We start from the raw sequence: 54,834 nt of genomic DNA, 5'->3' as shown, positions 1-54,834 counted from the left end.
GGGGCCGGCAGGGGGCCGGGCCGCTCCGAAGAGGTCGAGGGCGAGCTGCCCGGTGGTGGGCGGCGACCAGCCCGTGACGTCGTCGGCGTACGGCGGGTCGAGCGGCGGCGCGGGCCGGAGGCGGATCGGGGGCCGGGACGGCCCGGGACGGCGGTTCATCGGCTGCTCCCAACCCATGCGTTTGCTTCTGTTTGCCTTCGACTGCCTCCTATTGTCGGCAACGCAGAGCCAGCGGTCAATGGCGTGGAGCTGCGGGCCGGTTACTCGGCGTCGCGCTCGGTCAGGGGATTGCTGCGTACCCAGTCGGCTGTCTCCTCGTACTTCTGCTGGATGTACTCCTCCAGCCGAGTGCGCTCCACCCGCCACTGGCCACGGCCACCGATCTTGATCGCGGGCAGTTCGCCGCTGCGCACCATGTGGTAGACCTGCGAATCCGACACGTTCAGCTCGGCGGCCACGTCGGAGAGGAGCAGGAACCTCGGCTCCACGGAAACTCCCTCGGTTGGGTTCGGTTGCCTCAGTTTGCCATCGTTCGCTCTCGGGCCCCAGCATCACCGCGGCGCGGGGCGCACCGGACACACCGGTGGCGAAACTTCCACCGGCCGGGCGCGGGGTGTATGACGGTCACGGCGTACGGCATGATCTGCGCCCGGGCCGGCCGACGCCGGTGGAGGACCTGAGCGGGGAGACGACCGGTGACCGACCAGCTTGTCCGGGTGTACGTCCCGGCGACCGTACCGATGCTGACCCGCCTGCGCGAACACGGACTGGCCGCCGCCGAGGCGCACGCGGTCACCCCCGCCCTGCGGGAGTGGTACGCCGAGGGCGACGAGGAGGAGCTGGAGTACGTCGCCTTCACCCGGGCCGCCCAGGACGCCCTGCAACTGCTCCGCGCCGACTCCGCGGCCCCCCGCCGCCGGGTCGTGGTCTCCGCCGACCTGCCGGCCGCCGCGCTCGGGCGAGCCGACGGCGAACTCGGCTCCAGCACGATCGCACTGACCGGCCCGGTGCCGGTGAGCGCCGTCGCGGCCATCCACGTGGACGGCGCGGAGGCGGTGCCCGACGTAGCCGCCGCGGCCGAAGTGGTGGCCGAGGCGCTCGCCGGGGACCCTGACGCCCAGTTCACCGTCGACGGCGCCGAGGACCACGAGTTGGAGTGGTACGACGTCACCGAGCTCGAACTGCTCCTGCGTACCGCCTCCTGACCGCCAGGCGAACGCCGTACCGCCCGACCGCCCAGGCGGGTCCGTAGCGCCCCGACGGCAACGATGGTGCCGACCGTGCGCTGCCGGTCGGTCAGCGGGTGGTGCCGACCGCCACGGCGTCGTCGGCCGGCTCATCCTCGGCCTCGTTCGAGCCGAGCGTGCGGCCGAAGGCGATGAGCGACACCAGCGCCCCCACGAAGAGCACCCAGATGCCGTTGTCCACCCGCGAGCTGCCGAGCATGGTCTGGGCGACCGAGTCCGCCTCGCTGAGCGCGCTCGCCAGGTCGAGGAGCGAGCGCCCTCCGACCCGGATGATCACCTCGGCCAGCAGCAGGAACAGCCCGGGACCGGCGCCGGCCAGCAGGTACCCCGGCCAGCGGGGCAACGTGGCGGCGGGGTCCTGCCGAATCGTCCGGCGCTTCGACCAGCTCAGGTATGCGAAGGCCAGCAGCCCGGCCACCACTCCGGCGAGCAGCGACTCGGTGCGTGACACCCACTTGGCGGCGTTCACCAGCGACTCCTGGGTGTCGCCGGCGCCGAAGAGGTTGAAGAGCGGGTCCCGGACCCGGCTGAACGCCACCACGAAGATGAGCGCGCCGAGCGCCGACGCGGAGATCGCCCCGACCACCGGGGCGCTACGGGCGCCGGCCACCGCACCGCCGATGATCGCCGCGGCGGCGGTCGTACCGGCGATCACATTGGTGGTGGCGTTGTCGGCGTAGGTCAGGTTGATCGCCACCGCGGCGAGGAGCCCGACCAGCATGCCGGCGCCGATCGCGCCCACGAAGCGCAGCGTGATGCCGTCGCCGTACCGGCGGGCCAGGAGGTTGCCGCCGGTGAGGGCGACGGCGGCACCGGCGACCAGCGCCGCCGAGATCACCCCGGGCAGCGCGAAGGCCGAGAGGCTGATCACGGTGACGCCCGCCTCCGCCGAGTGGATCGCCTCCCGGGTCGACCAGAGCATCGCGGCGAGCCAGCCGAGGGAGAGCAGCGCGATCACCGCCGCGGCGGGCGCGAGCACGGGACCGGTGCTCGGCCCGGACTCCTCCGTGCCGTCAGCCGGGTCGTCCACTGCCGCCTCGACCCTCTCCGTAGCCTGCCCGTCGTCGGTCGCCGACGCGATGACCGGCGCGGATGGGGCCTCACCGGCCGTGGTCTCCGTCGAGTCGACGACCACGGGCTGGTCCGGCTCCGCGGCGTTGGGGTCGCCGGGCTGCTTGGTCATCGTCTTCCCTTCGCGGGTCGGCAGGTCACCGGCCATCCAGGGTAGCCGCCTCCGCTGCCGGTACCGCGCACCCGGCACCCCCGCGGGAGCCCGGTCGGCGCGGACGTCGCGCCGGCTCCGGTGACCGGGACGCATGGGAAACCTGTCCGCGCCGGTGACCCGGGCGCACGGACGTCCTGCCCGCGCCGGTGACCCTGCGCGTGGGCGTCCCGCCCGTGGGGTGAGCCGGTGGCGTCCGCCCGTGCCGGTGAGCCGGTCGCGCGGGTGCTCGTCCCGCGCCCGTGACCCGGTCGTACGGGCACCCCCCGTGACCCGCTCGGACGGTGTCGGGCCGGGGGTGCGGGTGGCCGGTCGCGTGGCGCTCACCGCAGCGGGGCGACGGGGGAGCAGGGCGGCCGTCCGGCCGTGACAGAATCGCCGCAGGTCCCGCCGTCGTGGCCGGTCAACCCGGTGCGACGTGCAGCGTCCGGCCGTCCGGTCGGTGCCCGCGGGTCCGGTTCCGCCACCGCTGTCGAGATCGCCAGGAGCCTTCATGGACGCCGTGTTCTCCGTACCCGAACCGCGCAACGAGCCGGTACGCACCTACGAGCCGGGCAGTGCCGACCGGGAGCGGCTCCAGCGGCGCCTGACCGAGCTGGCCGCCGAGCGCATCGACCTGCCGATGACCATCGCGGGCGAGCAGCGGATGGCCGGCGGCGAGTCGATCGACGTGGTCCAGCCGCACAAGCACGCCCATGTGCTGGGCGTCACCGCGCACGCCACCCACGACGACGCGCGCGCGGCGGTCAAGGCCGCGAAGGACGCCGCCCCGATGTGGCGGGCGCTGCCCTTCGAGGAGCGGGCGGCGATCTTCCTGCGCGCGGCGGAGCTGCTCGCCGGCCCGTGGCGGGACACGTTGAACGCGGCCACGATGCTCGGGCAGTCGAAGACCGCCGTGCAGGCGGAGATCGACGCGGCCTGCGAGTTCATCGACTTCCTCCGGTTCAACGTCCACTTCGCCCGCCGGCTCCTCGCCGAGCAGCCGCTCTCCTCGGCCGGTACGTGGAACCGTTTCGACCACCGCCCGTTGGAGGGCTTCATCTACGCGGTGACGCCGTTCAACTTCACCGCCATCGCCGGCAACCTGCCGTCGGCGCCGGCGCTGCTGGGCAACACGGTGGTGTGGAAGCCGGGCCCGACCCAGCAGTTCGCCGCGCACTTCACCATGCGTCTCTTCGAGGCGGCGGGCCTCCCGGCTGGTGTGATCAACATGGTCACCGGCCGCGGCGAGGAGGTCTCCGACGTGGTGCTCGCCGACCCGGACCTGGCGGGTATCCACTTCACCGGCTCCACGAAGGTCTTCCAGCACCTGTGGCGGACGGTGGGCGAGAACATCGCCCGCTACCGGGGCTACCCGCGCCTGGTCGGCGAGACCGGCGGCAAGGACTTCGTCGTCGCGCACGCCAGCGCCGACGTCGACGCGCTGCACACCGCGCTGATCCGGGGCGCCTACGAGTACCAGGGCCAGAAGTGCTCGGCGGCGTCCCGCGCGTACATCCCCCGCTCGATCTGGGAGGGTGGTCTGCGGGACCGGCTGGCGGCCACCGCCGACGGTCTGACGTACGGCGACGTCACGGACTTCAGCAACTTCGGTGGCGCGGTGATCGACGACAAGGCGTTCGCCCGGCACACCGCCGCGCTGGAGCTGATCTCCGGCGACGACAGCTGCCGGGTGCTCGCCGGTGGCACCGCTGACGACTCGGTCGGCTACTTCGTCCGGCCGACCCTCTTCGAGTGCGCCGACGCCGCCCACGAGACCTTCACCACCGAGTACTTCGGGCCGATCCTCGGCGTGCACGTCTTCGACGACGCCCGCTTCGACGAGGTGGTGGCCCAGGCCGAGTCGATCGCGCCGTACGCCCTCACCGGGTCGATCTTCGCGACGGACCGCCGGGTGGTCGACCGGGTGGCGGAGAAGATGCGGTACGCGGCCGGCAACTTCTACGTCAACGACAAGCCGACCGGCGCGGTGGTCGGGCAGCAGCCGTTCGGCGGTGCGCGCGCGAGCGGCACCAACGACAAGGCGGGCTCCTGGCACAACCTGGTCCGCTGGATGTCGCCGCGGACGATCAAGGAGACGTTCGTGCCGCCGACTGACCACACCTACCCGCACATGGGCTGAGCCGACGGCGGAGGGCCCCCTGCTCCGGCAGGGGGCCCTCCGCGCCTCAACGGACTGTCGTCGGCCGACAGTGCACATTGGAAGTCCTGTTGGGTGGCAAACCGCCAAATCCTGGACGTCGCGTCGGCAAAGTGGCAGCGTAATGGCCATGGCGGATTCCGGAGTCAACCCCACAGCGGCGGCCCTTCTCGGCCTGCTGCACGAGGGGCCGATGACAGGCGGTCAGCTGATGGCCGCCGCTGAGCGCCGTCTGGCGCCGTACTGGTCGATGACCCGCAGCCAGGTCTACCGGGAGTTGCCCGTGCTGGCCGAGCGGGGTCTGGTGCGGCTGGGCAAGCCCGGGCCGCGGTTGAGCCAGCCGTACGCGATCACGGCGGCCGGAAAAAGGACATTCTCCCGGTGGCTGGCGGAAAATCCCGGCCGGGACACCATCCGTAACCCGATCGCGCTCCGGATGGCCTTCGGTGACCTGCACTCGGCCAGTCAGCTGAAGAACCTCTACGCCCAGGCCAACGAGTACCACACCGAGGCCCTGGCGCAGGTCCGGGAGCAGGTCAAGAACGCCCGGAAGGAGGGCGAGGACTACGACGCGAGCGCCCTGGAGTTCGCCGTGGCCTATCACCGGGCGGCGCTCTCCTGGCTGAAGAGCGCCCCGGTCGGGTGATCCGCAGGCGTTTCCTGCCCCCGCGGGCAGGTCGCGCCGGGCGGCGGAGGCGGTTTTTGCCGGTCTCCGCGGGGCTCGCAGGCTGACTCCTGATCCTGGCAGTACGCTTGTCTGTCGTGACCGCTGCCGACTACGCCGAACAGCTCAAGGACCTCGACGCCACCCTGCGCAATATCGAGGCCGTCCTCGACCTTGGCAAGCTGCGCGAGGACAAGGCCCGACTGGAGCAGGAGGCCTCCGCGCCCGATCTGTGGGACGACCAGGCGAAGGCGCAGCAGGTGACCTCGCAGCTGTCGTACGTCAACGGCGAGATCAGCAAGCTCGGCAGCCTCCGCTCGCGCCTCGACGACGCCCACGTCCTGCTGGAGCTGGCCGAGGCGGAGTCCGACCCGAGCGTGCTCGGCGAGGTGGAGAGCGAGATCACCGGGCTCACCAAGGCCATCCAGGAGATGGAGGTCCGCACCCTGCTCTCCGGCGAGTACGACTCCCGGGAGGCGCTGGTCGCCATCCGGGCGGGTGCCGGTGGCGTGGATGCCGCGGACTTCGCCGAGATGCTGCTGCGAATGTACCTGCGCTGGGCGGAGCGGCACGGCTACCCGACCGAGGTCTACGAGACCTCGTACGCCGAGGAGGCGGGGCTCAAGTCGGCCACCTTCACGGTCAAGGTGCCCTATGCGTTCGGCACGCTCAGCGTCGAGTCGGGTACCCACCGGCTGGTCCGGATCAGCCCGTTCGACAACCAGGGCCGGCGGCAGACCAGCTTCGCCGGGGTCGAGGTGCTGCCGGTCGTGGAGCAGACCGACCACATCGACATTCCCGAGAACGAGATGCGGATCGACGTCTACCGCTCCTCCGGCCCGGGTGGGCAGAGCGTCAACACCACCGACTCGGCGGTGCGTATCACGCACATTCCGACCGGCATCGTGGTGACCTGCCAGAACGAGAAGTCCCAGTTGCAGAACAAGGCGTCCGCGTTGCGGGTGCTCCAGGCTCGACTGTTGGAGCGCAAGCGGCAGGAGGAGCAGGCCAAGCTCCAGGGGCTGAAGACCGACGCGGCCGGCTCGTGGGGGGACCAGATGCGCTCGTACGTCCTGCACCCTTATCAGATGGTGAAGGATCTCCGAACCGAGCAGGAGACCGGCAATCCGAGCGCGGTCTTCGACGGCGACCTGGACGACTTCATCGAGGCCGGGATCCGGTGGCGTAAGCAGCGGGAGCTCGCCGGCGACAGTGCGTGACGGCCCGCGGGCGCAGCGCGTCGTCGATCTCCGGCACAACAGTCTAAATCGATGACGCGCTCCGCATCTGCGGGGCGTGGGGCTTGGCTCCCCGGTTACACCGCGTAGACTCACCACCCGTGATTCAGCTTGAGCAAGTGACGAAGACGTACCCGAAGGCGTCCCGGCCTTCGCTCGACAACGTGTCCGTCTCCATTGAGAAGGGCGAGTTCGTCTTCTTCATCGGCCCATCCGGCTCCGGCAAGTCAACGATCATCAAGATGCTGCTGCACGAGGTCACGCCCAACAAGGGCCGTGTCGTCGTGAACGGCAAGGACGTCACGTCGATGCGTTCGTGGAAGCGACCGCACTTCCGGCGTTCGATCGGCTGCGTCTTCCAGGACTTCCGGCTGCTGCCGAACCGCACCGCGTACGAGAACGTGGCGTTCGCTCTCGAGGTCATCGGCAAGACCAAGGCGGTCGCCCGCCGGGTCGTGCCGGAGGTGCTCGAGCTGGTCGGGCTCGGTGGCAAGGAGCACCGCTACCCGCACGAGCTCTCCGGTGGTGAGCAGCAGCGTGTCGCGGTCGCGCGGGCGTTCGTGAACCGTCCGCTGATCCTGCTCGCCGACGAGCCGACCGGAAACCTGGACCCGGACACCTCGATCGAGATCATGCGCCTGCTGGACCGGATCAACCGCACCGGCACGACCGTCGTGATGGTCACGCACGACTCCAACATCGTGAACCAGATGCGGCGGCGCGTCATCGAGATCGAGAGCGGCCGCATCGTGCGTGACCAGGCCCGCGGCGTCTACGGGTGAGCCCCCGCTCCCACCCCGCCGTACGACCTGACGAACACCTCATGCCGGAGACCCGGAGGAATTCCCGATGCGGATGAAGTACGTCCTGTCCGAGGTACTTGTCGGACTGTGGCGCAACGTGACCATGACCATCGCGATGATCATCACGTTGGCGGTGTCGCTGTTCATGCTCGGCGGCAGCGGCCTTCTGTACCAGAAGGTCGGCGACATGAAGGACCTCTACTACGAGAACGTCGAGGTCTCGATCTTCCTGACCCAGGAAGTGACCGAGCAGCAGCGTACGGACCTGGACGGCAAGCTGAAGAGCGACCCGATGGTCAAGGAGGTGTTGTACGTCGACAAGCAGCAGGCGTACGAGCGCTTCCAGCAGATGTACGCCGACGCTCCGGACCTGGTGAACGCCGTCAAGCCGGACCAGCTGCCCGAGTCGTTCCGCCTCAAGCTCAACAACCCGGAGCAGTACAAGAACATCTACGACCAGTACAAGGAGAGCGAGGGCGTCGACGAGATCGTCGACCAGAGCAAGCTCCTCGACAAGGTCTTCGGCGTGCTGACCGGGTTCCAGAACGGCGCGCTCGCGATCGCGATCGTGATGGCGATCGCCGCCCTGCTGCTGGTCGCCAACACGATCCAGGTGGCCGCCTACAGCAAGCGGCGTGAGGTCGCGGTCATGAAGCTGGTCGGCGCGTCCAACTGGTTCATCCAGGCGCCGTTCGTGCTGGAGGCGGTGGTCGCCGGTCTGCTCGGCTCGATCCTCGGCCTGGTGGCCCTGGCTGTCCTGAAGGTCACCGCCGCGAGCAGTTCGATGGCGGCGCTGGAGGGCCTGATCTCCCCCGTGTCCTGGGGTGAGATCTTCCTGATCTACCCGCTGATGGCGGGCGTCGGCGCCCTCGTCAGCGCGGTCACCGCGTGGGTCACGCTCCGCTTCTACCTGCGGGTCTAGTTGCCGTACGGGTCGTCCCGGCATCGTCGCAGGGCCCTTCCGCACCGGAATAAACGGTGCGGAAGGGCCCTTGTGTGTGTGGCATATTCAGCGGGCGCGCACCGGCACGGCGGCACGGTGGAAGAGCCGGGATATGTCGCATTCCAGTAGCATGATCTCCGCCGTCGGGCCGGGTCTGTCCGGTCGTCGGCACGAAGGGAAGGGAGGTGGCGCCGATGCCACGGGAAAAGGGACGCAAGGTGGTCGCCTCCAATCGCAAGGCGCGGCACGACTACGCCATCCTCGACACGTACGAGGCGGGCATGGCGTTGACCGGGACCGAGGTCAAGTCGCTGCGGGCGGGGCGCGCCTCGCTGGTGGACGCGTTCGCCCAGGAGCGCAACGGCGAGCTCTACCTGCACGGCATGCACATTCCCGAGTACACCCAGGGCACCTGGACCAACCACGAGCCGCGGCGTACCCGGAAGCTGTTGCTGAAGCGGCTGGAGATCGACCGGCTGATCGGGAAGACCCGCGAGGCCGGCCTGACGCTGGTGCCGTTGCAGGTGTATTTCTCCGACGGCTGGGCCAAGGTGGAGATCGGGCTGGCCAAGGGTAAGAAGTCGTACGACAAGCGACAGGACCTCGCCAAGCGGGACGCGGACCGGGAGATCGCCCGGGTCAGCGGTCGGCGTGGTAAAGGGATCACTGACTGATTCAGCCTGTTTGTCCGGGTCGGTGCGTCGACCCCGGGGCTCGGGATGAAACCCGTTGCGGCAGGCGTTAGGCTTGTCGGTGCCGCCAGATCGGCGGCCCGTCGAGGGGGTGACTGGTTTCGACTTCGTACGCAGCGACAGGGGAAGCGAGCCGAGGAAGCCGACGTCGTCTCGAGAATCGGTCGTCGGAAATTTATAAGCGCCAAGAACGATCGCGCTGACTTCGCTCTCGCCGCCTGAGGCGAGTAGCAAGTCTGTCGGCCTGGGAGCGCCTTCGACCCAGTTAGCCGGCATCAGCTAGAAGGCTGGCCAATCGGACCCGGTCGCGGGGTCCGTGCGGCGAGATCAATCAGCGACTGGGCCCGTCACACCAACTTGCTCGCGTGAGCGGTGGGGCCGAGTAGAGGCATAGCGAGCTGCGCTCGGAGAAGCCCTGACAAACCGGCGAAGGACCCGGGTTCGATTCCCGGCACCTCCACCACCGACTGTGCGCCCCGTCCACCCGGACCGGGGCGCACAGTTCTTTCCGGTACCGGAACCCGCGGGCCCGGCGCACCGTCGAACCCGCATGCGTCGTTCAGTCCTCCTGCTGGCTCTGCCACTGCTCATGCTGGCCGGCTGCGCGCCGGCCGGCGCCCCGGGCCCGGCCGCCCCCACCGGCTCCCCGCCTGCAACCAGTCCGGACCATCGCCGGGAGGGTTTCGCGCAGTGGGCCGCCGAGGTCGCCGAGGCCTGGCGGCCCGACCCGGCCTGGACGAAGGGGTACGTGCCGCTGCAGGGGCCGACCCTGCTGACCGGGGAGCCGGGTTTCACCAGCGACACCGAGGCGGCGTTCCGCAGCGGCTGGTACCGGGAACAGATCACCCTCCCGGCCACCCGGCCCGCCGACGCCGCCATCCGCTTCCCCGACGGCACCCTGACCGTTCCGCTGGTCAGCGCCGCCGAGGCGTACCGGGAACTGGACCAGGGGGACCCCCCGTCCTGCCCGGGACGGCCCAAGGCGCCACCGCGGACCAAGGGCGGGCCGACCATCGAACCCGGACCGGACGGCTGGGTCACCAGCGCGCCGGAGGCCGCCTGCACCCCGTTGACCGTCACCTCCGTCCGGCTCGGCACCGCACCCGTACGGACCAGCCGGGGCGAGGCGCAGGTGCCCGCCTGGCTCTTCACCGTCGAGGAGCTGAGCAGCCCGGTGGCCCGGCTGGCGGTCGCCCCGCACGCCGTCACCGCGCTGCCGGAGCCGGTCCTGCCGCCCCGCGCCGCGCCCGACGGGGTGGTCGGCGCGCAGAACCTCCAGACGGTGGCGGGTGCCCGGATCTCGTACCAGTTGGGAGTCGGCGCCTGCGACACCGAGATCACCCCGCTCGTACGGGAGAGCGACGACGTGGTGGTCGTGGGCGGCGTCGTCACCCGCACCGCCACGGCCTGCACCGACCAGCTCGTGCTGCATCCGGTCGAGATCACGCTCAAAGCGCCGCTGGGCGCCCGGCCCGTGCTGGACGTGCTCACCGGTGCCCCGCTCGCCTTCGGCGTGCGCTGACGCGACCGAACCGGGCTCCGGCGGCCGGCTCGGGCTGTTCCGGGCCAGCGTCAGATGATCCGAGGCAGGTCGGTGGTGATCGGCACCGGGAGGACGGTCGGGCCGTCGTGCCGCAGCGCGACGGCGAGCGCCTCGGCGAGCTGCTCCGGTGTCTCCACCACCGACGTGGCGCAGCCGTACCCGCCCGCGACCGCAGTGATGTCCAGGCCGGGCAGGTCGAGGCCGGGCACCCCCGGCGTCTCCTTCAGCTCGGCGAACGCCTTCAGGATCGCGTACTGCTGGTTGACCGGCACCACGACGACGAGCGGCAGCCGCAGCCGCGCGGCGGTCCAGAGCGCCTGCACGGAGTAGTGGAAGGAGCCGTCGCCGATGACCGCGATCACCGGCCGCTGCCGCCCGGTGTCCCGTTCCGCCAGCGCCACCCCGACCGCGGCCGGCAGCCCGTACCCCAGCCCGCCGCTGGCCATGGTGAAGTACGACGCCGGCCGGGTGATCCGCAGGTGGCGACGGAGGGCGGGCAGGTTCGACGGTGTCTCCTGGACCAGGACGGCGTCCTGCGGCCAGTGCGAGGCCAGCGCCGCGAAGAGCGCGTCCGCGCTGAGCGGGCGGGTGACCTCCGGCGGCGTCGGCGTGGGTCGAGGCTGCGGCGGCGGGCGGTCGGCCGCCGGCAACAGATCCACCAGCGCGGCCAGGGCCAGCGCGGAGTCGGCCAGCAGGCTGTCCCCGACCGGTGCTCGGGCGGCCTCGTCCGGGTCGTCCGTGACGTGCAGCAGCCGGGCCCCGTCAGGCAGGTAGGACCCCGGGACGTACGGGTAGTAGCGGAAGACCGGCGCACCGACCACCAGCACCGTGTCGTGCCCCTTGATCGCCTCCGCGAGCGGGCCGATGGCGAACGGCAGCACCCCCCGGTAGTGCGGGTGGTCCTCGGGGAAGCCAGCCCGCTCGGGCGCCGGAGCCGACCAGGCCGGGGCGGCCAGCCGCTCGGCCAGCGCGGTCGCCAGAGCCCAGCCGTCGGCCCGGTCCACCGCCGCGCCGAGCACCAGCGCGGGGGCACGGCTCGCGGCGAGCACGGCGGCGAAGTGCCCCAGCTGCTCCGGGTCGGGCGCGTAGCGGGTGGCCACCGAGCGCGGCGGCGGGGGCGGATCGGCGGGCTGCGCCCAGTCGTCGAGCGGCAGCGAGAGGAAGACCGGCCCGGCCGGTGGCTGCACCGCTGTCGCGTACGCCCGTAGCAGCGCGGCGGGGATGTCCTGGGCTCGGACCGGCTCGTAGGCCCACTTCACGTACGGCTGGGTGAGCTCCGCGGCGCGGCGGTTCGTCAGCCGGGGTTCGAGCAGCAGCATCTCCCGGGTCTGCTGGCCGGCGGTGACGATCAGCGGCGTCTTGTTGTGCCAGGCGGTGACGAGGTTCCCCATGCCGTTGCCGGTGCCCGGCGCGGTGTGCAGGTTGATGTGCGCGGGACGGCCGGTGGCCTGGGCGTACCCGTCGGCCATGCCGACCGCGGAGGCTTCGTGCAGCGCGAGCACGTAGTGGAAGTCGGCCGGGAATTCCTGCAGGAACGGCTCCTCGGTGGAGCCGGGATTACCGAAGACGGTGGTCATCCCGAGGTCGCGCAACAGGTCGTACGTCGTGTCCCGGACCGTTGCCATCGCCACCTGCCTCCGTGTCGCGGCGCGTGCTGCGGCTCGCCGGAGTTGGCTGGCTGCCCCCGACCCCCTCGAATCTATCGGGACAAGCCGGTTGCTTCGGGCAATTCGTCAGCCCTGTGGGCTTGCTCGCTCTCCGGAGTCCAGCGGTCAGGGCAGCGTGAAGGGCAGCTCGATACCGTCGAGCGCGTGCCCGCAGGCGCAGTCCCGCTCGGTCGGAAGCGCGGCGAGCGCGTCCAGCAGCACCCCGCGCAGCCGGTCGGTGTTCTCGCCGAAGACCCGGAACACCTCGGCCTGGGTCACCGACTCGCCGGCCACCAGCCCGGCGTCCAGGTCGGTGACGAGCGCGATCGACGTGTAGCAGAGCGCCAGCTCGCGGGCGAGCACCGCCTCCGGGTGACCGGTCATGTTGACCACCGTTCCGCCGATCGAGGCGTACCACCGCGACTCGGCGCGGGTGGAGAAGCGTGGCCCCTCGACCACCACGACCGTGCCCCCGTCCACCGCCGCCACCCCGCGGACCCCGGCCGCGGCGAGCAGCGTGCGGCGGCCGTTCGGGCAGTACGGGTCGGCGAAGGGCACGTGCACCGCACCCCTGTCGTAGTACGTCTGGGTCCGCCCGCTGGTGCGGTCGACGAGCTGGTCGGGCACGACGAACGTGCCCGGGCCGAACTCGGGGCGCAGGCTGCCCACGGCGCACGGCGCGAGCACCTGGCGCACCCCGAGCGATCGGAGTGCCCAGAGGTTCGCCCGGTACGGGATCAGGTGCGGCGGATGCCGGTGGTCGCGGCCGTGCCGGGGCAGGAACGCCACCTGCCGGCCACCCACCTCGGCGACCGTGATCGCGTCTGACGGCGGGCCGTACGGCGTCTCCACCTCGTGCTCGACGGCTCCGTCGAGCAGGGCGTAGAGGCCGGAGCCGCCGATCACCGCGAGTTCGGCCGTAGGGCTCATCTGTCGCATCCTCTCCAACGCCCGATAGACGCCGCTCAGACCTTAGCCACCACCCCGACCGCAGGCTATGGTGCCAGGCATGGCGTTGACAGCGCGGGTGCCGACCGCGAGTGGCGACGATTCCTGTGTCGCGGCGCACAGGTGACGGGTGTGTGAGATGCACGGAGAGGGCCAGGCGATCGGCGGGCGGGCGATGGAGTCGATGACCGGGCGGCTGCTGGTCGCGACTCCGGCGTTGAAGGACCCGAACTTCGACCGTACGGTGGTGCTTCTGGTGGCGCACGAGCCGGGCGGGGCGCTCGGCGTGGTGCTCAACCGGGCCACCGAGGTGCCGGTGGCCGACGTGCTCGGTGACTGGAGTGACCTGGCCCGCCACCCGGCCGTGCTCTTCGAGGGCGGCCCGGTGCAGCCGGACAGCGCGATCTGCCTGGCCCGGATGCGCCACCCCATCAAGCGGGTCAAGGGTTTCCACCAGATCTCCGGCGCCGTCGGCACGATCGACCTCTCGGTCGACCCGGAGCGGCTGCGGGAGAACATCGGCGGGATCCGGGTCTTCGCCGGCTACTCGGGTTGGGGCGCGGGGCAGCTGGAGCAGGAGATCGAGGAGGGGTCCTGGTTCGTGCTCGACGCGCTGCCCGGTGACGCCTTCGTCGACCGTCCCGACGACCTGTGGCCGATGGTGTTGCGCCGGCAGGGCGGGATGATGGCCGCGGTGGCCCACTTCCCGCCGGACGTGGCGCTCAACTGACCCGATCGCCTGCGAGGTCGGGCCGGCCGCCGGTCCGCCCGCCGGTCGGTTCCCGGTGGGGACCCCGCGAGATGACCCCGGCGGCCGGCATGTGTATAGTTTCGCCAGTGCCCGGGCGACCGGGACAGCAGCAAGGGGCCGTGGCGCAGCTGGTAGCGCACCACACTGGCAGTGTGGGGGTCAGGGGTTCGAGTCCCCTCGGCTCCACCCTTGCGAAACACCCTGGTGAGGGATCAAATCCCACACCAGGGTGTTTGTCATTTCTGATCTTCTCCCGCCGTAGCGTGCCAGATCCGTGCCAGATTAGGCGCTGATCTTGCCTCTTGCCTCCTCGATGAGAGCGTCCAGCGCGGCGGCGATGGCGTGATCGCGGTCACGGGTCGCGTGCTGATAGATCATGGCGGCGCGGGTGCTTGAGTGACCGATCCGTGCCATCACCTCTTTGAGCGTTGCGCCGCTCTGAGCCGACCACGTGCTGCCGGTATGGCGTAGATCGTGCAGATGCAGGCCGAGCGCGTCCGGGATGCCGGCGGCGGCAAGGGCCTTGCGCCATACGCGGTTGAAGTTGCGGCGGCGCGGGATGCCGCCTTGCGTGCCTCGGAACAATCGCCCGTCGGGGCCGCCTTCGGCGAACTGCGCCAGATGCCATTCGACATCCGCGCGTAGTCCGGCAGGCAGACTGATCGGCCGCTTTCCCGCCTCGGATTTCGGATCGGCGTCAACCTGCGTGCCGTCTTCCATTTCCGACGTGGCGCGGCGCACCCGCAATTCCGTTGCGCCGAGGTCGATGTCTCGGCGGCGCAGTGCCACCAACTCACCGAACCGCAGTTGAGCGAACGCGGCGAGGAGTACGAGCAGCCGGTAGCGCGGTTGGATCGCCTCGGCGATGGCGAACACCTGTTGCAGCGTGGCGGTAGGCCGTTCCTCGGCTTTGTCCTGGCCGGCACCCTTGACGCGGCAGGGGTTCCGCCGGATCAAGTCATCGTCCACGGCGGTGGCAAAGATCGCGTGGAGAATGCGGTAGGTCTTCGCCACGGTGGGTTTGCCGATGCCGTCGGCTAGTCGATCCGCACGCCATTTGCGGATGTGCGGCGCGGTGATCGCGTTGCGCAGATGATCGCCGAGTTGCGGCCGGACGTGCAGCCTGAGGTGTCGCTCGTACTCCTCCCGCGTGAGCGCCTTGAGATAGCGTTCGCGCATCCACCGGTCGGCGTACTCTGTGAGTGTGATTTTTCCGGCGTCGGGGTCGAGCCATTCCCCGCGCAGCATTTCCGCCTCGGTTTCAACGAGCCATTGTTCGGCGGCCCGCTTCGTATCGAAGGTGTTCGGTGCCTTGCGGGGCAATCCGTCGGGGCCGGCGTAGCGGGCTTGCCACGCGCCGGACGGTAGCTTGCGGACGCTGCCAAACCGGCTCTCGGCCGCTCTACCACCAGCTCGCATCGCTGCTCAGGGAGCAGATTCAGACGGGCGAGCTGGCACCGGGTGACCGGTTCCCCACCGAAGGCGATCTCTCCGAAAAGTACGCCACCAGCCGAAACACGGTTCGGCTCGCCCTCGACGTGCTCCGCAACGACGGTCTGATCATTTCCCAGCGAGGACGCGGCAGCTTCGTTCGCGCTGACCCTCCGATGCGCTACTACGCCTCGCTCACCGGCTCCCGAAAGAAGCGGCTTGAAGCGGATCGCCGACGCGACACTTTCAGTCAGCAGATCGAGGCGCAGGGCAAGACACCGCATCAGGTGAGCAGTGTGGAGACTTTGCCAGCGACGGCGGAGGTAGCCGCACACCTCGGCGTGGAGCCTGGCACGCTAGTCGCGGTTCGGCGGCGGATCATGTACGCCGACGACCAGCCGCTACAACTGGGCGATAGCTACTACCCGCTCGACATCGTGCAGGGCAGCAAAATCATGAGCCCTGAGGACGTGGTCGAGGGCACCGACCAGGTCTTGGAAGACCTGGGGCACACCCCCACTCGCTACGAGGACGAGATCACGTGGCGGATGCCCAGCGTCGAGGAAGCCACGAAGTTGCACCTCGGACCAGCAACTCCGGTGGGACGACTCCTGCGGACCAGCATCGACCAGCACGACCGGCCGATTGAGCTGTACCAGGTGATCCTTCCCGGCGACAGGCACGTGCTGCTCTACGAGGTGGACGCCCAGTGAACCTACGGCCGATTGTGCTGACAGGGAGCCTGGTCCGTCTGGAGCCCTTGGGCTACGGGCACCAGGAGAACTGGCTGCTGCCGCCTTTGACGAGATCTGGACCTATCTCGACGAGCCAACGCCTCGCACGGCGCAAGCTATAGGGGCGCTGATTCAGGATGCCCTCGACGAGCAAGAGCGCGGTGGCCGGATTCCCTTCGCAATCGTCGACCTCGGCACCAACAAGGCCGTCGGTAGCACCAGCTACATCGATATCCGGCCACAGGATTGTACGGTGGAGATCGGCTGGACTTGGATCACCCCGAGCCATTGGGGCACCGGAGCGAACACCGAAGCCAAGTTCATGCTGATGCAGCACGCGTTTGAGGAGCACTCCGCGGGGCGAGTTGCCATCAAGACCGATCTCCGCAACGAGCGATCGCAGCGGGCGATTGCCAAGCTAGGGGCAGTCCGCGAAGGCGTCTGGCGGAACCACCGGCTGCTGAGCACCGGCAGGTATCGGGACAGCGTCTTCTACAGCGTGATCGACTCGGAATGGCCTCAGGTGAGGGATCGCCTGAGCGCTGCTCGCTGAAATCTCAGCCCCAGAGCGGCAACGCCGAGCCGGCCGGCTGCCGACGTGGCCCGACAAGTGACGTGCGACAGATCCCCGCCACGTGATGCCTGACAGCGACGCACATCGGTGCGCCTCGGACGCGCGGATCTGCCGATGTGAATGCGTGCGACTCACTATTTCGGATTGAGCTTGATGTTGATGCCGTGCTAGGAAGGGGCGGTTCGGAACCTGATCATGTGACGGCGAGGGGTTGGTCGTGAACGCGTTCGGCGATCTGGTGAAACTGCGGGCGATGGAACCGTCGGACGCCGAGTCGCTGTGGCAGTGGAACCACGACTCGGATGTCATGCGCTGGATGAACGAGGGCTATCCCCAGACACCGGCCCGGGTGCGGAAGTGGCTGGAGGAGCGGCCCCGCAACGACTACGGCGACGTGCTCTTCGGTGTCGAGGTCCTCAGCGACGCGAAGCTGATCGGGCTGGTCCAACTGCATGGTGCCAAGCCGGAGACGGGAATCGCCGTGCTGGACATCTACCTCGGCGAGAAGGAGTACTGGGGGAAGGGGTTCGCCACCGACGCGGTGCGGACAGCGTGCCAGTACGGGTTCGAGAAGATGCGGCTTCACAAGATCACGCTGACCGTCGTCGCCGACAACCAGGCAGCCCATCACGTCTACCAGAAGGTGGGCTTCGTCGAGGAAGGCAGGCTACGCCAGACCTTCCGTCGCGACGGCCGGTGGCACGACACGTACACGATGGGCCTACTGGAGGGCGAGCTTCGCTGACGCCGTCGACGCATCGCCCGTCAACCCAGGTCCGCATCGGAAGAACTCCCATGGCCATCTTCCCGGGACGCAAATGCACGGATCTGCCGCGACTAGCGCGCTGAGGTGTCGCGGATCAGTTTGCGGAGGATACGGCCGGCTGCCGGCGAGTGGTTCAAAGTTTCGGTACGTCTTCAAGGCGGCCCGCGACGGGCCGCACGCGCCGCCGCCTGGGCGCGCGCCGGCCGCTGCCGCTGTCGCTCTGCGGCCGTCACGCCTGATGCCCGGCGGCTGGCGCGGAAGGCGGAGAGCCCGGGGGCCGCCGCAGAACGACAGGCGGTTGAACGGTGAGTGGTGAGGCCGGCAGCCGGCCGGGCCGCGCGGCCACGAGCCCGCGCGGCGTTGGGGGCGCGCCGGGTCCGCGCGGCAAGCCCCAAGCATGGGGGCGGTGTCCGAGCGGAGGCAGGCCGGTCGTCCAGGAGCCGGCTCCGCAGGCACTCACGGTCAGGTCAACCCCTCATCTGGGAGGGGGAGGGGTGGCCGCCGAGGGCAAGCTCCGACCCCGGGAGCCGGGTCCGTGCCGGGCGAGGTTGGGTCAACTGCGCCACTGTGGCGGTGTCCGCCGGGGGCGCGGTCCGCGACACGAGAGCCGACACCGACTCAGGCCGTTCCGGCAGCGCCCGTACATGCGTCAAGGCCAACCTGACGCGGCGCGCCGGGCGGCGGGCCGCTAAGAGGGCGGGACGGCAGCCGGCAGGTTGCCTGCTCGCAAGAGGCTAGCCGTTGGGCATGTGATGGTTAGCTGCCATGCCCGACGCGAATTGACTCTCTGCGCCGTGCCGATGTTGGTCGGTGGTGGCTTCGCGGGCCGCAGTCAAATCCTCATCTGAAGAGAGCCGATTCCGATCTCGCCATCCGACGAAGACGGCGACCGCGACCACCAACACCACGGCCACCACCAGAGATACCACCGCCGCCGCCATATCATCGACGCTACGCCATACACGCCAGTTCCGGCGCGCACATCGGCTACGCGCTCTAGCTGTCACGCTGTGCAAGTAGCCACGCGAGTAGCCAAGGCGGCGCATCCTGACGGACAGGACCGTACCTTGGCGGACTCGTCGAGCAGCGCCGGGCGGGGTTGACCAACCCTCGCCCGCTGCTGGCAGTGTGGGGGTCAGGGGTTCGAGTCCCCTCGGCTCCACCCAAAAGCGATGCCCTGGTCAACCCGAAAGGGTAGTGACCAGGGCATCGTTGTTTCTTGTGGTGCCGGCGCGGCGGCTGTCGGACGATCAGAAGGCCGCGCGGACGGTGCCTCCGTCGACGCGGATCGTCGCGCCGCTGACGTACTCGGCGTAGGGGCTGCACAGGTAGGCGACGGCTCCGGCGATCTCGTCCGGCCGGCCGTAGCGCACCCGGTCGTTGGGCACGATCTCCCGGACCGAGTTGTACTCGATCTCCTCCCAGGTTTCGCCCCAGCCGCGTTCCGGCGAGAGCTTGGTCAGGAACTCCTGGACGGCCGGGACGAGGATCGCGCCGGGCGCCACGACGTTGGAGGTGACCCGGGTTCCGGCCAGGTCGCGGGCGAGCGAGACGGCCAGGTTGTGCCGGGCGGCCAGGGAGGCGTTGTAGTGCGGGTGGTTGTTGAACGGTTGCACGCTCAGGCCGCCACCGATGGTGATGACCCGCCCGTAGTCCCGCTCGCGCATCGCGGGGACGAGACGCTGGATCATCCGTACGCCGGACACGACGTTGACGTTGTAGGTCTGTACCCAGATGTCGGCGGTGGCGGCGGCCCAGTTGAGGTGTTCGTAGCCGCCCGCGTTGTTGACCAGGATGTCGACATCGCCGGCGGCCAGGGCCCGCTCGGCGACCCGGTCGGCACCGTCGTCGGTGGCGAGGTCGCCCACGGTGATCGACGCCCTGCCCCCGCCCTTGATGATCGAGTCGGCCACCGCCTGCGCGCGTTCCGCGCTGCGACCGTGGATGACGACTTCCGCACCCTCGGCCGCGAGCAGCCGAGCGGTGGCCTCACCCAATCCCGACGTCGACCCGGTGACCAGTGCCCGACGTCCTGCCAGTTGCAGATCCATGAGAACTCCTTGCCGTGGTGAACATGTCTACGCCTGTAGACTACGTCGTCATGTTGCCGTCTGTAGACTTGTTTGCTATGACACGTGCCACGCCCCGGCGGCGTGATGCTGGGACTACCCGGCAAGCGATCCTCGATTCGGCGATCACGGCGTTCACCAGGCACGGCTACGACGGAGTGGGCGTGCGCGAGATCGCAGCGAACGCCGGGGTGACGGCGATGCTCGTCAACCGTTACTTCGGGTCCAAGGAAGGCCTGTTCGCCGAGGTCGTCGATGTCTCGTTCGCCCAGCCGACGATGGTTCCGCGAGGTTCCGACGATCTCGCGGCCCAGATCGCACGCGCCCTGGTCGCCCGTACGGCACCGGACGCCGAACATCTCGGGGCGTTCGAGCTGATGCTGAAGTCGGCGGCCAACCCGCGGGCCGCCGAGATCATCCAGGCCGGCATCGAGAAGCACGTCGGCGCGCGGTTCACCGACGCCCTCCAGGGGCCTCAACGGCAGGAGCGGGCCGAACTCGGGTTGGCCCTACTCGCCGGTGTGTGGCTGATGCGTCGGATCATCGGCACCAGCGCGCTGCGCGACGTCGATCCGCAATCGCTGGGCGCGTACGTCACTCGCATGCTGGAAACGGTCACCGAGCCGCCCGCCTGACCGCCCGCGGGAGAGCTCGGGTCGAGCCGGGGTCCCGGATCACCGGCGGGCCCTGCCTGCCGAGCGGGGCGTCGGCGGGGGATTCGCCGCTGCCGTGCCCCGGTCACGGGAAGTTCGCGAAGCCCATGTCCCCTACCTGCTCCGCGAGGTCGGGAGGGCCGTGCAGCTTCCCCGCGTTCCGTTTAATGGTGATCTCCCACCAGCTGACCGGGGGAGAGGAAGACGTCCGGTTCGTGGCGTAGTCGATCGAGGGCCTCGACGCCGAGGGTCGCCTCGCCGGTGATGGCCCACAGCGCGACGTGTGTGTCGAGCAGCAGGGTCATGCGCCGCTGCCGAAGTCGGCAGCGATCTCGTCGTCACGGTTCGTCTACGCAGAGCCGGCGGAAGGCGCCGTCAGCTCGCGCCCGCCGCGGTGTTCTCGATCAGCTGCCGCAGGACCTTCAGCGCGGTGACGTAGTCGGCATCGTCGATTCCCTCATGGATGCGGGCCCGGATGGCCGGGGCGTGGGCTCCCATCCGGACGCGCGCCTGCTCGCCGGCCTCGGTGATCCAGAGCCGGTTGTCGCTGTCCCGGCTGATCCAGCCGCGTTCCAGCAGCACCTGGGCCTCGGCGTGCAGGTCGTCCTCGGGTCGGCGGTAGGCGGCCGGCTGGGCCGCCAGTTCGGCGTCGGTCATCTGGTCTGTCGTCATGGTGCGGCTCCTGATGGCAGATCGTCGTCGGCTCGACCGTAGGAGCTGAAGCGACGTTGAGGTCAATGCCTGTCGCCCCGCCTGCCGGGCCCCGGACGGCCTGCTGCTACCGTCACCCATTATGAAAACCGTTTTCATTATCGCGGGGCTCGCCGCGGTGCTGGCCGCCGCCGGCTGCTCCGCCGGGGTCGCCGCGCCGAACGCCTCGCCCCACCCGGCCGGCCCGGTCCACCTCACGAACTGCGGACTTCCCGTCGACGTCGACGCGCCACCCCAGCGCGCCGTCGCGCTGGAACAGAACGCCACCGAGATCATGCTCAGCCTCGGCCTCGCCGACCGGATGGCCGGCACCAGCTACCAGACCGACCCGGTGCTGCCCGCGTTGCGCCCGGCGTACGAGAAGGTGCCGGTACTGGCGAAGCTGTACCCGTCGCGGGAGGCGGTCCGCGCGGCGAACCCGGACTTCGTCTACTCGACCTACTCGTCCGCGTACGCCCCCGACGCCGCCGGTCCCCGCCCCGACCTGGCCAAGCTCGGCGTGCCGGCGTACCTCTCCGGCTTCGCCTGCGAGGACCCGGCGGACGCGGTCCAGACGGTCACCTTCGACGGGATCTTCGACGAGATCCGCGACATCGCCACCGTCTTCGGGGTACCCGAGCGGGCCGACCGGCTGATCCGCGAACAGCAGGGCCGGTTGGACGCGGCCCGCCGCGCCGTCCCGACGGCCACGCCGAGCGCCACCGTTGAGCCGAACGCCGGCCCCTCGCTGCTCTGGTACTACTCCGGCACCAGCACCCCGTACGTGGCCGGGCACGGGGGCGTACCGGACGCGGTCAGCTCGCTGCTCGGCACCCGCAACGCGTTCACCGACGCCGCTCAGAAGTGGCCCGCCGGCAACTGGGAGGAGATCGCCAAGCGCAACCCGGACGTGATCGTGCTGGCCGACCTGACCCGGGGCGGCGACGGCGACAGCGCCCAGTCGAAGATCGACTTCCTGCGCCGTAACCCGGTGACGTCCAAGCTGGACGCCGTGGTCGCCGGACGCTTCGTCATCGTGCCCGGCTCGTCGCTGGACCCGTCGATCCGCAGCGTCGAGGCGGCCGAACTGGTCGGCGCGGAGCTGCGGAGGACCGCCCGATGACCGCGCCGAGCGGCACCGAGGCCACCGTTCTGGACCAGTCGTCCGCCCGCCGCCTGCTGGGGCTCTGGAACGAGCAGCAGTCCGCCTACGTGGCCCACCGCGACCACCGCTTCGAGGCGATGTTCGACGTGCTGCGGCTGCACTGCCCGGACGACCTGACGGTCCTGGACCTGGCCTGCGGTCCCGGTGCGATCAGCGACCGGCTGCTGGCCGGTTTCCCGCGGGCCACGGCGGTCGCCGTCGACTACGACCCGATCCTGTTGCGGGTCGCCCGGGGCGCACTCGCCGGGTACGGCCCGCGGGTCGAGGTGCACGACGTGGACCTGGTGACCGACGGCTGGGCGGAGGCGCCGGCCGGGCGGAGCGTCGACGCCGTACTCAGCTCGACCGCGCTGCACTGGCTCTCACCGGCGCAGCTGCTGCACGTCTACACCACCGTGGCACGGCTGCTGCCGGCCGGCGGCGTGCTGCTCAACGCCGACCACCTCCGGTACGACGGATCGACGCCCACGCTGCGCGAGATCGCCCGCCGGCACGACGCCCGGGTGCAGCAGGAGACGTTCGGCTCCGGTGCGCTCGACTACGCCGCCTGGTACACCGAGGCGCTCCGCCATCCGGAACTGGCCGAGCTCGCGCCGGAGCGGGAACGGCGGTTCGCCGACCGGCCGCCGCAGGCGCTCGCCCCGCTGGAGTTCCACCTCGCGGCCCTGCGCGCGGCCGGCTTCGCCGAGGTCGGCACGGTCTGGCAGTACCTCGACGACTACGTGGTCTTCGCCCGCCGATGAACCCGTCAGTCGGACCGTCGGTCGCCCCGGCGTCCGTTCCGGCCGTCGGGGTCGGACGGAAGCCGTTCACCCCGGCCGGCGCCTGGCGGTCCGGCCGGTACGTCCTGCCGTCGGCCGTACTCCTGCTGCTGCTCAGCATCGCGGCGGCGGTCACCGTGGGCTCGGCCGACCTGCCCGTGGACAGCGTGCTGCGGGCCGTGGGTACCCATCTGGGCCTGCCGGTCCGCCCGCTGCCGCCGCTGCCGGACAGCATCGTGTGGGACCTGCGGCTGCCCCGCGTGCTGCTGGCCGCGCTGGTCGGCGCCGGTCTGGCGGTGTGCGGCGCGGTCCTTCAGGCGCTCACCCGCAACCCGCTGGCCGACCCGTTCCTGCTCGGTGTCTCCTCCGGCGCCTCGACGGGCGCGGTGGCGGTGCTGGTGCTCGGGCTCCAGATCGGCAGCGGCCCGCTGGACCTGACCACCGGCGCGTTCGCCGGCAGCGTGGCCGCGTTCGGCGCGGTGCTGCTGCTGGCCGGCCGGCGAGCCGGCGAGCCGACCCGGATCGTGCTCGCCGGGGTGGCCGTCTCGCAGCTGTTCAGCGCGGTGACCAGCCTGATCGTGATCTCCGACGCGCACACGCAGGACACCCGTAGCGTGACGTTCTGGCTGCTCGGTTCGCTGACCGCGGCCTCCTGGCCGGCGGTGGCACTGAGCGCCGTGGTCGCCGGCGTCGGCCTGCTGGTCTGCTGGGCCGGCGCGGCCGCGCTGGACGCGTTCGCGTTCGGCACGGACACCGCACGGTCGCTCGGTTTCTCGCCCGGGCGCACCCGGCTGCTGCTGTTCGGCGTGACCGCCCTGGTGGCGGCCACGCTGGTCGCGGCGAGCGGGGCGATCGGTTTCGTCGGGTTGACCGTGCCGCACGCGGTCCGGTTCGTGCTCGGCGCACGGCATCGGGTGCTGCTGCCCACCTGCGCGGTGACCGGCGCGATCTTCCTGATCTGGGCGGACACCGTGGCCCGGACCGTCTTCTCACCGCAGGAACTTCCGGTCGGTGTGCTCACCGCACTGCTCGGGGTGCCGGTGTTCGCGCTGGTCCTGCGACGCCGGTCGGGCACGCGGTGACCGGCGGGGAGACCGGCGGCGGCGTGCGGGACGCCCGGGCCGGTGGCGGGGGCTGCGCCCGGCCGGCGCGGCTGCTCGCGGAGCGGATCGGCTGGGGTGTGGCCGGGGCGCAGATCCTGGCCGAGGTGGCGCTCACCGCCGAGCCGGGTGCCACGGTCGGGTTGCTCGGGCCGAACGGGTCGGGCAAGTCGAGCCTGTTGCGGCTCCTGGCCGGGCTGAGTCGCCCCGATGCGGGGCGCGTGCTGCTCGACGACGCGGCGCTGACCGCGCTACCTCGGCGCGCGCTGGCCCGGCGGATCGCGGTGGTCACCCAGCAGGCGGCCACCGACGTGGAGATGTCGGCACTGGAGGTGGTCCTGCTGGGCCGGACGCCGTACCGGCCACGCCTCGCCGGTGCCACCGCCGTCGATCTGGCCGTGGCCCGGCGCGCGCTCGCCGAGGCCGGCCTGGCCGGTTTCGAGCAGCGGCGCTGGTCCAGCCTCTCCGGTGGGGAGCGGCAGCGGGTGGACCTGGCCCGTGCGCTGGTGCAGGAGCCGGACCTGCTGCTGCTCGACGAGCCGACGAACCACCTGGACATCCGGCATCAGCTGGAGTTGCTGCGGTTTCTCGCGGAGTCCGCCGTCACCGTCGTGGTGACCCTGCACGACCTCAACCTGGCCGCCCAGTACTGCGACCGGCTGGTGCTGTTGCGCTCCGGGCGGGTGGTCGCGGCGGGCACGCCGGCCGAGGTGCTGACCGCGAGCCGGATCGAGCAGGTCTACCAGGTGCGCACGGACGTCGACACGGCCGCCGACGGGCGACCCCGGATCCGGTACCGCAGGACCTGAGCGGTTCGGTGCAGTACGGGCGAATCGACCGGCCGGATACGGCATCGGCGCCGTCGCTGTTCGCGACGGCGCCGATGTCTCGTTTCAGCCCTGGCGGCCCTTCCACTGCGGGTTCGCGCGGTTCACCACGACCACCCGGCCGTGGCGCCGAACCACCGTCGAACCCGGCTTCTGCTTCAGCGAGCGCAGGGAGCTACGTACCTTCATCTCGGACCCTCCTCGGGGTGGGGTCTCGTCGGTTCCGTGTATCGAAACGCCGGAGCCCGGCCTGGGATTCCCACCCCGCCGGGGCCGCCTCAGCCGAGGTGGCGGTCGATCTCGGCCAACTCCTCGGCGGTGAAGTCGAGGTTGCCCAGCGCCGCGATGTTCGCCTCCAGCTGCGGCACACCGCTCGCCCCGATGATCAGGCTGGTCATCCGCGGGTCGCGCAACGCCCAGGCGAGAGCGAGCTGGGCCAGCGACTGGCCGCGCCGCTCGGCGATCGCGCCGAGCGCGCGGATGGTCGCCATCCGCTCGTCGTCGAGGTCGCTCTCGTTGAGGAAGACGCTGGTGCGTACCCGGGAGTCGGCCGGGATGCCGCCCAGGTAGCGGTCGGTGAGCAGGCCCTGTGCCAGCGGGCTGTACGCGATGGCCCCGGCGCCGGCCTCTTCGAGCGTGTCCAGCAGGCCGTCCGCCTCGGTCCACCGGTTGAGCATCGAGTACGACGGCTGGTTGATCAGCAGTGGCGTACCCAGCTCCCGCAGGATCGCGGCCGCCCGGGCCGTCTGCTCTGAGTTGTAGTTGGAGATGCCGACGTAGAGCGCCTTGCCGGAGCGGACGACGGCGTCGAGCGCGCCCATCGTCTCCTCCAGCGGGGTGTCCGGGTCGAACCGGTGCGAGTAGAAGATGTCGACGTACTCCAGCCCCATCCGGCGCAGGGACTGGTCGAGCGAGGAGATCAGGTACTTGCGGGAGCCCCACTCACCGTACGGGCCGGGCCACATGTGGTAGCCGGCCTTGCTCGAGATGATCAACTCGTCCCGGTACGGCTTCAGGTCGGTGGCGAGCATCCGGCCGAAGTTCTCCTCGGCCGACCCCGGCGGCGGGCCGTAGTTGTTGGCCAGGTCGAAGTGGGTGACCCCGAGGTCGAACGCGCGGCGCACGATGTCGCGCTGCCGCTCGTACGGGCGGTCGGGGCCGAAGTTGTGCCACAGGCCGAGGGAGATGGCGGGCAGCCGCACCCCGCTGCGGCCGCTTCTCCGGTAGGTCATCGTGTCGTAGCGGTCGTCCGCGGCGAGATAGTTCACGATCATGAGCCTACGTCGGGCGGTCGGGGGGCCGGCGCGCCGCCGAGCGGGCGCGACCACGGCGTCACCCGCCCGGCCGGCGAGGAGTTGACCAGCACGCCGGCTTCGGAACGGGGGACCAATTGGACGACATCACGGCCATGATCATGGACGACCACGCCGCGTTCCGGCGTGGTTTCGCCCGGCTGGACGACGCGCGCGACGAACAGGAGCTGCTGGCGATCTGGGAGGCGCTCGCCCTGCACCTGGACATCCACGCCGAGGCCGAGGAGGCCATCCTCTATCCGCACCTGGTGCGGCACGGCGACGACGGCGAGGCCGAGACGGTCGACGCGGTCGGCGACCACAACAAGATCCGGGACGCGATCGCCGAGTCCAAGCTGCACCCGGTCGGCTCCGACCAGTGGTGGGCGGCGGTGTGGCGGGCCCGCCGGGAGAACAGCGAACACCTCGCCGAGGAGGAGGACGAGGCGTTGCCCGACTTCCGTCGGCACGCCGGCGCGCAGCTGCGCGCCGAGCTGGGGCACCGCTGGTTGGCCTTCTACGGCGAACACAAGAACGGCCGCAACCTGACCTTCCACGACAAGGACCCGCAGGGATACGTGCGCGAGCATCGTTAGTGCGGACATCGCAGGAATCTCCCCAACGCGGGGGAGTCGCCCAGGGGCGTGCCGGCGCGAGAATGAGCCGATGAGGCCCCTGGCGCCGCTGGTCGCGGCCAGTACCTGGCGGCGCGGTGTGTTCCTGCTGCTGGGCGGCGTGCTCGTGCTGCCGTACGTGCTGCTCGTGGTGGCCTTCCGGCAGGTCCTCAGCGGGCCGGCGATCCCCCGGCCGCTGGCGTTCGGCCTGCTCGTGATCGCCGTCCTGATCGCCGGGGTGCCCCTGCTGCTCGACGGCAGCCGGGCGCTGGAGATCGCGGCGGCGCGGGCGCTGCTCGGGGTGGACCTGCCGGATCCCGCGCCCACGCACCGGGGGGACCGGGAGACCCGGCTGCGCGCCGCGCTCTGGATCGCCACCCACCTGACCGTCGGCGGCCTGCTGGTGTTCGCGCTGCTCAGCACGGTGCCGATGGCCTTGGCCTTCATCGCCCAGCAGTTCGGCATCGGTGCGGAGCTGCTCCGGGAGGAGCGGTTCGGTCCGCTCGACGGGCGGGACACGGGGTGGCTCACCCTCACCGGCGTGCTGCTGGTGGTCGGCCTCGGCTACGCCGTCGCCGGGCTCGGCGCGCTGGCCGCGACGATGGCGCCGGTGCTGCTCGGGCCGGCGCAGGCCGAGCGGATCGCCGCGCTGGAGGCCCGCGCGGCCCGGCTCGCCGAGCGCAACCGGCTGGCCCGTGAACTGCACGACTCCGTCGGCCACGCGCTCACCGTGGCCACCCTCCAGGCCGGGGCGGCCCGCGCGGTGCTGGAGACCGATCCGGAGTTCGTCCGCCGGGCGCTCGCCGCCATCGAGGAGGCCGGCCGGACCGCCATGGAGGACCTCGACCACGTACTCGGGGTGCTGCGGGAGCCCGAACGCGGCCGGCCGGTACCGGCGCCGCAGCGTACGCTCGCCGACCTGGACCGCCTGGTGGCGGAGAGCCGCGCCGCGGGCCTGGCCGTGGCCGCCCGCCGTACCGGCGATCCGGCCGACCTGCCGGCCGTGGTCTCCCGGGAGGGGTACCGGATCGTGCAGGAGGGGCTGACCAACGCGGCGCGCCACGGCCACGGGCCGGTCGAGCTGCGGCTCGACGTCGGGCCGGACGCGCTGGAGCTGGAGCTGGTCAACGAGCTGCTGCCGGCGCCGCGCCGCCCCGGGCACGGCCGAGGCGGCCGTGGCCTGAACGGTATGCGGGAACGGGTGCTGCTGCTCGGCGGGCGGCTCACCGCCGGGCCGCAGGACGGCCGCTGGCGGGTCGGGGTGCGACTGCCGTACCGGGAGGCGCGGTGAGCATCGGGGTTCTGATCGTCGACGACGACGAGCTGATCCGGGTCGGGCTGCGTGCCATCATCGACGCCCAGCCGGACCTGCGGGTCCTCGCCGAGGCCGCGGACGGCGCCGAGGTGCTGCCGCTGGTCGCCCGGCACCGGCCCGCCGTGGTCCTGATGGACGTCCGCATGCCGGGCATCGACGGCATCCAGGCCACCCGGCACCTGCTGGCCGCCTCCGCCGACCCGCCCCGGGTGCTCGTGGTCACCACCTTCGCCAACGACGAGTACGTCTACGACGCGCTGCGCGCCGGCGCCAGCGGGTTCCTGCTGAAGCGGGCCCGGCCGGCCGAGGTGGTGGAGGCGGTGCGGGTGGTCGCCGCCGGCGAGTCGCTGCTCTTCCCGGCGGCGATCCGGCGGCTCGTCGGCGCGTACGGCCGGGCGGGCGGGGATCGGCTGCGGGCTGCCCGGTTGACCGAGCGGGAGGCCGAGGTGCTGCGGTTGATGGCCGCCGGACTCTCCAATCCGGAGATCGCCGCGCACCTGGTGGTCGGCGTGGAGACGGTGAAGACGCACGTCGGCAACGTGCTGGCCAAGCTGGCGGTGCGGGACCGCACCCAGGCGGTCATCGCCGCGTACGAGTCCGGGTTCGTCACCCCGGCGGGCTGACGGCTCCCCCGGCCGGGGGAGCGGGTTCACCGCCGCACGGGAGGGTTTCCGGGGCGTACCGGCCGAGGCTGAGCGTATGACGATCACCGATGCGCCACCTCGCCCGGCCACCCGCTGGCCCGACCGACTCGCCCCGCTCGCGGCCGGCTGGCTCGGCCTCTGGGGCGTCCTCGCCCTGCTCGCCACGATCACCGGCGCCGGCTACCCGTTCGGCGCGAACGACGCGAACGGCGACGTGAACCTGCTCCGGCTGGTCCCCGTCCGGTTCGGCCCACCCGTCTTCGCCGTCCTGCTGCTCACCGCGGCGGTGGCCGCGCTGGCCATGAGCCGTCCGGCCGCCCGTCCGCCCCGCCCGCTGCGGGTGCTGCTCGCCGGCTACGGCTGGGCGGTCGCGGCCTTCCTGGCCCTGGTCGTTCCGGACGCCCGGGTGTTGGTCATCCTCGGTTACGCCCCGATGCTGATCATCGGTGCGCCGTTCGGTTGGCACCAGGACGACTACTCCGACGTGTTCACCTGGGCGCTCCTCGCCCGTTTCGCCGCCCTGATCGGTGGCCTGCTGCTCGCCGGGGCGGTGCTGGCCTGGCAGCGGCGTACCGCCGGGGCGTGCGTGGCCTGCGGTCGCGGTGACGGCGTGCGGGGCTGGACCACCCCGGCCGCCGCCGCGCGGTGGGGCCGGTGGGCCGCCGGGATCGCCGCCGTCATCCCGCTGGCGTACGCGCTGACCCGCTTCGCCTGGGCGGCCGGCGTCCCACTCGGCATCTCCCGTGAGTTCCTCACCGAGATGCAGGAGAACGGGGCGGTCTGGGCCGGGTTCGGGCTGGGCGCGTTCGCCACCGTCGGCGCCGTTCTCACCCTCGGCCTGGTGCAGCGGTGGGGTGAGCGCTTCCCCCGCTGGATGGTCGGCCTGGCCGGCCGGCGGGTGCCGGTGAAGCTCGCCGTGATCCCGGCCACCCTGGTCGCGGTGGCGGTCACCGCGGCCACGCTCGGACTGGTCGGCCAACCGCACTTCTGGGCGCTGGCCGCAGGAGCCGACGTCAATCTCGCCACCGGACCGATGCTGCTCTGGCCGGCCTGGGGCCCGGCGCTGGGCCTGGCCACGTACGCCTACCACCTCCGCCGCCGGGGCGCCTGCCGTCGCTGCGGGCGTGGCTGAGGGTGGGAGTGGGGGTGCCGCCTGTCATCGGGCGGCACCCCCACCCGTCGCGCGCTAGCGTGGGTCGGGTGACTGCGCCCAACCCGGTAATCCCGGTTACACCGGCCGACCTGCCCCGTACGCTCGGCGAGCTGCGCGCGGCCGGCCACCGATACCGCACCGTCAAGCAGGAACTCCGCGACAACCTCATCGCCCGGATGCGCACCGGCGCGGACCGCTTCCCCGGCATCGTCGGCTACGAGGACACCGTCCTGCCCGAGGTCGAGCGGGCCCTGCTCGCCGGGCACGACCTGGTGCTCCTCGGTGAGCGGGGGCAGGGCAAGACCCGGCTGATCCGCTCGCTGGCGGCGCTGCTGGACGAGTGGACCCCGGTCATCGCCGGTTCGGTGCTCAACGAGCACCCGCTGCACCCGCTCACCCCGGCGTCCCGCGCCCAGGTCGCCGAGGCCGGCGACGACCTTCCGGTCGGCTGGCTGCACCGTTCGATGCGGTACGGCGAGAAGCTGGCCACCCCGGACACCAGCGTCGGTGACCTGATCGGCGACGTCGACCCGATCCGGATCGCCGAGGGGCGCACCCTCGGCGATCCCGAGACGATCCACTTCGGTCTGGTGCCGCGGACGAACCGCGGCATCTTCGCCGTCAACGAGCTGCCCGACCTGGCCGAGCGGATCCAGGTGGCGCTGCTCAACGTGCTGGAGGAGCGGGACATCCAGGTCCGTGGCTACCAGCTGCGGCTGCCCCTGGACCTGCTGCTGGTGGCCAGCGCCAACCCGGAGGACTACACCAACCGCGGCCGGATCATCACCCCGCTCAAGGACCGGTTCGGCGCGGAGATCCGTACCCATTACCCGGTCGACCTGGAGCTGGAGCTGGCTCTGATCCGGCAGGAGGCCGACCTGGTCGCCGAGGTGCCGGAGCACGTGCTGGAGGTGCTGGCCCGGTTCGCCCGCGCGGTGCGCGAGTCGCCGTCGGTGGACCCCCGTTCCGGGGTGTCCGCCCGGTTCGCCATCGCCGCCGCGGAGACCGTGGCGGCGGCCGCGCTGCGCCGGGCCGCCCTGCTCTCCGCGGACGCCACCGCCGGCTCCGGCGACGAGGCGGTACGCCCCGAGGCCCCGGTCGCCCGGGTGGGGGACGCCGTCTCGGTGACGTCGACGCTGCGCGGGAAGGTCGAGTTCGAGAGCGGCGAGGAGGGGCGGGAGGTCGAGATCCTGGCCCACCTGCTGCGTACCGCGACCGCCGAGACGTTCCGGGCCCGGCTCGCCGGGCTGGACCTCTCCGGCTTCACCGACCTGGTCGCCGAGGGCACCGTGATCGAGACCGGTGAGCTGGTCGGCTCCGCCGACCTGCTGCGGCAGGTGGGTACGGTGCCGGGGCTCGCGAAGGTGCTGGACCGGCTCGGGATGGGCGACGCGCCCATTCCGGCGGAGGCCGCCGCCGGCGTCGAGTTCGTGCTGGAGGGGCTGCACCTGACCCGCCGGCTCGGCAAGGACGTGACCGACTCCGGCCGCACCGTCTACGGCGGCCGGAGCTGAGCATGGCCGGCAACCGGTTCCGGTACGGGCAGTGGCGCGGGGGGCCGGACCCGCTCGCGCCCCCGTACGACGTACGCGAGGCCGTCGACGCGGTCGGCGCCGAGGTGCTGACCGGCGGCAGCCTGCGGGAGGCGCTGCGCGACCTGCTGCGCCGGGGCCCCGACGGGCGCCGGGGGCTGGACGATCTGGCCGCCCGGGCGCGACGGTTGCGCCGGGAGGCGCTGCGCCGGGGTGACCTGGACGGGGCGGTGACCCGGTCCCGGGCCCTGCTCGACCAGGCGCTCGCGGCCGAGCGCGACGAGCTGCGCGGCCGGGACGACGACGCGGCGCGCTTCGCCGAGGCGGTGCTGGACAACCTGCCCCGCTCGACGGCGCGGGCGGTGCAGGAGCTCTCCGGCTATCAGTGGGCCAGCGACGAGGCCCGCCGCAGCTACCAGCAGATCCTCGACGGGCTCCGCGACGACGTGCTCGGGCAGCGGTTCGCCGGCCTGCGGGACGCGGTCCGGGCGAGCGCCGATCCGGCGGCCCAGCAGCGGCTCGCCGAGATGATGCACGACCTGAACGACCTGCTGGCCCGGCACGCCCGCTCGGAGGAGACCGCCGACGCCTTCGCCGAGTTCATGCGCCGGCACGGCGAGTTCTTCCCGGAGCAGCCGAAGGACGTCGACGAGCTGGTCGACGTGCTGGCCCGCCGGGCGGCGGCCGGGGAGCGGCTGATGCGTTCGCTCTCCGACGGGCAGCGCGAGGAGCTGGCCGGGCTGATGCGCCAGTCGCTCGGCGAGCGGCTGGCCGGGGAGATGTCGCAGCTCGACGGGCAGCTGCGGGCGCTCCGGCCCGACCTGGGCTGGGGGCGGGGCGAGCGGGTCCGGGGCGAGCGGCCCCTCGACTACGGGGAGGCGGCCGGCGCGCTCGCCGAGCTCGCCGAGCTGGACGACCTGCTCGACCAGCTCGACCAGGAGCACCCCGGGGCGACACTGGACGACGTCGACGTGGAGGCGGTCGCCCGTACGCTCGGGCGGGACGCGGCCGACGACGTGCGCCGGCTGCGGGAGCTGGAGCGGGAGCTGCGCCGGCAGGGCTGGGTGACCCGGGACGCCGAGGGGCTGACGCTGAGCCCGAAGGCGCTGCGCCGGCTCGGTGGTACCGCGCTGCGGCGGGTCTTCGCCGACCTGACGGCCGGGCCACGCGGTCAGCACGACCTGCGTTCGGCGGGGGCCGCCGGCGAGGTGAGCGGCGCCTCCCGGCCCTGGGAGTACGGCGACGAGCAGCCGCTGGACGTGGTGCGCACGCTCACCCGGGCGGTACGCCGGGCCGGTCCGTCGGTGCCCGTGCAGCTCGCGGTCGACGACTTCGAGGTGGTGGAGACCGAGCGGCGTTCCTCGGCGGCGGTGGCGCTCTGCGTCGACCTGTCGTACTCGATGATCTCGCAGGGTCGCTGGGGGCCGATGAAGCAGACGGCGCTGGCCCTGTCGCACCTGATGGCGACCCGGTTCCCGCAGGACGCGCTCCAGATCATCGGTTTCGGCCGGGAGGCGATGCCGCTGACCCAGCAGGAGCTGGCGGCGGTCGAGCCGGTGATGGAGCAGGGCACCAACCTCCAGCACGCGCTGCGGTTGGCGGCGCGGCACCTGCGCCGGCATCCGGACGCCGAGCCGGTGGTGCTGGTGGTGACCGACGGGGAGCCGACCGCGCACCTCGACCCGGAGGACGGGGAGGCGTACTTCCACTGGCCGCCGCTGCCGGAGACGATCGAGGCGACGATCCGCGAGGTGGATCGGTTGGCCCGGTACCGGGCGACGCTGAACGTGTTCATGCTCGGCGACGACCCGGGGCTGCGCCGCTTCGTCGACGCGGTGGCCCGCCGGTCGAAGGGGCGGATGTTCACTCCCGACCCGGACGACCTCGGCGAGTACGTGGTCTCCGACTATCTGCGCTCACGCCAGCGCCGCCGCTGACGCCGTCCGCCGTCGATCATGCGGTAGGGGCCGCCCGTCCGGGTGAACCGGGTGCCGCAACCGCGTGATCGGCGGTCCCGGGCGGGGTTGACTGGGGTGATGGAGAGCGGGAGGCTGCGCGGCGCGTACGAGGAGGTGCTCGCCGAGGTCGACGCGGGCGGCTTCGGGCCGCCGCCGGCGGGGCAGCTGAGCGCCGAGCAGATCGTGGCGCATCTGGCCGCGAACGACGAGCTGATGGTCGCGGCGACCGAGGCGGTGCTGGCCGGTGCCCCGTTCGCCTACTACGACCTGGAGACCATCCACCGTCCGCAGGTGGACGCGCTGGTCGCGGAGCACGGCGGCCTGGCCGGGCTGGCCGCCCTGCTCCGCGCCACGAGCGGGAAGCTCTGCGCCCTGACCGAGCGGCTCGGCCTGGCCGCGGAGACTCCGGTCGAGACCCATCTGCGCGAGGGTTTCGACCTGCGGGTCGACGACACCCTTCCCTGGGGCAGGACCCTCGACCTGCACACCAGCGTGCACCTGCCGAAGCACCTCGCGCAGCTGCGCATGCTCCGCGCCGGCTGACCGCCGGCTTTTGCGCTCAGGCGGACGTCGGTTCGGCCGGCGCCGGCTGGCGGAAGGTGCGGCGGTATGTGGAGGGGGAGACGCCGAGGCGCTGGTGCAGTTGCTGACGCAGGGCGGCGGCGGTGCCGAAGCCGGCGCGCCGGGCCACCTGGTCGATGCCCAGGTCGGTGGTCTCCAGCAGCAGCCGGGCGTGGTCGGCGCGCTGCTGGAGCAGCCACTGCGCCGGGCTGAGCCCGGTCTCGGAGCGGAACCGGCGGGTGAAGGTACGTACGCTCATCCGGGACCGTTCGGCCATGTCGCGCAGGCTGACCGGCTCGTGCAGCCGCTGCCGGGCCCATTCCCGGGCGGGGGCGGTGCTGCTGTCGGCCGTTCTCGGCACGGGATGTTCGATGTACTGGGCCTGGCCGCCCTCCCGCCAGGGCGGGACCACGCAGCTGCGGGCCGCCCGGTTGGCGACCTCGCTGCCGTGGTCGGTGCGGATGACGTGCAGGCAGAGGTCGATCCCGGCGGCGACCCCGGCCGAGGTGAGCACCCGGTCGTCGTCGACGAAGAGCACGTCCGGGTCGAGGTCGACGTGGGGGTGCAGCCGGCGGAACTCCTCGGCGTGCGCCCAGTGGGTGGTGGCCCGGCGGCCGTCGAGCAGTCCGGCGGCGGCGAGCACGAACGCGCCGGTGCAGATCGACATGATTCGGGCGCCTCGCTCGTACGCCCCGCGGAGCGCCGCGCGCACCTCGGGTTCGAGGGTGCCGTCGGTCAGGGCCGTCCCGGCGTGGATGCCGGGCACGATCACCGTGTCGGCGGTCTCCAACAGCTCCAGGCCGTGTTCGGGGAGCACCTGGTAGCCGGGGGTGGCACGCACCGGGCGGCCGCCCGGGGTGCAGACCTCGACGGAGTAGGAGCGCCGCCTGTCGGCGTCGCGGGCGGTGCCGAAGACCTGGGCGGGGGTGCCGAGGTCGAGGCCGACGACGTGATCGAGGGCGAGCACGGCGATCCGGTGCCGGGGAGTGGTCATGGCCCGATTATTGCGCATGATGGCTTTCCGGCCACTCGTCGCGGGGTCACCCGGTACCGAGACTCGTACCGTGACCACACGCCGCCTACACCCCGCCTGGCTCGTCGCCGCCGTCGCCTTCGTCGCCCTGGTCGGCGCGGCCGGTTTCCGGGCCACCCCGTCGGTGCTGCTGCACCCACTGCACGCCGAGTTCCGCTGGCCGCTCGCCACGATCTCCGCCGCCGTCTCGGTCAACCTGCTGCTCTACGGGCTCACCGCCCCGTTCGCCGCCGCGCTGATGGAACGGTTCGGCATCCGGCGGGTGGTCGCCGTGGCGCTGCTGCTGGTGGCCGCCGGTAGCGGCCTGACCGTCTTCATGACCGCGAGCTGGCAACTCGTCCTCTGCTGGGGGGTTCTGGTCGGCCTCGGCACCGGCTCGATGGCGCTGGCCTTCGCGGCCACCGTGACCGGGCGCTGGTTCGTCCGGCACCGTGGCCTCGTCACCGGGGTGCTCACCGCGGGCGGGGCGGCCGGGCAACTGGTCTTCCTGCCGCTGCTCGCCGTACTCGTGCGCGACCACGGCTGGCGGGTGGCGGCGCTCGTCGTGGCCGGGGCCGCGCTGGCGGTCGTACCGCTGGTGGTCTGGCTGCTGCGCGAGCACCCGGCGGATCTCGGCCTGCCCGCCTACGGCGCGACCGAGGTCACCCCGCCCCCGCCGGCGACCGGCGGGGCCGCCGCCCGCGCGGTCGGCGCCCTCACCCAGGCCGTCCGGACGCGGCCGTTCTGGCTGCTCGCGGGCGGGTTCGCGATCTGCGGCGCGACCACCAACGGCCTGGTCGGTACGCACTTCGTGCCGGCCGCGCACGACCACGGCATGTCCGAGACCACGGCGGCCGGCCTGCTGGCGCTGGTCGGGCTCTTCGACATCGTCGGCACGATCGCCTCCGGCTGGCTCACCGACCGGGTCGACAGCCGGGTGCTGCTCGGCGTCTACTACGCGCTGCGCGGCGTGTCGCTGCTCCTGCTGCCGAGCCTCTTCGGCGGCTCGACCGAGCCGAGCATGCTCGTCTTCATCGTCTTCTACGGGCTCGACTGGGTGGCCACCGTGCCGCCGACCGTCGCGCTCTGCCGCGAGTACTTCGGCGCCGCCGCACCTGTCGTCTTCGGCTGGGTCTTCGCCGCCCACCAGCTCGGCGCGGCGCTCGCCGCCAGTGCGGCGGGGTTGGTGCGCGACCGGCTCGGGGAGTACACGGCGGCCTGGTACGTCGCCGGTGCGTTGGCCATCGGCGCGGCCGGACTGTCGCTGTCGCTGCGCCGCCGGACGGGTGGGGTCGTGCCCACCGCGACGTTGGTCACCGCCGGTGCGCCGGTGCCCAGGGCATGGCGCTACCGGGGCTGACCGGAGGCGGCGGCAGGGTGTGCCGGAGGCGGCGCGGGGTCACGACGGATGGCGCCCCGCGCCGCACGGGCCGTCACTCGACGACCTGGACGTCCTTCCAGAAGGCCACCCGGTCGCGCACCATCTCCGCGTCCGGCTTGGGGTTCGGGTAGTACCAGACCGCGTCGGCGCTGGTGCGCCCGTCGTGCTCCAGGGAGAAGTACGAGGCGGTGCCCTTCCACGGGCAGACCGTGTGGGTGTCGGACTCGCGGATCAGGTCGTCGCGCAGCGCGGAACGGGGGAAGTAGTGGTTCCCCTCCACCACGACGGTGTCGTCGCTCTCGGCGACGACCAGGTCGTTCCAGATTGCTCTTGGCATACGTTTCACGTTATGTCGCCCGGACGGTGACGACCACCGCCATCGGCGCTTACCGATGACGCACCGGTCAGCGGGTGGGCTCCGGGTCGGTGACGTCGGCGACTGTCGCGTCCAGCGCGTCCAGCGCGGCGTCGGCGTCGACCGCCACGGCCACCCCGTGCTCGCCCGCGCCGAGAGTGATGGTCCGGCCGCGTACCCGCTCGTCGGCGATCACCGGCCAGGCCGTTGTCGCGCCGAACGGGGTGATGGTGCCCCGCTCGTAGCCGGTGGCGGCCTTCGCGGCCGCCGCGTCCGGCATGGAGATGCGGTTGACCCCGAGCAGGGCGCGCAACTTCGGCCACGAGATGACGCGACCACCGGGGGTGAGTACGAAGAGGTGGTCGTCCGGTCCGCGCCGCACCACGATCGTCTTCACCACGTCGGGCACCTCGACCCCGCGTACGGCGGCGGCGTCCGCGAGACTCGCCACCGGCCCGTGCCGGATCAGCCGGTACGGCAGGCCGGCGGCGTCGAGGGCGGCGAGCGCGGGTGACGGCATGTGGTGCACCGTAACCCGTCATGAGCTGGCCGGAAGTGTGAAAAGGCCAACGTGGACATCCGGTGCGACAGCGGTTGACGGGCGTAGAGTGATCACATGGGCGCGGTCCGTGTGGATCTTCAATCGGTCGACCATGACAGTGCGGTGACGGCGTTGCGGCGCTCGTACGCCGCGGTGCCGCCCGGCGAGCCGATCCGGCTGGCCAAACGCACCTCCAACCTGTTCCGGCCCCGGGCCGACGTGCGGACGCCGGGGCTCGACGTCAGTGGGTTGACCGGGGTCATCTCGGTCGACCCGGCCGCCCGCACGGCCGACGTGCAGGGCATGTGCACCTACGAGGACCTGGTCGACGCGACCCTCGGGTACGGGCTGATGCCGTTGGTGGTGCCGCAGCTGCGCACCATCACGCTGGGCGGCGCCGTCACCGGGCTGGGCATCGAGTCGACGTCGTTCCGCAACGGACTGCCGCACGAGTCGGTCACCGAGCTGGACGTGCTCACCGGGGCGGGCGAGATCGTCACGGCCCGGCCCGAGGGTGAGCACGCCGACCTCTTCGCGGCCTTCCCGAACTCGATGGGCAGCCTCGGCTACGCCACCCGGCTGCGCATCGAACTCCAGCCGGTACGCCGCTACGTGGCGCTGCGCAACGTGCGGTTCACCAGACTGGAGGCGCTCACCGACGCGATCGCGGAGGTGACCGCCACCCGGTCCTGGGCCGGCAGCCCGGTGGACGTGATGGACGGGGTGATGTTCAGCCCCGGCGAGGCGTACCTGGTCCTCGGCACGTTCACCGACGCGGGTGAGCGGCCCAGCGACTACACCGGGCAGGAGATCTACTACCGGTCGCTGCGCCGGCGCATCCGCGACACGCTCACCACGTACGACTACCTCTGGCGCTGGGACACCGACTGGTTCTGGTGCTCCTCGGCGTTCGGCGTGCAACACCCCGTGGTACGCCGGCTCTGGCCGGCGCGCTACCGGCGCAGCGACGTCTACCACCGGCTGGTCCGGCTGGAGCACCGGCACGGTGTCGCCGCCCGGATCGACCGGCTGCGCGGCCAGCCCGCCCGGGAACGGGTGGTGCAGGACGTGGAGATCCCCCTGGAGCGGACGGCCGACTTCCTGCGCTGGTTCGCGGGCACGGTCGGGATGACCCCGGTCTGGCTCTGCCCACTGCGACTGCGTGAGCCGGCGGGTCCCGGCTCGTCCCGGTCCTGGCCGCTGTATCCGCTGCGGGCCGGGCAGGACTACGTCAACATCGGTTTCTGGGGGAGCGTGCCGATCGCCGAGGGCGCCGCCGACGGTGACGTCAACCGGCTGATCGAACGTGTGGTGTCGGAGATGGGCGGGCACAAGTCGCTCTACTCCGACGCGTACTACGACCGGGACTCCTTCGAGCGGCTCTACGGCGGGGCGACGTGGCGCACCGTGCGGGACCGCTACGACCCGGAGCACCGGCTCACCGGACTGTACGAGAAGGCGGTAGCGAGAGCATGAGCCTGACCGATCGAGACCAGGGGGCCACGAGCGTCCCCGGCACACCGCCGGCGGGGGGCCGGCATCCGCGTACCACAGTGGCGGACGTGATCCGCGCGGTGACCGTCGGGGACCTGCCGCTGCGGATCACCGGCTACGACGGCAGCGCAATCGGCCCGAAAGACGCCGGGATCACGCTGGCCATCCGCTCCGAGCGGGGGCTGTCCTATCTGCTCACCGCCCCTGGTGACCTGGGGATGGCCCGCGCCTACGTGAGCGGCGACCTGGGACTGGAGGGGGTGCACCCCGGCGACCCGTACGAGGCGTTCCGGGTGCTCACTGACGATCTGCGGCTGCGCCTGCCGTCGCTGGGAGACGCGCTGGCCCTGGTGCGGGGGCTGGGTTGGGAACGGCTGCGACCGCCGCCGGCGCCGCCGCAGGAGGCGCAGCCCCGCTGGCGACGGGTGATGAGCGGGCTGCGGCACTCCCGGGCGCGGGACAGCTCCGCGATCTCGCACCACTACGACGTGTCGAACGCCTTCTACGAGCGGGTGCTCGGCCCGTCGATGACGTACACCTGCGCGGTCTTCCGCTCTCCGGAGGACACCCTGGAGCAGGCGCAGGCGTCGAAGTACGAGCTGGTCGCCGCGAAGCTGGCGCTCAAGCCGGGGATGCGACTGCTCGACGTGGGTTGCGGCTGGGGCGGGATGGTCCGGCACGCGGCTCGCGAGTACGGCGTCAAGGCGCTCGGTGTCACGCTGTCGAAGGCACAGGCCGAGTGGGCGCAGGCGGCGATCGAGCGGGAGGGCCTGGGTGAGCTGGCCGAGGTGCGGCACATGGACTACCGGGACGCGCCACGGGGACAGTTCGACGCGATCTCGTCCATCGGGCTGACCGAGCACATCGGCGTGCGCAACTACCCGGCCTACTTCGGGGCCCTGCGGGACCGGCTGCGCCCGGGCGGGCGGCTGCTCAACCACTGCATCACCCGGGCGGACAACCGGGCGCCGCACCGCTCCGGCGCGTTCATCGACCGGTACGTCTTCCCCGACGGGGAGCTGGCCGGGCCGGGCCGGGTGATCAGCGAGGTGCACGACGCCGGGCTCGAGGTGCACCACGAGGAGAACCTGCGGCAGCACTACGCGCTGACGTTGGCGGGCTGGTGCCGCAACCTCGTCGAGCACTGGGACTTCTGCGTCTCGGAGGTCGGCGCGGGGACCGCGCGGGTGTGGGGGCTCTACATGGCCGGGTCGCGGCTCGCGTTCGAGCGCAACAACATCCAGTTGCACCAGGTGCTGGCGACCCGGAACAACCCGGACGGGAGCAACGGTTACCCGCTGCGCCCGGACTGGCTGCCCTGACCTGCGCCGACATCGGCGTACGGCGCCGCTGATCCGGCCCGGGCGACGCCACCGCCACGAGAAAGGCCGCGCGACACGCGCGGCCTTTCGTCGAACCGATTGACAAACAAGTTTTGTAAGTACAAACTGATTTTGCCATGAGAGATGTCCTGTACCTGGAGCAGATCGAGCAGGCCGAGGTCCTGCTCAAGCCGCAACGCGTGGAGGTGTTGCGGCAGCTGGCCGAGCCGCGCACCTGCACCGAGGTGGCCGCCCGGCTGGAGCAGACGCCGCAGCGCGTCTACTACCACGTCAAGCAGTTGGTCGCGGCCGGCCTCGTCGACCTGGTCGCCGAGCGCAAGGTCCGCGGCATCACCGAGGGCATCTACCAGGCCGCCGCCCAGTCCTACTGGCTCTCACCCCGGCTGGTGGGCCGCATCGGCCTGCGCCGGGCGCGCGACGAACTCAGCCTCGGCTACCTCCTCGATCTCATGGAGGAGGTCCAGGCCGACATCGCCGCGCTCGACCGGGCCGCGCCCGAGCTGCCCTCCGTCGGAGTCTCGGGCGAGATCCGCGTGCCGGCGGAGCAACGCCAGCAGTTCCTGCACGACCTGCAGACCGCTCTGCAGGACCTTTTCACCCGCTACGGCGGCGCCGAGGGAGACGCGTTCAAGCTCGCCGTGGCCTGCTACCCGAAGGGGAAAGACCGTGAGTGAACCGATGAAGTTGCACGTCCGTCTCGCCGCCCCGGTCGAGGCCGTTCGCCGGGCCCTGACCGACGCCGCCGAGCTGCGCGTCTGGCTGGCCGAGCACGCCGAGGTCGAGCTGCCCCAGCGGTACGAGTTCTGGGGCCGCTACACGCCCGAGGGTGACGCGCCGCACCAGCGCCCGCTGCACGTCGACGACGAGACGGTGCGCTTCGCGTGGACGCTCGACGGGGTGGAGACCACCACCGAGTTCCGGCTGCGGGCCGAGAGCGCCGACTCGACGATCCTCAGCCTGAGCCAGAGCCACTGGGACTTCGCCGACGTGATCAGCGGCGCGCCCCGCGGGGTGCTCCAGACGTACTGGGCCCTCTCCATCGCCAACCTCGCCCTGCACCTGGAGGGCCGGCCGCTGCTGCCGAAGGTCGACTTCACCTCCACCGAGATGCGCAGCGAGATCCTCATCGACGCGCCGATGGCCAAGGTGTTCACGTCGCTGACCGACTCCGAGCAGGCCAGCGCCTGGTTCGGCCACCCGATCGGCATCGAGCCGTGGGTCGGTGGCCGCTACGCCATGGGCGGCTTCGAGTCGGGCCACGCCGCCAAGGTCGTCGACCTGGACCCGGGGCGGATGGTCTCCGTCGACTGGGGCCCTCCCGGCATCACCACCTGGGAGCTGGCCGAGTCCGACGGGAAGACCAAGCTCACCTTCGTGCAGAGCGGCTTCGACGAGGCGCACCCGCCGTACGCGGGCTGGGCCGGATCGCTCAGCGGCCTCTACGAGCTGCGTCGCTACAACGAGCTGGCGGACGACTGGCAGTCGATGTGGCTCACCGAGGAGCCGAGCGCCGAGCCGCAGACGGCGACCGCCGGCTGACCCGTCCGGGCGGGTCGTCCGAGGCATGTGGTCGAAGTGGCGGTGCCCCCTGCCGGGGCGCCGCCGCATCGCCGTCTCCGATGGACGACGAGACCGGGATGATGGACCCGTCCAGCGGGTAGCACTGGGGGATGTTCGTCATCTTCGGGTTCCGCACCAAGGTCGACCGGCTCGGCGTCGTCAGCCGGGTCTGCCGCAACTGCGGCAACCACGCCGCGCAGGTGATCACCCGCCGGTCCACGAAGTTCACACTCTTCTTCGTCCCGCTGATCCCGGTGCGGACCCGGTACACCCAGCAGTGCACCTACTGCGCGGCCGAGTACGACCTCTCCAAGGCGGAGGCGCGGCGCCTCCCGGCCGGCTGACGGCGACCCGTGAGCGTCGACGCACGTCGGCGCGGGACGTGCTCGCCGGTGCGATCCCGGCCTATCCTGGCGGATCATGACGAGCAGCGAGCAGCGACTGGCCGCGATCCGGGGCGGCGTCCCGCCGCGGCGGCACAACGCCCGGACGATCGCCGCGCTGACCGGCAACCCGGGCTGCACCCGTCGGGCCGTGCTGGACGGCGCCGGGGTGGACAAGACCGGGCTGGCCGACCGGATCGGTTTCCCCGCCCGGTTCGGCCAGTCCCGGTTCGCGATCACCCGGGGCAACGCCTTCGAGGCGCAGGTCAAGGCCGACGGCGGCGTCGAGCTGCTCCGGCTGGTCGCCGAGCGGCTCGGTGTCGAGCCCGGCGACCGAGCCGACTGGACCGATCTCGGCGCCGCCGACGACCTCCCCGACCGGCACACCCGGTCACGCGAGCTGCTGACGGCCGCCGTGCCCACCGGCCCGCGCCAGCCGGCCGCGCTCTTCGACCACCCGCTGCTCAGCCTGGAGGTCGCCGGCCGGCGGGTACACCTCGAACCGGACCTGGTCGCCGCCCGGCTGGCCGGCCGGCTCCACGTCGTGGAGATCAAGTCCTTTCCGGTGATCGACGGTCAGGCCGACCCGGCGAAGGTCTCGGCCGCCGCGACCCAGTCCGCCGTGTACGTGCTGGCGCTGCGCGAGCTGCTCGCCGCCGCCGGGCACGACCCCGAACTGGTGTCGCACGACGTGGTGCTGATCTGCCCGCGTGACTTCGCCAACCAGCCGGTGGCGAGCCTGCTCGACGTACGCAAGCAGCTGCTGGTGCTGCGCCGCCAGCTGGCCCGGATGGACCGCCTCGACGACCTGCTCGCCGCGGTGCCGGCGGATTTCACCGCCGACCTGGCCACCGACCCGGCGACGCTGACCGCCGCGCTGTCCCGTGTCGAGGCCCGCTACGCGCCGGAGTGCCTGGCCAGCTGCGAGCTGGCGTACTTCTGCCGGCACGAGGCCCGCGGTCGGACGGGTGCGATGGGCCGGCCGGTCCGGGAGGCGCTCGGCGGGCTCGGCACGGTGACGGAGGTGGTGGCGCTCGCCTCCGGTGAACGCACCCCCGAGCCGGAGCAGGCGGAGGCCGCCGCGCTGCTGCGCGCCGCGGCCCGGTTGCGCGCCGACGCCCTCGGCGCCCCGGCATGAGTACGCTGCGCGCGCTCGCGAAGGCGCAGGCCGTCACCAGCGGGGTGGCCCAGCCGGTGGCCACCGTACGCCACATCCACCTGCACGAACGTCCACTGGTGCTGGTGCCGCTCGCGCTGGCCGGTGAGGCGAACGCCCCGCTCGCCGCCCTCGTCGGTGCGGCACCGGACGAGGCGAGGCTGCTGGTCGTGCCGCAGCCCCGCAACCGGAGCCAACGCTTCGCGTTCGCCGCCGAGCTGGCCTCGGTCGTGCTGCCGTACCTGGACGCGCACCGGGGGGTGAGCGAGGCGGTGGCTGTCGACCGGGGCCGGGACGTCCGCCACCGGTACGTCGACGCGCCGCAACTGCTGGTGCCGAACCCGGCCGGGATCACCTTCCTGCGGCTGCTCGGCCGGTCGACCCGGTTCCGCCGCCCGGACGGCGACTATCCGGTGCACCCGTCGGTGCCGCTGCTCGGACGCTGGCTGACGTTCCTCGCCGAGCGGGCCGAACATCCGGGCTCGTCGGCGCTGCTGGCGATGACCGACGCGCTGACCCTGCACTGGGCGACCGGGCAGAGCGCCGTCGAGGACCTGCACCTGCCGGCGCTGCTCGGCTGGATCGACCCGCCGGACGGGCTCACCGGCGCCGAGGCGGCCGCGCGGGCCGAGGACCCGTCGACGCATCCGCCCGCCGGGCCGGCCACCGATCCGGACTTCGACAACCGCCGGCTCAGCCCGGCGATCGAGGCGTACGCGGCGACGGAGGACGACCCGGCGGCGCGCGCCGAGGCGTACGCGGAGCTCGAAGCGCTGCTGCGCGACCAGCTCGCGCCCACCTGGGAGCTGATGTGGCGTGGCGTGGGTCTGCTGCGCGGGCTGCCGCCCGGCGCCCGGGTCGAGGGGCGCTGGGCCGGCGACCGGGACGCGTTCACCGCGCACGCCGAGCACGTCGACTCGGGCGGCGGCCCGCAGCCCCGGCGGGACGGGGCGGTGGCCGCGGCGGTCCGGCTGCACCGGCTGGAGCGGGCCCTCACCTCGTACGCGGTGCAGCGCGCCTACGACGATCCGCTGGTGATGGCCGAGCACCGGCTCGCCGGTGAGGCGTTCGTCGGCGACGTGACGCTGGCCGACCCGAAGCGCGTCGACGACGGCGGGAAGCGTCCGGTGCTCCGTCCCCGGATCCAGCTGGTCACCACCGAGGCGGTGCTGGTGCCGGTCGGGGCGACGCTCTACAGTCCGGCCCGGCCGTCGCAGAAGGCCCGGGTGGTCTTCGTGACCCCGGGCGCGGACGGCAAGACCGACGTCGTGCTGGAACTCTCCGGGGGGATGGGGCGCGGGCTCACCGCGCCGCCGGGCAGCGTACCCGAGGTGGGGGAGCGGCTCTGCTACACCACGTTGTCCGACGCCTACCTGCCGTCGGGGGCGTTCCCCGCGCCGGAGGAGACGCCGTGGACCCACGGCGGCCCGCCCGGCGCGGCGGCTGCCTCCGCCGAACCGCCCGCCACTGACGGTGACCCCACCGAGGAGTGGGCCTGACCCGGGGCAGGCGTCCCGGTGGCCGGGCACCGCGCTGTCGAGCCGCCCCCGATCCGGGGCGGAACCGCTTACCGGCCGCCACGGGTGTCGGGAACCCACCAGTCGGCCGCTGGCGGGTCCACCCGGACGCTGGCTAGGCTTTTCGCGTTTGCCGGGGCGGTCCGCGCCGAAGTAGGGGCCCGCACGGGAGGGAGCCGGAGCGAGCGTGCCGCCGCAGGACATGGAGCCGGCCACGGCTGCCCACCCCCGTCCGGCCCGCCGACGTCACGTCGGGCTGCTGGTAACGGTCGGTGGCGTACTGCTGTTGACGATCTGGTTGGCGGCGGCGCTGCCGGGTGCGGCCCAGGCCGGTGGCCTCGGCGCGCTGCTGGTCTCCGGCTGGGCGGCGGTGGCCTGCGCGGGTGCGGCCCGCCGGCACCCGGCCTCGCTGCGTCGATTCTGGACGTTGCTCGCCGCCACGATGGGGCTCGCCGCGCTCGGCCAGGCGTTCGGGGCGGTGCGGCGGCTCACCGGCGACGAGCTGCCGTACACCCCGCTCGTCGCGGCGGTCTTCACCGCCGGGATCGTCACCGGCACGGCCGCGCTGCTCTTCGTGCCCACCGCCCCGCGCGGCCGGGTCGGCCGGGCCCGCATCCTGCTGGACGGGGTGATCGTCGGGCTCGCCCTGGTGCCCGTCGGCTGGGTGCTGGTCTTCCACGATCTCGCCGCGGCGGACCTCGCCGACCCGGTCCACACCCTCGGGCTGCTCTACCCGGTGCTCGACCTGGTGCAGCTGACCGTCCTGGTGGCGGTGGTCGGCACGACACGGCCGCGCTGGCGACCGATGACCGCGCTGGCCGGCAGCCTGGCGGCCCGGGTCCTGGCCGACACCGCGTACGTCGCGCTCCTCGCCCGGGGCGAGTACGCCGCCGGCCACCTCGTCGACCTCTGCTGGTCGGTGAGCTACCTGCTGATCGTCGTCGCCACCCGCTACCCGGCCCCGCCGCCCCGCGCCGACCCGGAGGACACGGCCGACGCCCCGCTGCCGCCGTGGTGGCAGGTGGCCCTGCCGTACCTGCCCGTGGGCGGGGCGATAGTGGCGGTGGTGCTGGCCCGGCAGCCGACCGGCCAGACCCCGCACCTGGTGTTCGTGTGCATGATGGCGCTGCTCGCCGCCCTGGCCGTACGTCAGGGGCTGGCCGCCACCCAGAACCTGCGGCTGGTGGCCCGGCTGCGCACGCTCGCCTACACCGACCAGCTCACCGGGCTGCCGAACCGGCTGATGTTCACCCGGCGGCTACGACGAGCGCTGCGCGCCGAGGGGCCGGTGGCGGTGCTGATGCTCGACCTGGACGGGTTCAAGCAGGTCAACGACCGGTTCGGGCACGCCGCCGGGGACAGCCTGCTGACCAGCCTGGCGGCGCGGATGCGCGAAGCCGTGGCCGGCGACGGTGTCATCGCCCGGCTCGGCGGGGACGAGTTCGCCGTCCTTGTCGACGCGCGCTCGGTGCCGCCGGAGCGGCTGGCCGAGCGGCTGCTCGACGCGCTGCAACCCTCCGACGGGGAGGAGCACGCGGGGGTGCACCCGTCGGCGAGCATCGGCATCGCCGAGTACGGCCCGCAGCACACCTCCCACACCGACCTGCTCCGCGACGCCGACATCGCCATGTACGCGGCGAAGGCGGCGGGGAAGTCGGCGTACCGGGTCTGCACTCCGGAGCTGCGTGAGGCGGCGGTGTCCCGGGCGGAGCTGATCGCCGACCTGCGCCGGGCGGTCGACGAGGGCCAGCTGCACCTGGAGTTCCATCCGATCGTGGACCTGGCCACCGGGGCGGTGCGCAGCGCGGAGGCGCTGGTCCGCTGGCGGCATCCCCGGCTCGGGCTGCTCAGCCCGGCCCGGTTCCTGCCGCTGGCCGAGGAGACCGGGCTGATCGTGCAGATCGACCGGTGGGTGATCCACGAGGCGTGCCGGGCGGCCGCCGCCTGGCGGGACCGGCCGGCCGAGGCCACCGTCGCGGTGAACATCGCCGCCGCCCACCTGCGCCGGCCGGACCTGATCGCCACGGTCACCGCGGCCACCGCGGCGGCCGGGTTGGCGCCCCGGACGCTCACCCTGGAGCTGACCGAGTCGGCGCTGATCGACGGCAGCGAGGCGGTGCTGGAGCGGCTGCGGCAGCTGCGTGAGCTGGGCATCCGGATCGCCATCGACGACTTCGGCACCGGCTACTCGTCGCTGAGCTACCTGCACCGCATCCCGGCCACCGAGTTGAAGATCGACCGCTCGTTCGTGGCCCGGCTCGACCTCGACGACGACCGGGCCTACGCCACGGTGGAGATGGTGACCCGCCTCGCCGGGGCGTTCGACCTGTCGGTGGTGGCCGAGGGGGTGGAGACCGAGCGGCAGCACGACGCGGTCGCCGCGATCGGCTGCGTACACGGGCAGGGTTACCGGTACGGCCGCCCGGGTGGACTGATGCAGTTGAATTTGGCCAGGATTCGATGAACGACCTGACGAGATGCCACCGGCCGCCGTCGGCGGCAGCTGCCCGGCGGATGTGAGGGATCGCGAGTGGTGCTGCGTAGCGTGACAGTGACGGTCCACTTCAATCCGGACCGCTCGATGCGGCTGGTCGTCGCCGGGCCAGACGGTCCGGTCGACGCCGGTGTCGCCCGGCGTTCGGCCGACCTCGGACGCCTGGCCCAGGCTGCGGCGACCGCCGAGTACGGGCCCGGCCCGATCGAGGTGGCCGTGCTCGTCGATCGGCCGCCGTGGCTCGAGGAAGGCATGATCGTCCGGCCGGATGCGTCGGTCGCCGACCCGACCGAGAAGTCGACACACCCGTTCGCCCAGATCGTCGGCTTCCTGCCGGTGGGCGGCGTTCTCGTCGTGCACCCCGAGTCCGGGGCCGCCGTGTATGCGCCCGAGGACCTCGTGGTCTGCGATCCTGGATCGATCGGCTCCGACATCGTCGAGGCGATCGTCGGCCGTACCGGCGTCGCAGCGGCTTGACCCTCACGTAACGGCAGGTGGAAGCCTGGTCCCCGGAAGGGAGGGAGCCATGGCGTACACGGTGGGTCAGGTGGCGAAGCTTGCCGGCGTGACGGTGCGGACGCTGCACCACTACGACGAGATCGGCCTGCTCTCGCCGGGCGGGCGCAGCTCGACCGGCTACCGGCGCTACGACGACGCCGACCTGGAGCGGCTGCAACTCATCCGCTACTACCGGGAGCTGGGGTTCCCGCTGGATCAGATCGCCGGGATCCTCGACGACCCGACGGCCGACCCGGCCGCGCACCTGCGCCGTCAGCACGAGCTGCTCTCGGTGCGGATCAAGCGGTTGCAGGAGATGGTCACGGCGATCGAGTTCGCGTTGGAGGCGAGGAAGGTGGACATCCGGCTGACCCCGGAGGAGCGGTTCGAGGTCTTCGGGGACTTCGACCCGGAGGCGCACGCCGAGGAGGCGGAGCAGCGGTGGGGCGGCAGTGAGGCGTACGCGGAGTCGAACCGGCGGGTGTCCCGGTACGGCAAGGACGACTGGCTGCGGATCAAGCAGGAGAACGAGGAGTGGGGGCGGCGGATCGTGGCGGTGATGTCCTCCGGCGCCCCGGCGGACGGCCCCGAGGCGATGGAGCTGGCCGAGGAGCACCGGCAGATCATCGGCCGCTGGTTCTACGACTGCTCGTACGAGATCCACACCGGCCTGGCCGACCTGTACCTGGCCGACGAGCGGTTCACCGCGCACTACGAGAGCATCGCGCCCGGGTTGACCGCGTACCTGAGCGAGGCGATCCACGCCAACGCGATCAGCCGCGCCTGACGCGGCCCGGCCCGGCGCACCCCGAGGGGGGTGCCCGCCGGGCCGGGCCGGTTCACTGCTCGCTGGTGGCGGGTGGCGGCTCGATGAGGTAGTCGTAGACGGTGCGGGCTAGCCGCCGTACGGTCTCGTCGCCGCCGGCCATCGGGCCGGAGGTGAGGAACGCGACCGCGACCTGCGAGCCGGGGATCAGGTAGTAGCCGACGTCGTGCGAGGCGTCCGGCAGGTCACCGGTTTTGTGCGCGACGGGGACGCCGGGCGGCAGCGCGGCCGGGATCTTGGTGTTCAGGGTCTGCTCGGCCATGAAGCCGATCATCAGGTCGCGGGTGGCCGGGGTGAGGATCTGCGCGTCCCAGACGGCGCCGAGGAGCGCGACCACGTCGTCCGGGCTGGTGTAGTTCTCCTCGCCGCGCATGGCGGCCTCGGTGTCGAGCATCTTGCGGGCCAGGATGGTCTCCCGCTGGTTCATCGAGTCGGTCAGGTCGTTGACCGGCGCGAAGCCGCCGAAGTAGTCGATCAGCACGTTCGCGGCCGTGTTGTCGCTGTACTTGATCATGTATTCGGCGAGCCGGTACAGGGTGACGACCTGCGGGAAGGTCTCGTGCTGAAGCTCGCCGGTGCCGTCGACGACCTGGGCCGGGGTGACCAGCACCCCCTTGTCCAGGGAGACCTGGCCGCAGTCGACCCGGCGCAGCAGCTCGACCAGGATCCACAGCTTGATCACGCTGGCGGCCTTCGGGCGGAACGCGCCGTTGACCGCGATCTGCTGGTCGCCGTACCGGCCGGAGAGGTCTCGCACGGCCACCCCGGCCGGGTTGGCGGTGGAGGCGTCCACGACCTGCTGGAGCTGCCCGGTGAGGGGGAGCAGCCGGCGGCCGGCGGCCGGGTCGGTGGGCGGCTGCGGCTCGGTGACCACCTCGCCGACCAGCCCGTCCGGCTCGGCCCCGGGCCGGGTCACCTCGACGATGCCCCGGGTGCGGCCGACCAGCGGCACGTCGTAGGCGTAGGTCGTCCCGTCGACGGTGACCTCGCCGCTGGCCATCCGGCCGTGCACCCGCATGTCCGGGTCGGGGATCCGGCCGGTGTCGCCGTCGCAGGCCCGGTAGCGGACGGTGCGCGTGTCGCTGTCGACGGAGAAGACCCCACCGGGGAAGGCCAGCCAGGCGAGGGTGCTGGCCGGTGGCCGCTGTTCCGGAGCCGGTTCCGAGGTGGGCCCGCCACCGTCGGCCGTGGCCGCCCCGCTGGGCAGCAGGGCGAGGGTGACGCCGGTGGCGGCCAGCTTCGTGAGGCGTACCCGCCACGACGGCCGCCGGGAAGATGAGACCTTCTTGTCGGTTTTCTTCACGTTCGTACGATAAGAAGTGCGAGCGGTCGTGGACGGCGACAGTCACGCTGTCACTCGTTCGGTACGTCGTGACCGGGACGGGCCCGCCGGTCACATCGGAGGCGGGGCGGGGGTGGGCTCCGGCGGCAGGCCGGGCGCCAGCCGGCGCAGCGAGGTGAAGGTGGGCACCAGCGCGTCGTAGAGCTCGGCGAAGAGCGGCAGGAGCGTCGCGTAGGTGGCGGCGGCGGCCGGATCGGGCCGGATGATCTCCTCGATCCGGACCAGGTCGGCCGCCACGTCGATGGACGGGATCAGCCCGAGCGCCTGCATGCCGAGCAGCGCCGCGCCGAAGCTCGACCCCTCGTGCTCCGCCGGGAAGGCCACCGACACCCCGAGCGCGTCGGCGAGGATCTGCCGCCACAGCCCGCTGCGGGCGAAGCCGCCGCTGGCCCGAACCTCGCGCACCTCGTTGCCGGCGGAGCGCACCGAGGCGAGCACCAGCGCGAGCTGCTGGCAGACGCCCTCGATGGCGGACCGGATGAGATGTTCCCGGCGGTGCCCGTGGGTCAGCCCCACGTACGCGCCGCGGGGCAGCGCGCTCCAGTGCGGCGCGCGCTCGCTGAGCAGGTACGGCAGCATGATGAGCCCGCCGGAGCCGACCGGTGCGCGGGCGGCGAGGGCGACCAGCTCGTCCGCGGCGCGCGCACCGAGGTCCGGGGCGAGCGCGTCGCCGGCCCAGTCCAGCACGATGCCCCCGTTGTTGATCGCCCCGCCGACCACCCAGCGCTCCTCGGTGAGCGCGTAGCAGAACACCCCGCCGAGTGGGTCGACGCCCGGACGCTCCACCATGACCCGCATCGCGCCGCTGGTGCCGATCGAGCAAGCCACCATGCCCGGGTGCACCGCCCCGAGCCCCAGGTTGGCCAGCGGTCCGTCGCCCGCGCCGACCACGACGGGGGTGCGCTCGGGCAGCCCGGTGGCGGCCGCCGCGTCGGCGGTGAGCCGGGGCAGCACGGTGGTGGTGGAGACCAGTTGCGGCAGCTTCTGCGCGCCGATGCCGGCGATCGCGAGCGCCTCGGTGTCCCAGTCCAGCCGGTAGATGTCCATCAGGCCGGTGCCGGAGGCGATCGAGTGGTCCGTGACCAGCATCCCGCAGAGCCGCAGCAGCACCCAGTCCTTGATCCCCACCCAGTGGGCGACCTCCGCGAAGAGCGCCGGCTGCTGCTCGGCGAACCAGAGCAGCTTCGGCAGCGGGGCCATCGGGTGGATCGGAGTGCCGGTGCGCCGGTGCAGGGCGAGCCCGGAGGGGACGGCGCGCAGCCGCTCCGCCTGCCGGCTGGCGCGCGAGTCGGCCCAGGTGATCGACGGGGTGAGCAGGTCGCCGTCGCCGTCGAGCCCGATCAGGCTGTGCATCGCGCTGCTGAACGAGAGGCCGGCCACCGGGCGGTCCAGCTCGGCCAGCGTGGCGCGGATCGAGGTGACGACCGCGTCGAGGATGCGTTGCGGGTCCTGCTCGGCGTATCCCGGCTGCGGTTCGCCCAGCGGGTAGCCGGCCGAGTTGGTGGCGAGCTGCCGGCCGGTCGTGTCGTAGGCGACGGCCTTGGTGCTGGTGGTGCCGATGTCGACGCCGATCACCACCGGCGGTGAGCCGCCCGACCCGGCCATCGCCGTCCACCTCCTCGCCGCCGGCCGTCCGGCTGCCGCTGACGTTACCGAGGCGCGGGCCGTCACGGTGGGCGATCACCGCTGGTCAGAGCGGGTGCCGGTCGGAGGCTGGTTGACCGTTCGCCGGCGTGGGGCTGTACGCCGGCCCGGCAGGCGACCAGAATGAGCGATCATCATCGATGCCCCTCGGGCGGTGAGGTTCGGGGGCGCCACGGGGGAGGATCCGATGAGACGTCCCGCAGTACGCCTCGGCGCGGCGGTGGCCGTCCTGGGGCTGGCCGTCACCGGGCTCGGTGCCGGGCCGGCCGGCGCGCACCAGCGCGACGGCGGCTACTCGGCCGAGATCCGCCGGGCCTCGTACGGGGTGCCGCACATCACGGCGGCGAACTTCGCGAGTCTCGGCTTCGGTGTCGGCTACGTGCAGGCCGAGGACAATCTCTGCGTCATCGCCGACACGGCGGTGACGGTCAACGGGGAACGGTCCCGGTGGTTCGGGGCGAGCGGCCCCACCGACGCGAACGTTCGCAGTGACCTGTTCTACCGCAAGATGGTCGAGGACCGGACGGTCGAGCGGATGCTCGCCGGCCGGCGCGACGGGGTGCACTCGCCCTCGGACGAGATCCGCGACCTGGTCCGTGGCTTCGCCGCCGGCTACAACTCCTACCTGCGCAAGGTCGGCGTGGCGAGGCTGACCGACCCGGCGTGCCGGGGCAAGGGTTGGGTGCGTCCCCTCACCGAACTGGACGTGTGGCGCACCACCTGGGCCAGCATGGTCCGGGCCGGCTCGGCGGCGATGCTGGACGGGATCGTCGCGGCGGCGCCGCCGGGCGCCACCGGAGCGGCGGCCGTGCAGGACGCGCCGGGTGCGGCGGCGGTGGTCGCCGCCGTCGACGGCACGACCGGCGGGATCGGCAGCAACGCGTACGGGCTGGGCGAGGCGGCCACCGCCGACCGGGGTGGGATGGTGCTCGCCAACCCGCACTTCCCGTGGGACGGCGCGGACCGCTTCTACCGGATGCACCTGAAGGTGCCCGGCCGGTACGACGTCGAGGGCGCGTCGCTGATCGGCGACCCGATCGTCGAGATCGGACACAACGGAAAGATCGCCTGGAGCCACACCGTCTCGACGGCGCGCCGCTACGTCTGGCACCAGCTCGCGCTCGTCCCCGGCGACCCCACCTCGTACTACCTCGACGGCGAGCCGCGGAAGATGACCACCCGCAGCGTCACCGTCCGGATGCCCGGCCCGGACGGCCGGCTCGTGCCGGTCAGCCGGGTCTTCCACGACACCCACCATGGGCCGGTCGTGGTGGTGCCCGGCAGGTTCGACTGGACGACCAGCACCGCGTACGCCATCACCGACGTCAACGCCGGCAACAACCGGGCCTTCGACGGCTGGCTCCAGATGGGCCGGGCCTCGACCGTACGGGAGCTGACCCGGGTGCTCGACCGCTACCAGTTCCTGCCGTGGGTGAACGTGATCGCCGCCGACGCCCGCGGCGAGGCGCTCTACGCCGATCACTCGGTGATCCCCCGGGTCACCGACGCGCTCGCCGCCACCTGCATCCCCGCCGCGTTCCGGTCGATGTACGCCGGCAGCGGCCAGGCGGTGCTCGACGGTTCGCGCTCGGCGTGCGCGCTCGGCGCCGACCGGGACGCCGCGGTGCCGGGCATCTTCGGGCCGGCGAACCTGCCGGTGCGCTTCCGCACCGACTACGTGACCAACTCCAACGACAGCTACTGGCTGGCGAACCCGAAGGCGCCGCTCGAGGGTTACCCGCGGATCATCGGCGACGAGGGCACCCCGCGTAGCCTGCGTACCCGGCTCGGGTTGGACCAGGTACGGCAGCGGCTGGCCGGCACCGACGGGCTGCCCGGCCGGGGGTTCACCGCCGAGCGGTTGTGGCGGACGGTCTTCGGCAACCGGGTCTACGGCGGGGAGCTGGTCCGCGACGACCTGGTGGCGCTCTGCACGGCGCAGCCCACCGCGACCGCCTCCGACGGTACGACTGTGGACCTGCGCGCCGCCTGCACCGCTCTGCGGCGCTGGGACCTGCACGCCGACCTGGACAGCCGAGGCGCGCACCTCTTCACCGAGTTCGCCCTGGCCGGGGGCCTGCGCTTCGCCGACGCCTTCTCGGCCGCCGACCCGGTACGCACCCCGAAGCGGCTGGCCACCGCCGATCCGCGGGTGCTCACCGCGCTCGCCGACGCCGTGCGCGGCCTGGCCGGCATTCCGCTCGACGCCCGGCTCGGCGACGTGCAGGCCGAACCGCGCGGCGACCGGCGGATCCCGATCCACGGCGGGCGTGCCGAGGCCGGGATCTTCAACATGATCGTCAACAACCGGGTGCCGGGCGTCGGCTACCCGAAGGTGGTCCACGGCTCGTCGTTCGTGATGGCCGTCGAGCTGGGCCGCGACGGCCCGTCCGGGCGGCAGATCCTCACCTACTCGCAGTCGACCAACCCGAATTCGCCCTGGTACGCGGATCAGACCGAGCTCTACTCGCGGAAGGGGTGGGACACGGTCAAGTTCACGGAGGCGCAGATCAAGGCTGACCCGAACCTGCGCAGTTACCGGGTGGGGGAGGGCCGCCGGCGCTGACGTGCCGACGTGACGCGCCCGCCGGTCCACCTCGGATCGGCGGCGCGGCGCGTCTGCGGCGCCGCTGTCGCGCGACACGCCCGACCGAAATCCGCTTGTGATGCAAAACCGCCCTATCGTCCAAGTTGGTCCACCGATCGGGTATTTACGCCGTGTTGCCGGGTCCGGGCCGAACGCCGGTGGAGTTAACACGTGTGACACCCCGATTGGTGGCCTGCGCGGCGAAGGAGTCGGCATGGCAAGGACTGATTCGACGGGTTCCACCTGGCGGTACCGCTGGGCGCACCGGCAGAACGAGCGCCGGCACCAGACGTACCGCAGCGCCGAGGCCGCCTGGCGGCGGCGCAACGACGAACTGTGCCGGCTCCGCGCGCTCGCCGCCGACTTCCAGGGCTCCGCGGCCGCCGGCATGGGCCTGCCGCTCGAACTCGCCTCGGACGAGGTGGTCCTCTGGGTGTGGCCGGCCGTGCAACTGGTCGAGGTGCGGCACGGCGCCGTGCTGCCCGCGCCGGACCTGACCGTCGGCCCCGAGGTGACACCGCTGCGCCCGCGCCGCCCGGACGGGGTGCGGGTCGCCGACGCCGGGATGGCCGTCATCACCAGCCGTCGCCTGGTGCTGCTCGGCGGGCGGGCCCGGCGCGACTGGGCGTACGGGAAGATGACAGGGCTCGCTCACGACCCGGCGGCTCCCGTCACGCTGATCCAGACGCTCGACCGTCGCCGTACCAGCGGGGTGCTGCTCCCCGCCGCGGCCGCGGCCGACTTCCGGTTCAAGCTGACCCTGGCCTTCGCCGACGCGATCGAGCAGCGCGACGCGGTGCGGGCGCAGCTCGACGAGCTGATCGCCGAGCACGCGGAGCTCAAGCCGTTCCGACCGGCCGTCGCCACGCCGGGGCAGGCGCGACTCTCCGGACTGGTGCCCGGTGGCCGGCGTACCGTCGCGGTCGCCGCTGCCATCGCCGTGCTGGTGCCCGCCGCGCTGATCGAGACGAGCCCGTCCGATCCGGGCGCGGAGGTGGCGATCGCGGCCACGCCCGGCCCCACCC

Annotated in this window: 52 protein-coding genes, 1 tRNA gene, 1 other RNA gene and 2 pseudogenes; 40 read left to right on the top strand and 16 right to left on the bottom strand. The window is 72.3% G+C overall.

Features of this window, described 5'->3' with window-relative positions; genetic code table 11:
• Positions 1–260 precede the first annotated feature (260 nt).
• Positions 261–488, bottom strand: a complete 228-nt coding sequence (locus E1211_RS07745) for a helix-turn-helix domain-containing protein (RefSeq protein WP_132346888.1) — start codon at positions 486–488, stop codon at positions 261–263.
• Positions 489–695: 207 nt separating this feature from the next.
• Between E1211_RS07745 and E1211_RS07740 the strand changes: the two genes are divergently transcribed.
• Positions 696–1,205: a hypothetical protein gene (locus tag E1211_RS07740; RefSeq protein WP_132346886.1), complete on the top strand. Its 510-nt coding sequence runs from the start codon at positions 696–698 to the stop codon at positions 1,203–1,205.
• 91 nt (positions 1,206–1,296) lie between these two features.
• On the opposite strand, the gene E1211_RS07735 is transcribed toward E1211_RS07740, so the two are convergent.
• Positions 1,297–2,430 carry a hypothetical protein gene (locus E1211_RS07735; RefSeq protein ID WP_132346884.1) on the bottom strand — a complete coding sequence of 378 codons (1,134 nt, stop codon included), beginning with the start codon at positions 2,428–2,430 and terminating at the stop codon, positions 1,297–1,299.
• A gap of 532 nt (positions 2,431–2,962) precedes the next feature.
• On the opposite strand from E1211_RS07735, the gene pruA reads away from it, so the two are divergent.
• From pruA to E1211_RS07695, 8 genes are all read left to right on the top strand, one after another.
• Positions 2,963–4,591: an L-glutamate gamma-semialdehyde dehydrogenase gene (gene pruA / locus E1211_RS07730; RefSeq protein WP_132346882.1), complete on the top strand. Its 1,629-nt coding sequence runs from the start codon at positions 2,963–2,965 to the stop codon at positions 4,589–4,591.
• 148 nt (positions 4,592–4,739) lie between these two features.
• Positions 4,740–5,255, top strand: coding sequence for a PadR family transcriptional regulator (locus tag E1211_RS07725; RefSeq protein ID WP_132346880.1), 516 nt, complete (start codon positions 4,740–4,742; stop codon positions 5,253–5,255).
• Between the two features lie 116 nt (positions 5,256–5,371).
• On the top strand, positions 5,372–6,493 hold the full coding sequence (gene prfB, locus E1211_RS07720) for a peptide chain release factor 2 (protein ID WP_132346878.1): 1,122 nt from the start codon (positions 5,372–5,374) through the stop codon (positions 6,491–6,493).
• Positions 6,494–6,612: 119 nt separating this feature from the next.
• Positions 6,613–7,293 (top strand): cell division ATP-binding protein FtsE, encoded by a 681-nt coding sequence (gene ftsE / locus E1211_RS07715; protein WP_073832794.1) that lies wholly within the window; start codon positions 6,613–6,615, stop codon positions 7,291–7,293.
• Positions 7,294–7,360: 67 nt separating this feature from the next.
• Positions 7,361–8,236 (top strand): permease-like cell division protein FtsX, encoded by an 876-nt coding sequence (ftsX, locus tag E1211_RS07710; protein ID WP_132346876.1) that lies wholly within the window; start codon positions 7,361–7,363, stop codon positions 8,234–8,236.
• Between the two features lie 215 nt (positions 8,237–8,451).
• Complete coding sequence (smpB, locus tag E1211_RS07705; protein WP_132346874.1) at positions 8,452–8,931, top strand: SsrA-binding protein SmpB; 480 nt, start codon at positions 8,452–8,454, stop codon at positions 8,929–8,931.
• A 105-nt stretch (positions 8,932–9,036) separates the two neighbouring features.
• Positions 9,037–9,412, top strand: a transfer-messenger RNA (tmRNA) gene (gene ssrA, locus E1211_RS07700).
• Positions 9,413–9,499: 87 nt separating this feature from the next.
• Complete coding sequence (locus tag E1211_RS07695) at positions 9,500–10,471, top strand: hypothetical protein (RefSeq protein WP_132346872.1); 972 nt, start codon at positions 9,500–9,502, stop codon at positions 10,469–10,471.
• A 50-nt stretch (positions 10,472–10,521) separates the two neighbouring features.
• Here the strand turns inward: E1211_RS07695 and mdlC are convergent, their stop codons facing one another.
• Both mdlC and E1211_RS07685 read right to left on the bottom strand, forming a co-directional pair.
• Positions 10,522–12,117 (bottom strand): benzoylformate decarboxylase, encoded by a 1,596-nt coding sequence (mdlC, locus tag E1211_RS07690; RefSeq protein ID WP_207915294.1) that lies wholly within the window; start codon positions 12,115–12,117, stop codon positions 10,522–10,524.
• Between the two features lie 147 nt (positions 12,118–12,264).
• Positions 12,265–13,068 carry an S-methyl-5'-thioadenosine phosphorylase gene (locus E1211_RS07685; RefSeq protein WP_132346868.1) on the bottom strand — a complete coding sequence of 268 codons (804 nt, stop codon included), beginning with the start codon at positions 13,066–13,068 and terminating at the stop codon, positions 12,265–12,267.
• 157 nt (positions 13,069–13,225) lie between these two features.
• Between E1211_RS07685 and E1211_RS07680 the strand changes: the two genes are divergently transcribed.
• Both E1211_RS07680 and E1211_RS07675 read left to right on the top strand, forming a co-directional pair.
• Positions 13,226–13,816 carry a YqgE/AlgH family protein gene (locus E1211_RS07680; RefSeq protein WP_120673899.1) on the top strand — a complete coding sequence of 197 codons (591 nt, stop codon included), beginning with the start codon at positions 13,226–13,228 and terminating at the stop codon, positions 13,814–13,816.
• A 134-nt stretch (positions 13,817–13,950) separates the two neighbouring features.
• A tRNA-Ala gene (locus E1211_RS07675) sits at positions 13,951–14,023 on the top strand.
• Positions 14,024–14,119: 96 nt separating this feature from the next.
• Here the strand turns inward: E1211_RS07675 and xerC are convergent.
• A complete protein-coding gene (gene xerC, locus E1211_RS07670) occupies positions 14,120–15,256 on the bottom strand; it encodes a tyrosine recombinase XerC (protein ID WP_132346866.1) in 1,137 nt (378 codons plus the stop codon).
• Between xerC and E1211_RS33875 the strand changes: the two are divergent.
• The 4 genes and pseudogenes from E1211_RS33875 to E1211_RS07655 all read left to right on the top strand — a co-directional run.
• A pseudogene (locus tag E1211_RS33875) lies at positions 15,160–15,369 on the top strand (GntR family transcriptional regulator); the annotation flags it as partial. The gene xerC and the pseudogene E1211_RS33875 sit on opposite strands and share 97 nt — an antisense overlap.
• 6 nt (positions 15,370–15,375) lie before the next feature.
• Entirely contained in the window at positions 15,376–15,981 is a 606-nt protein-coding gene (locus E1211_RS07665; RefSeq protein WP_243709404.1) for a GntR family transcriptional regulator, read from the top strand.
• 70 nt (positions 15,982–16,051) lie between these two features.
• The gene (locus tag E1211_RS07660; RefSeq protein ID WP_132346862.1) at positions 16,052–16,555 is read left to right on the top strand and encodes a GNAT family N-acetyltransferase; all 504 of its coding nucleotides are present in this window, start codon (positions 16,052–16,054) and stop codon (positions 16,553–16,555) included.
• Positions 16,556–16,793: 238 nt separating this feature from the next.
• On the top strand, positions 16,794–17,321 hold the full coding sequence (locus tag E1211_RS07655) for a GNAT family N-acetyltransferase (RefSeq protein ID WP_207915293.1): 528 nt from the start codon (positions 16,794–16,796) through the stop codon (positions 17,319–17,321).
• Between the two features lie 755 nt (positions 17,322–18,076).
• On the opposite strand, the gene E1211_RS07650 is transcribed toward E1211_RS07655, so the two are convergent.
• Positions 18,077–18,283 carry a hypothetical protein gene (locus tag E1211_RS07650; RefSeq protein WP_132346860.1) on the bottom strand — a complete coding sequence of 69 codons (207 nt, stop codon included), beginning with the start codon at positions 18,281–18,283 and terminating at the stop codon, positions 18,077–18,079.
• Between the two features lie 309 nt (positions 18,284–18,592).
• A complete protein-coding gene (locus tag E1211_RS07645; protein ID WP_132346858.1) occupies positions 18,593–19,393 on the bottom strand; it encodes an SDR family NAD(P)-dependent oxidoreductase in 801 nt (266 codons plus the stop codon).
• Positions 19,394–19,416: 23 nt separating this feature from the next.
• Between E1211_RS07645 and E1211_RS07640 the strand changes: the two genes are divergently transcribed.
• The gene (locus E1211_RS07640) at positions 19,417–20,046 is read left to right on the top strand and encodes a TetR/AcrR family transcriptional regulator (RefSeq protein WP_243709405.1); all 630 of its coding nucleotides are present in this window, start codon (positions 19,417–19,419) and stop codon (positions 20,044–20,046) included.
• Between the two features lie 118 nt (positions 20,047–20,164).
• Here E1211_RS07640 and E1211_RS07635 read toward each other — a convergent pair.
• A pseudogene (locus E1211_RS07635) lies at positions 20,165–20,369 on the bottom strand (type II toxin-antitoxin system VapC family toxin); the annotation flags it as partial.
• A gap of 70 nt (positions 20,370–20,439) precedes the next feature.
• Positions 20,440–20,736, bottom strand: a complete 297-nt coding sequence (locus tag E1211_RS07630) for a hypothetical protein (protein WP_132346856.1) — start codon at positions 20,734–20,736, stop codon at positions 20,440–20,442.
• A 121-nt stretch (positions 20,737–20,857) separates the two neighbouring features.
• On the opposite strand from E1211_RS07630, the gene E1211_RS07625 reads away from it, so the two are divergent.
• Genes E1211_RS07625 through E1211_RS07610 form a run of 4 tightly spaced genes read left to right on the top strand, consistent with a single transcriptional unit; the run spans position 20,858 to position 24,589 of the window.
• Positions 20,858–21,877: an ABC transporter substrate-binding protein gene (locus tag E1211_RS07625; RefSeq protein ID WP_132346854.1), complete on the top strand. Its 1,020-nt coding sequence runs from the start codon at positions 20,858–20,860 to the stop codon at positions 21,875–21,877.
• Positions 21,874–22,662: a trans-aconitate 2-methyltransferase gene (locus tag E1211_RS07620; RefSeq protein ID WP_132346852.1), complete on the top strand. Its 789-nt coding sequence runs from the start codon at positions 21,874–21,876 to the stop codon at positions 22,660–22,662. Before E1211_RS07625 ends, E1211_RS07620 begins: the two co-directional genes overlap by 4 nt.
• On the top strand, positions 22,659–23,762 hold the full coding sequence (locus tag E1211_RS07615; RefSeq protein ID WP_132346850.1) for an iron ABC transporter permease: 1,104 nt from the start codon (positions 22,659–22,661) through the stop codon (positions 23,760–23,762). The genes E1211_RS07620 and E1211_RS07615 overlap by 4 nt, the downstream gene beginning before the upstream one ends.
• Positions 23,759–24,589, top strand: coding sequence for an ABC transporter ATP-binding protein (locus tag E1211_RS07610; RefSeq protein WP_243709403.1), 831 nt, complete (start codon positions 23,759–23,761; stop codon positions 24,587–24,589). Before E1211_RS07615 ends, E1211_RS07610 begins: the two co-directional genes overlap by 4 nt.
• 84 nt (positions 24,590–24,673) lie before the next feature.
• Here the strand turns inward: E1211_RS07610 and E1211_RS07605 are convergent, their stop codons facing one another.
• Both E1211_RS07605 and mgrA read right to left on the bottom strand, forming a co-directional pair.
• Positions 24,674–24,796, bottom strand: a complete 123-nt coding sequence (locus E1211_RS07605) for a 50S ribosomal protein L36 (protein WP_132346848.1) — start codon at positions 24,794–24,796, stop codon at positions 24,674–24,676.
• Positions 24,797–24,885: 89 nt separating this feature from the next.
• Entirely contained in the window at positions 24,886–25,881 is a 996-nt protein-coding gene (mgrA, locus tag E1211_RS07600; protein WP_132346846.1) for an L-glyceraldehyde 3-phosphate reductase, read from the bottom strand.
• 116 nt (positions 25,882–25,997) lie between these two features.
• Between mgrA and E1211_RS07595 the strand changes: the two genes are divergently transcribed.
• The 7 genes from E1211_RS07595 (at position 25,998) to E1211_RS07565 (ending at position 33,658) form a co-directional block, all read left to right on the top strand.
• Positions 25,998–26,495 (top strand): hemerythrin domain-containing protein, encoded by a 498-nt coding sequence (locus tag E1211_RS07595; protein WP_243709402.1) that lies wholly within the window; start codon positions 25,998–26,000, stop codon positions 26,493–26,495.
• Positions 26,496–26,565: 70 nt separating this feature from the next.
• Entirely contained in the window at positions 26,566–27,804 is a 1,239-nt protein-coding gene (locus E1211_RS07590) for a sensor histidine kinase (protein ID WP_132346844.1), read from the top strand.
• Positions 27,801–28,451 (top strand): response regulator transcription factor, encoded by a 651-nt coding sequence (locus tag E1211_RS07585; protein ID WP_132346842.1) that lies wholly within the window; start codon positions 27,801–27,803, stop codon positions 28,449–28,451. The genes E1211_RS07590 and E1211_RS07585 overlap by 4 nt, the downstream gene beginning before the upstream one ends.
• A gap of 76 nt (positions 28,452–28,527) precedes the next feature.
• On the top strand, positions 28,528–29,604 hold the full coding sequence (locus E1211_RS07580; RefSeq protein ID WP_132346840.1) for a hypothetical protein: 1,077 nt from the start codon (positions 28,528–28,530) through the stop codon (positions 29,602–29,604).
• A gap of 59 nt (positions 29,605–29,663) precedes the next feature.
• Positions 29,664–31,139 carry a sigma 54-interacting transcriptional regulator gene (locus E1211_RS07575; protein ID WP_132346838.1) on the top strand — a complete coding sequence of 492 codons (1,476 nt, stop codon included), beginning with the start codon at positions 29,664–29,666 and terminating at the stop codon, positions 31,137–31,139.
• 2 nt (positions 31,140–31,141) lie between these two features.
• Positions 31,142–33,094: a VWA domain-containing protein gene (locus tag E1211_RS07570; RefSeq protein WP_132346836.1), complete on the top strand. Its 1,953-nt coding sequence runs from the start codon at positions 31,142–31,144 to the stop codon at positions 33,092–33,094.
• Between the two features lie 99 nt (positions 33,095–33,193).
• Complete coding sequence (locus E1211_RS07565) at positions 33,194–33,658, top strand: hypothetical protein (RefSeq protein WP_132346834.1); 465 nt, start codon at positions 33,194–33,196, stop codon at positions 33,656–33,658.
• A 16-nt stretch (positions 33,659–33,674) separates the two neighbouring features.
• On the opposite strand, the gene E1211_RS07560 is transcribed toward E1211_RS07565, so the two are convergent.
• Positions 33,675–34,688 (bottom strand): GlxA family transcriptional regulator, encoded by a 1,014-nt coding sequence (locus E1211_RS07560; protein ID WP_132346832.1) that lies wholly within the window; start codon positions 34,686–34,688, stop codon positions 33,675–33,677.
• A gap of 52 nt (positions 34,689–34,740) precedes the next feature.
• Between E1211_RS07560 and E1211_RS07555 the strand changes: the two genes are divergently transcribed.
• On the top strand, positions 34,741–36,048 hold the full coding sequence (locus tag E1211_RS07555) for an MFS transporter (protein WP_132346830.1): 1,308 nt from the start codon (positions 34,741–34,743) through the stop codon (positions 36,046–36,048).
• A gap of 73 nt (positions 36,049–36,121) precedes the next feature.
• On the opposite strand, the gene E1211_RS07550 is transcribed toward E1211_RS07555, so the two are convergent.
• Both E1211_RS07550 and E1211_RS07545 read right to left on the bottom strand, forming a co-directional pair.
• The gene (locus tag E1211_RS07550) at positions 36,122–36,406 is read right to left on the bottom strand and encodes a DUF427 domain-containing protein (protein ID WP_132346828.1); all 285 of its coding nucleotides are present in this window, start codon (positions 36,404–36,406) and stop codon (positions 36,122–36,124) included.
• A gap of 67 nt (positions 36,407–36,473) precedes the next feature.
• Positions 36,474–36,944 (bottom strand): aminoacyl-tRNA deacylase, encoded by a 471-nt coding sequence (locus E1211_RS07545; protein ID WP_132346826.1) that lies wholly within the window; start codon positions 36,942–36,944, stop codon positions 36,474–36,476.
• Between the two features lie 96 nt (positions 36,945–37,040).
• Here E1211_RS07545 and E1211_RS07540 point away from each other — a divergent pair, with 96 nt between their 5' ends.
• The 10 genes from E1211_RS07540 to E1211_RS07495 all read left to right on the top strand — a co-directional run bounded on the left by E1211_RS07540 (position 37,041) and on the right by E1211_RS07495 (position 48,197).
• The gene (locus E1211_RS07540; RefSeq protein WP_132346824.1) at positions 37,041–38,441 is read left to right on the top strand and encodes an FAD-binding oxidoreductase; all 1,401 of its coding nucleotides are present in this window, start codon (positions 37,041–37,043) and stop codon (positions 38,439–38,441) included.
• A complete protein-coding gene (locus E1211_RS07535; protein ID WP_132346822.1) occupies positions 38,438–39,781 on the top strand; it encodes a class I SAM-dependent methyltransferase in 1,344 nt (447 codons plus the stop codon). The genes E1211_RS07540 and E1211_RS07535 overlap by 4 nt, the downstream gene beginning before the upstream one ends.
• A gap of 137 nt (positions 39,782–39,918) precedes the next feature.
• On the top strand, positions 39,919–40,476 hold the full coding sequence (locus E1211_RS07530; protein WP_132346820.1) for a helix-turn-helix domain-containing protein: 558 nt from the start codon (positions 39,919–39,921) through the stop codon (positions 40,474–40,476).
• Positions 40,469–41,341: an SRPBCC family protein gene (locus tag E1211_RS07525; RefSeq protein ID WP_132346818.1), complete on the top strand. Its 873-nt coding sequence runs from the start codon at positions 40,469–40,471 to the stop codon at positions 41,339–41,341. The genes E1211_RS07530 and E1211_RS07525 overlap by 8 nt, the downstream gene beginning before the upstream one ends.
• A gap of 131 nt (positions 41,342–41,472) precedes the next feature.
• A complete protein-coding gene (locus E1211_RS07520) occupies positions 41,473–41,706 on the top strand; it encodes a zinc-ribbon domain-containing protein (protein ID WP_132346816.1) in 234 nt (77 codons plus the stop codon).
• 76 nt (positions 41,707–41,782) lie between these two features.
• Positions 41,783–42,883, top strand: coding sequence for a hypothetical protein (locus E1211_RS07515; protein WP_132346814.1), 1,101 nt, complete (start codon positions 41,783–41,785; stop codon positions 42,881–42,883).
• Positions 42,880–44,400: a hypothetical protein gene (locus E1211_RS07510; protein ID WP_132346812.1), complete on the top strand. Its 1,521-nt coding sequence runs from the start codon at positions 42,880–42,882 to the stop codon at positions 44,398–44,400. The genes E1211_RS07515 and E1211_RS07510 overlap by 4 nt, the downstream gene beginning before the upstream one ends.
• A gap of 205 nt (positions 44,401–44,605) precedes the next feature.
• The gene (locus E1211_RS07505; RefSeq protein WP_243709401.1) at positions 44,606–46,882 is read left to right on the top strand and encodes a bifunctional diguanylate cyclase/phosphodiesterase; all 2,277 of its coding nucleotides are present in this window, start codon (positions 44,606–44,608) and stop codon (positions 46,880–46,882) included.
• Between the two features lie 66 nt (positions 46,883–46,948).
• A complete protein-coding gene (locus E1211_RS07500) occupies positions 46,949–47,389 on the top strand; it encodes a hypothetical protein (RefSeq protein ID WP_132346810.1) in 441 nt (146 codons plus the stop codon).
• 49 nt (positions 47,390–47,438) lie between these two features.
• Positions 47,439–48,197: a MerR family transcriptional regulator gene (locus E1211_RS07495; RefSeq protein ID WP_132346808.1), complete on the top strand. Its 759-nt coding sequence runs from the start codon at positions 47,439–47,441 to the stop codon at positions 48,195–48,197.
• 52 nt (positions 48,198–48,249) lie between these two features.
• On the opposite strand, the gene E1211_RS07490 is transcribed toward E1211_RS07495, so the two are convergent.
• Positions 48,250–49,539 carry a serine hydrolase gene (locus tag E1211_RS07490; RefSeq protein ID WP_132346806.1) on the bottom strand — a complete coding sequence of 430 codons (1,290 nt, stop codon included), beginning with the start codon at positions 49,537–49,539 and terminating at the stop codon, positions 48,250–48,252.
• A gap of 90 nt (positions 49,540–49,629) precedes the next feature.
• Positions 49,630–51,183 carry a gluconokinase gene (locus E1211_RS07485; RefSeq protein WP_132346804.1) on the bottom strand — a complete coding sequence of 518 codons (1,554 nt, stop codon included), beginning with the start codon at positions 51,181–51,183 and terminating at the stop codon, positions 49,630–49,632.
• A gap of 226 nt (positions 51,184–51,409) precedes the next feature.
• On the opposite strand from E1211_RS07485, the gene E1211_RS07480 reads away from it, so the two are divergent.
• Both E1211_RS07480 and E1211_RS07475 read left to right on the top strand, forming a co-directional pair.
• A complete protein-coding gene (locus E1211_RS07480) occupies positions 51,410–53,788 on the top strand; it encodes an acylase (protein WP_132346802.1) in 2,379 nt (792 codons plus the stop codon).
• A gap of 235 nt (positions 53,789–54,023) precedes the next feature.
• A partial coding sequence (locus E1211_RS07475; protein WP_132346800.1) for a hypothetical protein occupies positions 54,024–54,834 on the top strand: 811 nt, incomplete at its 3' end.

It is taken from the genome of Micromonospora sp. 15K316, from assembly GCF_004348525.1.
Lineage (GTDB): Bacteria > Actinomycetota > Actinomycetes > Mycobacteriales > Micromonosporaceae > Micromonospora.
Note: the sequence above shows the minus strand (reverse complement) of the source record. Positions and strands in the feature narration are given on the sequence as shown.

Excerpts from the sequence above, each read along its gene's own strand:
- E1211_RS07515 (WP_132346814.1), top strand. The coding sequence starts at position 41,783 with ATGACGAGCAGCGAGCAGCGACTGGCCGCGATCCGGGGCGGCGTCCCG.
- E1211_RS07510 (WP_132346812.1), top strand. The coding sequence starts at position 42,880 with ATGAGTACGCTGCGCGCGCTCGCGAAGGCGCAGGCCGTCACCAGCGGG.
- E1211_RS07485 (WP_132346804.1), bottom strand. The coding sequence starts at position 51,183 with ATGGCCGGGTCGGGCGGCTCACCGCCGGTGGTGATCGGCGTCGACATC.
- ftsX (WP_132346876.1), top strand. The coding sequence starts at position 7,361 with ATGCGGATGAAGTACGTCCTGTCCGAGGTACTTGTCGGACTGTGGCGC.
- mgrA (WP_132346846.1), bottom strand. The coding sequence starts at position 25,881 with ATGATCGTGAACTATCTCGCCGCGGACGACCGCTACGACACGATGACC.
- mdlC (WP_207915294.1), bottom strand. The coding sequence starts at position 12,117 with ATGGCAACGGTCCGGGACACGACGTACGACCTGTTGCGCGACCTCGGG.
- E1211_RS07590 (WP_132346844.1), top strand. The coding sequence starts at position 26,566 with ATGAGGCCCCTGGCGCCGCTGGTCGCGGCCAGTACCTGGCGGCGCGGT.
- E1211_RS07560 (WP_132346832.1), bottom strand. The coding sequence starts at position 34,688 with ATGCGCAATAATCGGGCCATGACCACTCCCCGGCACCGGATCGCCGTG.
- E1211_RS07695 (WP_132346872.1), top strand. The coding sequence starts at position 9,500 with ATGCGTCGTTCAGTCCTCCTGCTGGCTCTGCCACTGCTCATGCTGGCC.
- E1211_RS07565 (WP_132346834.1), top strand. The coding sequence starts at position 33,194 with ATGGAGAGCGGGAGGCTGCGCGGCGCGTACGAGGAGGTGCTCGCCGAG.
- E1211_RS07550 (WP_132346828.1), bottom strand. The coding sequence starts at position 36,406 with ATGCCAAGAGCAATCTGGAACGACCTGGTCGTCGCCGAGAGCGACGAC.
- E1211_RS07640 (WP_243709405.1), top strand. The coding sequence starts at position 19,417 with ATGTCTACGCCTGTAGACTACGTCGTCATGTTGCCGTCTGTAGACTTG.
- E1211_RS07625 (WP_132346854.1), top strand. The coding sequence starts at position 20,858 with ATGAAAACCGTTTTCATTATCGCGGGGCTCGCCGCGGTGCTGGCCGCC.
- E1211_RS07605 (WP_132346848.1), bottom strand. The coding sequence starts at position 24,796 with ATGAAGGTACGTAGCTCCCTGCGCTCGCTGAAGCAGAAGCCGGGTTCG.
- E1211_RS07535 (WP_132346822.1), top strand. The coding sequence starts at position 38,438 with ATGAGCCTGACCGATCGAGACCAGGGGGCCACGAGCGTCCCCGGCACA.
- E1211_RS07615 (WP_132346850.1), top strand. The coding sequence starts at position 22,659 with ATGAACCCGTCAGTCGGACCGTCGGTCGCCCCGGCGTCCGTTCCGGCC.
- E1211_RS07580 (WP_132346840.1), top strand. The coding sequence starts at position 28,528 with ATGACGATCACCGATGCGCCACCTCGCCCGGCCACCCGCTGGCCCGAC.
- E1211_RS07570 (WP_132346836.1), top strand. The coding sequence starts at position 31,142 with ATGGCCGGCAACCGGTTCCGGTACGGGCAGTGGCGCGGGGGGCCGGAC.
- E1211_RS07480 (WP_132346802.1), top strand. The coding sequence starts at position 51,410 with ATGAGACGTCCCGCAGTACGCCTCGGCGCGGCGGTGGCCGTCCTGGGG.
- pruA (WP_132346882.1), top strand. The coding sequence starts at position 2,963 with ATGGACGCCGTGTTCTCCGTACCCGAACCGCGCAACGAGCCGGTACGC.
- xerC (WP_132346866.1), bottom strand. The coding sequence starts at position 15,256 with ATGCGAGCTGGTGGTAGAGCGGCCGAGAGCCGGTTTGGCAGCGTCCGC.
- E1211_RS07685 (WP_132346868.1), bottom strand. The coding sequence starts at position 13,068 with ATGAGCCCTACGGCCGAACTCGCGGTGATCGGCGGCTCCGGCCTCTAC.
- E1211_RS07495 (WP_132346808.1), top strand. The coding sequence starts at position 47,439 with ATGGCGTACACGGTGGGTCAGGTGGCGAAGCTTGCCGGCGTGACGGTG.
- smpB (WP_132346874.1), top strand. The coding sequence starts at position 8,452 with ATGCCACGGGAAAAGGGACGCAAGGTGGTCGCCTCCAATCGCAAGGCG.
- E1211_RS07545 (WP_132346826.1), bottom strand. The coding sequence starts at position 36,944 with ATGCCGTCACCCGCGCTCGCCGCCCTCGACGCCGCCGGCCTGCCGTAC.
- E1211_RS07630 (WP_132346856.1), bottom strand. The coding sequence starts at position 20,736 with ATGACGACAGACCAGATGACCGACGCCGAACTGGCGGCCCAGCCGGCC.
- E1211_RS07650 (WP_132346860.1), bottom strand. The coding sequence starts at position 18,283 with ATGGCGGCGGCGGTGGTATCTCTGGTGGTGGCCGTGGTGTTGGTGGTC.
- E1211_RS07735 (WP_132346884.1), bottom strand. The coding sequence starts at position 2,430 with ATGACCAAGCAGCCCGGCGACCCCAACGCCGCGGAGCCGGACCAGCCC.
- E1211_RS07680 (WP_120673899.1), top strand. The coding sequence starts at position 13,226 with ATGCACGGAGAGGGCCAGGCGATCGGCGGGCGGGCGATGGAGTCGATG.
- E1211_RS07520 (WP_132346816.1), top strand. The coding sequence starts at position 41,473 with ATGTTCGTCATCTTCGGGTTCCGCACCAAGGTCGACCGGCTCGGCGTC.
- E1211_RS07620 (WP_132346852.1), top strand. The coding sequence starts at position 21,874 with ATGACCGCGCCGAGCGGCACCGAGGCCACCGTTCTGGACCAGTCGTCC.
- E1211_RS07725 (WP_132346880.1), top strand. The coding sequence starts at position 4,740 with ATGGCGGATTCCGGAGTCAACCCCACAGCGGCGGCCCTTCTCGGCCTG.
- E1211_RS07540 (WP_132346824.1), top strand. The coding sequence starts at position 37,041 with ATGGGCGCGGTCCGTGTGGATCTTCAATCGGTCGACCATGACAGTGCG.
- E1211_RS07645 (WP_132346858.1), bottom strand. The coding sequence starts at position 19,393 with ATGGATCTGCAACTGGCAGGACGTCGGGCACTGGTCACCGGGTCGACG.
- E1211_RS07530 (WP_132346820.1), top strand. The coding sequence starts at position 39,919 with ATGAGAGATGTCCTGTACCTGGAGCAGATCGAGCAGGCCGAGGTCCTG.